The organism is Achromobacter ruhlandii, assembly GCF_002082135.1.
GTDB lineage: Bacteria > Pseudomonadota > Gammaproteobacteria > Burkholderiales > Burkholderiaceae_B > Achromobacter > Achromobacter ruhlandii.
This window is the reverse complement of sequence record NZ_CP017433.1, coordinates 4566205-4620057: the sequence shown is the minus strand read 5'-3', so window position 1 is coordinate 4620057 and position 53853 is coordinate 4566205. Positions and strand designations below refer to the sequence as shown.

Genomic DNA, 53853 nt, shown 5'->3' with positions numbered 1-53853 from the left:
CACCGAACCGGGGCCGAGATTGCTCACGTGCAGCGTGAAGCGCCCGGCGGCTTCGTACAGCGTGGTGCCGAGGTGGCCGAACACCGACAGCGCCAGGCCGCTGGCGGGCGGGCGTTGCGGCGGGGCATAGCGGTGCTTGTCGATCAGCAGGTCGGCGTAGCGGACCCACTTGGCCGGCGCATCCGCGTCCGCGCCGGCGAGGCGGACCTGCAGCCAGTGCGGCCGCAGCGCGACGATGTCGAGCCGGTCGCCGGCCTTGGCGGCCCGCGCCGACAGCGCCTGCACGTCGGGCGCGTCGTACAGGTCGAGCCGGTCGAAGGGCACCGTGCCGTCGCCGTCCAGCGGCCAGCCGTCGCCGTCGATCGCGATGTCCGCCACCGTGCCGTCTTCATGGAAGCCGTAGGTCAGGTCGAAGGCCGTGTCCTCCAGGTCGAACAGGGCCTGGGTGGTCCACCGCAGCGGCCGCGCCGTGCCGTCGGCGCGCAGCGCGTAGTCTTCGGTGCCGTTGCGATCGGCGCCATAGCGGCAGCCCGTCGTGAACGCCGCCCGCCTGGCGTCGAATACCGGATTGACGAAGCGGTGGCACGGGCTGGCGTCGGGCGCCGGGTGGACGATTTCCTGGAACCGGCGCTCCTGGGGACGGTACAGGAACAGCCGGGCATGGACCTGGCCCGCGCCGCCGCTTTGCCCGATGACCAGGTCGCGATAGCCGTCGTGGTCGATGTCGGGCGTCTCGAACACGTCGACCGTCTCGTCGTCCAGGCGGGCAAGCGCTTGCGGGGCGCCCTTGCCGACGCGCGCGCTGACGCGTTGCTCCGCGGCACCGTCGATGTTCACCACCGCCCGCAGGCCCGGCTTGATGTCGTAGGCATGGTCACGGGCCAGCGCGCCGGCGCTGAAGCCGGCCAGCACCGCCGCGAGCAGGAACATTTTCAAGGAAGCGCCTCCCGGATTTCTTCTCGGCGCATTATGCCCGAGCGGCGGCGCCGCGCGCGGGCCGGGCAGAGGGTCGCGGCGGCCGGAAGTTCCTGGGTAGAATCATCGGATAGCTTGCGATGCGCGTGCCATGAACCTTCCGTTCCCCATCCGACAAGAATGCCCGCCGGGCGCCTGTATGTGCGACCGCGAACGGCTGCTGGCCGATCCGGCGGCGGACGTGCGCATCCTGCGGCTCACCAAGGAAGAGGAAAAGCGCCTGGTGGCGCGGCTGGAGAACATCGCCAGCCTGGAAGACCTGCGTGCCATGCAGGGCCGCATGCAGGCGCAGTTGGGCATCGTGGTGCGCATCGTTCCCAGCGACAACGAGGTGCGCACCTCGCGCGGCATCGCCATCCAGCTCGACGACCAGCCCGGCCTGTGCCGCAAGACGCGCACCTCGATTCCCGCCGCCATCCGCCGCGGCTTCGACAACCGGCCCGAGATCGTCTATGCGCTGCTGAACGAGCGCGACCTGCTGCACGGCACTTAAGGGGCTGTGCCCTCGCCACGCCCGCGCAACGTCCACCCCATGACGCCATGGCGCCACGCGGATGCCCGCGCCCTTGCCGGCGGCCGCCGCCGGGCGGGGGGGCTATCGCGGCGGGCGCCGTTCAGTGTCCGCGCGGCACCGGGCAGGGCTTGAGCGGGGTGACCATGGCCGGCGCGCGGCCCGCTTCCGGCCGGGTGTCCAGCTTCTTGCCGCTGCGCGCGGGGTAGGCCAGCAGCACGGCGCTGCCGGGAGCCAGAATGGGTGCGTTGGGGCCGCCATAGGCCACCGTCCAACCGCGCACCGCCAGCGGCGCGAGCGTGTATTGCAGCGCCGAGCCAGGCGAGACGTGCGCGACCTTGCCGGCGAACAACTCCTCTTGCCGGGTCTCGGCGCCATTGACGGATTGGTAGGTGGCGATGCTGACGAGCGCCGCCGATTCGCCATGGCGGGCCAGGATCGCCGTTTCGTAGCGGCCGGGCGGGATGGCGCCGAGGCCGACCGTGATGTTGTCGCGCGCCTGGCCGCCCGCATCCAGCCGCACGCCGGTGACCTCGGCGCGCGCCAGCGGCGCCGAGCCGGTGTTGCGGACCCGCACGCTGTACTGCCCGGACGTGCCGGTCAGCGTGCACACCTCGACGCCATAGGGCGGTGTGCTTGCTTGCGCGGACGCCGCCGCCAGGACGGCGGCGGGCAGGATGGCGGCGCGGAATAGTCGGGACGGCACGGTACGCTCCTGTCAGGAGGCAGCGCGCCGGGACGCCGCGTTGCCTGCCTTATTACACCACTTGGCGGCCGGGGCCGTCGCCCTGCGGGCGCTTGCCGGCCAGCCAGTGCAGGATCAGCGCCAGGATCAGCAGGGCGGCCATGATGAAGCCCCAGAACAGCCAGCCCAGCACCGCGATCCAGGTGCCCAGGCTGCCGGCCGCGGGCAGGACCTGGTTCAGCAGGTCCACCAGCCACACCAGCCCCGACTGCAGCGACTGGATCAGGCTGGCGTCGACCCAGGGGGCCGCCCACGCGGGCGCCTGCCACTGCGCCGAGCCGATCGCGGCGGCGCCCGGCACCTGGGTGGAGGCGATGGTCGCCAGCACCCAGTCCGCCAGCTGCAGCGTCAGCGCCACCAGGCCCGTCCATAACGCGGCCAGGACGGCGAAAGCGATCCAGATGATTTTCTTCATTGTTGCGGTACTCCGGTGATTCAGGAAAGAAACGCCACGATAGAGCGGAAACGGATTCTGAAAAACCAGCGTCTTTGTGACAATCATTAAGAAAAAACCGAAGTCTTGGCATGCGCCAGTATCTGCTGCACCAGCGGGTGGTGCTGCCCGCGCCGGTTGCGGATGCCGTGGATTTCCTCGTGCACGCTGTCGCAGCGCGCCAGCGGCCGCAGGCCGCGCAGCAGGCCGACGTCGTCGCCGCCCAGGCGGCTGAGTGGGAACACGCCCAGGCCGCGCGCGGCGAACACCGACATCAGCGCGCTGTCCTCGAACTCGCCGACCACGTTGGGCCGCAGGTCCTGTTCATTGAACCACCGGTCCAGCGTCTGGCGCAGCACCGAATGGCCGGTCGGCAGCAACACCGGCAGGCGCTCCAGGCAGCGGGGGAAGTCCTGCGTGTCGGCCTTGCGCACCAGCCGCGCCGGGCCGTACCAATCGACCGGCGAGGACACCAGCCGATCGCTGGTCAGGCGCAGGTTGGGGTTGGCGGGCGCGCCCTGGCCGGCCAGCACCAGGTCCAGGTGGTGGCGCGCCAGTTCGCCCAGCAGTTCCTCGACCTCGCCCTCGTGGCAGGTCAGGCGCAGGTCCGGGGTGTCCAGCACCGGCCCCAGCAGCGCGTGCGCGGCCAGCTTGGAGATGCCGTCCGACAGGCCCACCGACAGGCGGATCACCGGCTTGGTGGCGGCGGCGCGGACTTCCTGCGGCAGTTCCTGGCCGATCTGGAAGATCTCCTCGGCGCGGGCGAAGGCGGCCTGGCCGGCGTCGGTCAGGGCCACCCCGCGCCCGGCCGGACGCAGCAACTGGTGGCCCAGGTTCTTCTCCAGTTCGCGCACCTGGGCGCTGATGGTCTGGATGGCCATGTCGAGGCGCTCGGCGGCGCGCGAGAAGCCGCCTTCCTTGGCGACCATCCAGAAGTAATACAGGTGGCGGTAATTGAGCATGGCGATGTTCACTTCGGTTTTTTCGAACCATAACTCACTTTCAGGCTGATTTCTCCATCGGCCCGGGATCCGGATCATGAGGGCCTTCACACACAAGCGGGAACATCATGGAAGCCTTGCTCTCATTTCTACAAGCCGACTTCGCCGGCACGCCGGCCTGGAGCTGGCTGCTGTTCATCGGCATCGTCATCTCCCTGCTGGTCTTCGACCTGGGCGTGCTGCACAAGGAAGACCGCGAGATCGGCGTGCGCGAAAGCCTGTTGCTGTCGGCGGGTTACATTTCGGCCGCGTTGCTGTTCGGCGGCTGGGTCTGGTGGCAGATGGGCCCGGCCAGCGGCATGGCCTACTACACGGGCTTCCTGATCGAGAAATCGCTGTCGCTGGACAATGTGTTCGTGATCGCGCTGATCTTCAGTTTCTTCGCCATCCCGCGCCAGTTCCAGCACCGCGTGCTGTTCTGGGGCATCCTGGGAGTGATCGTGCTGCGCGCCATCATGATCGGCCTGGGCGCCGCGCTGGTCAGCAACTTCGGCTGGTTGATGTATCTGTTCGGCGCGTTCCTGGTGTTCACCGGCATCAAGATGTGGATGATCGCCGACCAGGAGCCGGACATCGCCACCAACCCGATCCTGAAGTTCCTCAAGCGCCGCATGCGCGTGACCGATGGCCTGCGCGGCAACGCCTTCTGGGTGCGCGAGCCGGATGCGGCCACCGGCAAGACGGTGCGCTGGGCCACGCCGCTGTTCCTGGCCCTGGTGCTGATCGAGTTCGTGGATCTGTTGTTCGCGGTGGACTCGGTGCCGGCGATCTTCGCCATCACCACCGACCCGTTCATCGTGTACACCAGCAACATCTTCGCGATCCTGGGCCTGCGCGCGCTGTACTTCGCGCTGGCGGCGATGATCCATCGCTTCCACTACCTGAAGTACGCGCTGTCGCTGGTACTGGTGTTCATCGGCACGAAGATCTTCCTGGTCGGCTTCATCGGCAAGATTCCCGCCGTGGTGTCGCTGTCGGTGACCTTCGGCCTGATCGGCGGCGGCGTGCTGTTCTCCCTGTGGAAGACGCGCTCGGGGGCGTCGCAACCTGAGCTGAAGACCGAGTAAGCGCGTACGGCGCGTGTGAGGGGCCCGCCCATGGCGGGCCCTTTTTCATCGCCGAGCCGCCTCAAGATGAAAAAAGCCCCCTCGGGGGGCAGCAAGCCGAAGGCGCGGCGTGGGGGCCCTTTTTCATCGCCGAGCCGCCTCAAGATGAAAAAAGCCCCCTCGGGGGCAGCAAGCCGAAGGCGCGGCGTGGGGGCCCTTTTCATCGCCGAGCCGCCTCAAGATGAAAAAGCCCCCTCGGGGGGCGGGAAGCCGAAGGCGCGGCGTGGGTCGTCTTGCTCACACGTCGGCGGCGGGGGCCGGATCAAGCGTGCGCATGAAGCCGATGATGGCCGCGGCGGCGGCCTCGGGCGCGGCCTGCAACAGGCAGTGCGGCGCGTCGATGTCGACCAGGAGGGTCTGCGGCGCCAATTGCCTGACCAGCGCGGCGGCGGCGGGAGGCACCACGCGGTCGTGGCGCGCCTGCAGGTACAGCAGCGGCAGGCGCACGCCGGCACATGCCGCGCGTTGGTCGGCGGCCATCACGGCCTGGAGGCGGGCCCGCATGACGGCGGGCGCCACCTGCGCGACGGCCCGGTCCAGCGCGGCGCGCAGCGCCGGCGTGCCATGGGCGCCCAGCAACAGGTGATGCAGGACCGCGCGCGGCAGCAGTGTGACCGGCAGCCAGTTGGCCAGCGGCCGCGCCAGGCCCAGCCGGGGATGCGGCGCGCGCACGAACGAGGCGCACAGGATCAGGCCGCGCAGGTTTGGCGGCGGCGCGGCGGCGATGGCGGCGCCCAGCGGTCCCGAGAAGGATTCGGCCAGCAGCACGAAGGGCGCCTGCGCGGGCAGGGCCTGGCGCACGCGCTGTTCGAGCGCGGGGTAACCGAGCGGCTCGCGGGCGGGATAGCGCAGCACCATGGGCGGCGGCGCGGGGGGCAGCGCGGACAGCAGCGGATCAAACAGATCGCCGGTGCCGTCCATGCCGGGCAACAGGACCAGTTGCGGAGGCATTCATCAAGTTCCGGATGGGGAATGGTCGCATTCTGACAGGGTGTCGGCATATCCAGTAAATATGAATGTGTAGCCCTATATATATTTGTCATATGGAATGACGCGGCGTAGAGTGCGGAACGTACCCAGACCCACGCAAGGAGCCGCCATGACCTGGTCCGCCAAACAGTATTCCGCCTTTGAAAACGAACGCACCCGCCCGGTGCGCGACCTGGTTGCCGCTCTGCCGAACGAACAGGTCGGCCACGCGGTGGATCTGGGCTGCGGCCCCGGCAACTCCACCGAGGTGCTGGCCGCCCGCTACCCGCAGGCCGACGTGACCGGCATGGACAGCTCCGACGACATGGTGCAGGCGGCGCGCAAGCGCCTGCCGTCGATCGCGTTCGAACTGGCCGACATCGAAACCTGGAATCCGCCGCGCCAGTACGACGTGATCCTGGCCAACGCCGCGCTGCAGTGGGTGCCGGACCACGCGACCCTCTATCCGCGCCTGGTGGGCAAGCTGGCGCCGGGCGGCAGCCTGGCGGTGCAGACGCCCGACAACCTGGAAGAGCCGGCCCACAAGCTGGCGCGCCAGGTCGCCGCCGACGGCCCCTGGGCCGCGAGGATCGGCGGCGTCAAGCACCCGCCGCGCCACAGCGCCGCCTGGTACTACGAGCTGCTCAAGCCGCATTGCGGCCGCCTGGACGTGTGGCGCACGACCTACATGCACCCGCTGGCCGGCGCGCAGGCGGTGGTGGAATGGTTCAAGGGCACGGCGCTGCGGCCCTATCTGAACAAGCTGGACGCTGATGAACAGGCGGCGTTCCTGGCGCGCTATCGGGACGAGATTGCGCGCGCCTATCCCGCGTTGGCCGATGGCACCGTGCTGTTGCCGTTCCCGCGGCTGTTCCTGGTGGCAGGTCCCAAGGACTGAAGCGGCGCGCCCGGTCCGCCGCGCCGCCGCGTGGCGCCGCGTCTTTCCAGGGCAACCGTGGCCCTAGGCCTTGTCGGCGAAGTAGCGCGCCGGCGTCTGCCCCAGCGTCTTGCGGAACATGGTGATGAAGGCGCTGACCGACTCGTAACCCAGGTCTTCGGCGGTGCGCTGCACCGACACGCCGGACGACAACCGCTGCAGCGCCATGACGATATGCATCTGCTGGCGCCAGCGGCCGAAGCTCATGCCGACCTCCTGGCGCACCAGGCGCGCCAGCGTGCGTTCGCTCATGGCCAGGCGCCGGCCCCATTCGGCCGCGGTGCTGCGGTCGGCGGGATTGGCCCGCAGCGACGCGGCAATCTCGCGCAGGCGCGGATGGTCGGACAGCGGCAGGTGCAACTGCTCGGTCGGCATCCGCGTCAACTGCTCGATCAGCACGGCGGCCAGACGGCGGTTGGCGGGCAGGGCGGTGTCGGCCGGCGCCAGGTCGGCCAGGTGCGCCACCATTTCCCGCACCAGCGGCGTGATCGCCAGCGTGCAGCATTGCGTCGGCAAGCCGGGCGTGTCCGCCGGCACGAACAGGAAGCAGACCCGGCCGTTGTCGGTGACGCGGTTGCTGTGCGGCACGCCGCCGGGGATCCACACGCCGCAGCGCGGAGGCACCATCCACAGGCCCTGCGGCACGAAGCTGGTCACCCCGCCTTGCAGCGACAGCACCAACTGGCCCATGCGGTGGCGATGGGTGGGCGATTCGTGTTCGTTGCGGGCCGCCTCCACGCGCATGGCGTAGGTCCATTGCGTGGGCGTATCGGGATCGAAATAGGGGCTGTGGGCGTGCGGCGGATACATGGCGCGGCGCTGCCTTGGCTGAATTTAGGGATATCTTGTCATTATCTCGAAATTCAGCAGCGACGGCTTTGCCTAAGCTGACGGCATGATTCCTTCCGCTTCCTCCCCCGCTTCTCAACGCCCCGTTCTGCTGGTCGTGGGCATCCTCTTCATCGCCATGGCGCTGCGCGCGCCGGTCACGGGCATGCCGCCGCTGGTCGGCCTGATCCGTGAACAGCTCGGCCTGTCGAATACCGCCGCCGGCATGCTGATTACGTTGCCGCTGCTGGCGTTCGCCATCGTTTCGCTGGTGTCGGCCGGCATGGCGCGTCGCCATGGCCTGGAGCGCACGCTGTTCGCCGCGCTGCTGCTGATCGGCGGCGGCATCGTGCTGCGCAGCCAGGGCCAGGCCTGGGCGCTGTATGCCGGCACGGCGGTCATCGGCTCGGGCATCGCCGTCGGCAACGTGCTGCTGCCCAGTCTGCTCAAGCGCGATTTCCCGCAGCGCGTGGCGGGCCTGACCTCGGCTTATGTGTTGACCATGAGCATCGCGGCCGGCGCGGCGTCGGCCCTGGCGGTGCCGCTGGCCAGCCTGGCGGGCGGCAGTTGGCGCGTTTCGGCGTTGTGCCTGCTGGTGATTCCCGTGGCCGGGGTGCTGCTGTGGCTGCCGCAACTGGCCAACCATACGCCGCCGGCCGCGTCGACCGCGCACGCGCCGCATGGCGGCCGGCTGTGGCATTCCGCGCTGGCCTGGCAGGTGACGCTTTACCTGGGCATTAATTCCTTCGTGTTCTACGTGGGCGTGAGCTGGCTGCCGGCGATCCTGCGCGATGCGGGCTACTCGGCCGAGCGCGCCGGCTCCTTGCACGGATTGCTGCAGTTGATGTCGGCCGGGCCGGCGCTGTTCCTGGCGCCGGTGGTGCGGCGCATGAAGGACCAGCGCGCGGCCGCGTTCTGCTCGGCGCTGTCCTCGCTGGTGGCGTTCGTCGGCTTGATCGTGGCGCCGGGCTGGGCCACGCTGTGGATTGTGCTGCTCGGCCTGGGCACGGGCGGCGGCATCATCCTGGGCCTGATGTTCGTGGGCCTGCGCGCCAGCCATGCGCAGCAGGCGGCGGCGCTGTCGGGCATGGCGCAGTGCGTCGGCTACCTGTTTGCGGCCAGCGGACCGGCGCTGGTTGGCGCCCTGCACGACCGGCTGGGGGGCTGGTCCGCGGCGCTCGGGCTGTGCGCCGCATTGTGCCTGGCGATGGCGGGCTGCGGACTGCTGGCGGGCCGCGCGATCCAGATCGGCGCGTTCCGCGCGCATCCGGCCCAGGCGCCGCGACGCACGGCGCAGTGACGCCGGCGCACGCCGCAAGCGGCGCTTTCTAGCCGCCGGCCTGGGCGCGCCACAGGCGCACCAGGATGTCGGGCGCCTGCGCTTCCGGCACGTCGAAGGTGAGGCTGGCCGTATCGCCGCTGGCCGGATCGCGGAATGCCAGTTCCACATGGAAGTAGCGCTGGTCGCCACCCTGGGCGGCGCAATCCGGCGAGGCCAGCGGCGCGGTGCGCCGCAATGCCTCGCCGACTTCCTGCCGCAAGTCGGGCGGGCAGGAGGTCAGGTCGATGCTGCGGGTGCGCGCCAGCCCGGGCAGGTAGGCCAGGCCGCCTTCGCGCGTCAGGCTGACGCGCAGCGCGAGTTCGAGCGGCGGCAGGTCGATCATGGCTGGACGCCCACCGCCGCCCAGGCGCCGGCGACGGCCTTGTGCGCGGCCTCGCCGTGCGCGCCGCGGGCCACGTCCAGCGTCAGGCGCGCGAACGCGGCAAAGTCGGCATCGTGGCGCAGCCGCTTGTCGCGCAGCGTGTCGTACCAGATGCGGCCGGCCACTTCCCAGGCCGGCCCCTTCAGGGCGGTCGCGGCCAGATAGAAGGCGCGGTTCGGAATGCCGGAGTTGATGTGCACGCCGCCGTTGTCGTGCGGCGTATCGACGTAGCCGCTCATGTGCGCCGGCTGCGGATCCTTGCCCAGCACCGGGTCGTCGTAGGCGCTGCCGGGCTCGGCCATCGAACGCAGGGCGCGGGCCTGCACTTTCGGCAGGAACAGGCCCTGGCCCACCAGCCAGTCGGCTTCGCGCGCGTCCTGGCCCAGGGCGTATTGCTTGACCAGCGCGCCGAACACGTCGCAGAGCGATTCGTTGAGCGCGCCCGACTGGCCCTGGTAGGCCAGCGCCGCTTCGCTGTCGATGACGCCGTGCGTCAGTTCATGGCCGATGATGTCGACCGCCACGGTGAAGCGGTTGAACACTTCGCCATCGCCGTCGCCGAACACCATCTGCGAGCCATTCCAGAAGGCGTTGTCGTAGTCTTCGCCGTAATGCACGCTGCCCACCAGCGGCAGGCCCGCGCCATCGATCGAGTCGCGCTGGTAGACATCGTGGAACAGCTTGTAGGTGGCGCCCAGGTGATCGTAGGCTTCATCCACCGCCGCGTCGCCGCTGGCCTTCGCGCCTTCGGCGCGCACCAGCTTGCCGGGCAGGGCGGTGGTGTTGGCCGCGTCGTGCACCGCGCGTTGCGGCGTGCCGACGGCAGCCGGCGCGCGCGGCGCCGCCACCTGCGCCCGCGACGGCCGCGCCGCCATTTCACGCAATCCGCGCTGCTGCTGGTCGATGATGAGTGTCTTGACGGCCGGCATGCTGACACGCGCATCGGCGTGCTGCGCCAGACGGTCCAGGACATAGGGCGGAATCACGCCGATCAGGGGCGTGGACGCGGAGGGGCGCGGCATTGTCGATCTCCCTGTGAAGACATGGCGGACACGGCGCGCGGGCCGGGCCCGGGGCAGGCTTTACGGTAGCAGATAGGCCATGCGCGGGCGTAACAGTGTGCGGCCTGATGCTAGGAACGATAAACGGGCGCGCCGCGGCTCGACGGCCATGGCGCGATCCGCTATCTTTCAGCGCGTCCCGCCTCCTTCCGCTTACGCTTCGAGACATCGCATGTCCGCCGACTACCGCATACGCCATCTCGCGCTGACCGAGACCCACATCCTGCTGACGCTGGCCGACGGCCGCACGTTGCGCGAGCCGATCCGGCGGCATATCCGGCTGGAAAAGGCCAGCCCGGCCGAGCGCGAACAGTGGCAACTGGTGGACGACGACCATGGCGTGGTGTGGCCCGCGCTGCTGGCGCCTTCGGCCGCGGGCATGCTGAACGTGCGCGACCTGTTGTGGGACGCGCATTACGAGGGCGCGCTGGCGGCGCTGCGGGCGGTGGAGTGGAAGCTGGAAAGCCTGCCTCAGCGTGAGCAGGAGCTGGTTGCGCTGTGGCGCATGGAAGCCGACATCAACAACGGCGGTTTCATGCAGTTCCTGTGCAACTGGGGCGATCCGACCTGCCAGTTGGCGCTGCTGGCGCTGGGCAAGATCGGCGCGGCGCGCACGCGCGCCATCCTGGCGGACATGCGCGGCCTGGTCGATCGTTTCGAGGCCGCGCCCGAAGTGATCGAACTGAACGATATCTACGGCGCCATGACCGAGGCCGAGCAGGCGCGCCTGCATGCGCTGGACGAAGCCTACTTCGACTATCCGGACGACCTGGCGCGGCTGGGCCTGGCCTACTACGATTAGCCCGCCCGGCGGACTTCAGTCGAACACGCCCAGGGGACTTCAGTCGAACACGCCCGCCAGCACGTCGGCGACGATGCCGGTGGCGATGGCGATCAGGATGAGGTCATTGCCGGCCACGCGCCATTCGTAGCCGGGATGCACCGGCAGCCGGGCCAACATCGGGCCGGGCACCATCTTCTTGGCGATGCCCGGGGGCAGCGGTTTGCCGCGCGCCAGGTTCTTGCGGATGCCGGGCGGCAGGGAACCATAGCCGGTGGCGCCGGCCTGCACCGCGTAGCCGCGCGCGGTCGAGATGCTGATGCCCGCGGTGCTCAGGGTGACGCTGACGTTGGTGTCGGCATCCTTGCCGTTGCCCTTGTTCTTGCCGCCGCTGTTGCCATTGCCCTTGTTGTTGCCGTTGCCATTGCCATTGCCGTTGTCAGCGTGATCGGGCTTGCCGCGGTTTTCCGGCGGCGCCGACCAGGCGGGGGCGAGGAGGGTGGTACAGGCCAAGGCGGTCACGAAGATGGCGATCGAGCGGCGCATGATGGGAACCCGGAGTGGAGGCCCATGCAGCGTACCGTAATGCTGGAACGCGCACCATCTCCATTGGCAAGCGGTTTTTCCTATTGCAACAACCGTAACCTTTCACGCCGCTGACTCGGGCTAGAATCGCTCGCTTCTATTCCGGGGGGGAATGCCAGATGCGATATTTCCTGATCTTGGTGGGGGCGGCCGTGGTCGCCTATTTACTTGCGCGCGGCATCGCCGCCGTGCTCTCGGATCGTAAACGCAACAAATCAGAAAGGGACTGAAAGTGAAGCCGACCGACCTCCAGATCGTCAAGTCCGTCAAACCGCGCAGCCTCAAGGTGGCCATCATCACGGGCGTGCTGTTCGTGCTGATCCTGTGCCTGGCGTTCGGTTCGTGGTTCCAGGTGGACCAGGGCGAACGCGGCGTGGTGCTGCGCAACGGCAAGCTGGTGCGCGTGTCCGAGCCGGGCCTGGATTTCAAGACGCCCTTCATCGACAACGTGATGACGGTGTCGGTGCGCGACCACACTTTCGTGTTCGAGAAGCTCGAAGCCTACAGCTATGACCAGCAACCGGCCACGCTGCGCGTGTCGGTCACCTACCGCGTGCCGCCCGAGCACGTGGCCGAGCTGTATTCCGAGTACGGCACCATCAGCAACCTGCAGATGCGCGTGCTCGAACGCAAGACGCCCGACGCGGTCAAGAACGTGTTCGGCCAGTACACCGCGGTGCGCGCCATCCAGGAACGCCAGAAGCTGGGCCTGGACGTGAACAACGCCGTGCTCAAGACCATGGAAGGCGCGCCGGTGCAGGTGGTGGGCGTGCAGATCGAGGAAGTCGGTTTCTCGCAGGCCTACGAGCACTCGATCGAACAGCGCATGCTGGCGCAGGTGCAGATCGAGACCACCCGCCAGCAGAAGGAAACGGCGATGATCAACGCCGAAATCCAGGTGGTCAAGGCCAAGGCCGAAGCCGACGCGCGCCGCCAGCAGTTCACCGCCGAGGCCGACGGCATCCGCATGCGCGGCGAAGCCGAGGCCGCGTCGATCCGCGCCAAGGCCGAGGCGCTGGCCGCCAACACCAACCTGGTCAGCCTGAATGCGGTCGAGAAATGGGACGGCGTGCTGCCGTCGACCCAGGTGCCGGGCGCGGCGCTGCCGTTCATCGGCATCAAATAGCCGTGGCGTTGTCGCGTTGCGCGGGGGCCGGCTGCCGGCTCCGCGCGAACGCCATCATGGCGTCGCCGGACAGCGCCTTGCTGTAGACCCATCCCTGCACGATGATCTCGGCGCTCGATTCCAGCGCCGCCAGTTGCGCCGGCGTTTCCACCCCCTCCACGATGATCCGCAGGTCCAGCGCCTCGCAAAAGCGCAGCAGGCCGCTCATGACCTGCGCCCCGCGCTCGCTGGCCTGCGCCAGCACGAAGCTGCGGTCGATCTTGACCGCGTCGATCTCGAACTGGTGCAGGTAGCTCAACGCCGAATAGCCGGTGCCGAAGTCGTCGATGTAGACCTTGCAGCCGATCGCGTGCAGCCGGTCGAAGGCGGTGTGCAGGGCCTGGGCGTCTTCCACCAGCGCGTCCTCGGTCAATTCCACCGACACCTGGCCGCGGGCCTGCTCCAGCACCTTGACGAGCTTGTCCAGGTACGACTCCGAGGTCAGCGTGCCGCTGGTCACGTTGACGGTCAGCGGCAGGGTGAATCCGGCCTTGCGCCACGCATGGCATTGCAGCACGGCCTGCTTGGCCACCCACAGATCCACTTCGCGCATCAGGTCGGCCTGCGCCAGCCAGCGCAGGAATTCCAGCGGCGCCTGTTGCGTGCCTTCCGGGCCGGTGGCGCGCAGCAGCGCTTCGCAGCCGGTGCAGCGGCCGCTGCGCAGCGACACCTGCGGCTGGTATTCGAGATAGAAGTCGTATTCGCTGATGGCGCGGATGCGCGAAATCTCGGCGCTGCGGCGCGCGCGGTTGGCATAGGTGGACACCACCGGGTCGTGCGCGAACAGCAGCGATTCTTCCTGCAATCGCGGGAAGGTGGTGTCGAGCGACTTGAAGTAGACGGTGGCGTCCGCCTTGCGCTGGCGCTCCAGCGCCACCACGAACGGCGCGTAGATGCAGGTGCCGAGCGCGATCAGGAACACCTGCAGCACCACGCCGCCGACGTGGCCGCCGGCGCCGAGATAGGCGTTGAGCAGCACCGGCGAGGTCAGCGGCAGGGTGACGCTGGCCGGCGCCATCCAGCCGGCCTGCACCGCGGCCAGCGCGATCAGCACATTGCAGACCGGCGCCAGGATGAACGGCAGCAGCAGGCGCGGATTGAGGATCAGCGGCAGGCCGAACAGCAGGATCTCGTTGACGTTCAGCAGCGACACCGGAATGCTGGCCAGGGCCAGCAGGCGCAGCGACTCGCTGCGCGAGAACAACAGGATGGCGGCCACCAGCGATAGCGTCGCGCCGGCCCCGCCGATGAAGACGAAGGCGCCCAGCAGCGTGCCGTTCAGGGCATACATGCCCTCGTAGCCGGCGGCGGCGCTGGCCGCGTTCAGCGCCGTGGCCTGGTCCAGTACGTCGATGACCGGTGACATCGCGTGGTAGCCATGAATGCCGAAGAACCAGAAGATGGAGTTCAACGCCGCCGTCACCGGCCCGGTGGTAAAGGGGCTTTCGAGCGAGGCCAGGTCCAGCGGGATGTCGAACTGCGCCACGCCCGGAATCCGCAGCAGGGTGCTGACCGCCAGCGCCACCACGCCCGCGGTCAGCACCCCCGGTATCACCATGTTGAGGGTGCCGCGCACGTTCTCGCCGATCAGGCCGTCCGGCGCCAGCCGGGTCCAGTGGCGCCGGTGCAGCCAGGCCAGCAGGGGCACGCTGCCCAGCGGCAGCAGGATGGCGATGCACAGGATAAGGGTGGCGGCGGCGTGCGGGTAGGGCGCCAGCAGTCCTTCGGCGATCACGACATACGACAGGCACAGGAATGCCGCCGGCAGGTTGGGCACGCGATAGCGGATCGACATCATGTAGCCGACCGAGGTGCTGACCAGGATCGGCATGACGGCGTTGAGCCGGGTATGCACGCCGGCCAGGAGCTCGGCCACCGGCGCCGGCATCCCCAACTGGCGGGCCAGCACCGACAGCACCAGGAACAGCGCGGCCACCAGCAGGCATGGCATCGTCCAGAGCAGGCCTTCGCGGATGGCCCGTAGCGCGTTGGCGCTGGCCAGTGCCGCCAGCCGATCTTTCGGATAGCGCATGAAGCGGGATGTCGGCATACCGGTCTGCCCTAAAAAGCCCGTTACCGAGAGGGGGATGCCGGGGCGCGGCCGTGTCGCCCGCCCCGGTTTGTAAGAATCCTTTGCTGCATCCTAGCGCCTGAGTTCCCGATTTAGCAATCGCGTTTCGGAAAAATCCTGGGGTTTCCCCTCTGTCAAGAATTGAAAAGCGGGCGCATCGTGCGCTTATCAGGAGACAGGCAACGCTATACGATCGAACGCGGACCTCGCGGGCCCGCGGCTTCAATACAGGCTGGATCAAGAGGGAGACAGGATGTCGCAGTTGGAATGGGTGTCCGGCGACACGACGCCGGAACGGCAGGGTTACTACGAAACGCGGTTCGATACGGGCGGCACCGCGATCACGCTGTACAGCGTACTGGGCTGGATGCCGGCCAAGGCGCCCGGCAACATGGTGAGCTGGCGCGCGTTGCCGCCGGCGGTCGAGCGCGAAGAGGCCGAGCGGCACATCCAGGAGTTGCGCGCGGCGCAGAGCCACGTGCCGATGGATTACTGAGGCGCGGACACGGGCGGGCCGGCCCGGCGGACTTGCGGTAATGAGAATTGTTTGTAAAATCCGCAGCGTCGCCACCCTACGCCACCGGATCGTTCCATGTCCCGCCCCGCTTCGCCCCGCCCCGGATGGCTTGCCTGCTATGACGAGCTGATCGGCGCCTGGAGCCGCCGTTCGGGCAACCGGCATGACGCCGAGGACGCCGCGCACGATGCGATCGAACACCTGCTCCGGGCCGACGGCAGCGTGGCGGCCAAGGCGCGCGGCTATCTGTTCCAGGTTGCCGGCCATCGGCTGATCGACCGCTGGCGGCGCCAGCGGCGCGAGCAGCATGTGCCGCTGGATGAGCTGGGCGAGCACGACGAACCCGTGCAGGCCGACCCCGAAGCGCCGGTGCGCGCGGCGCGCCTGGCCGATGACCTGGCCCGGGTGCTGGCCGAGCTGCCCTCCAAGTGCCGCCAGGCCTTCGTGCTGAACCGCATCGAGGGCTGGACCCAGGCCGAGGTGGCCACCTACATGGGCCTGTCCAAGAATATGATTGAACGCTACGTCATGCGAGCGATCGAACACGTGCGGGAACGCCTGCGCGAACACAATCCGTGACGCAGTCTTCCTTCACTCCAGTTCCGCGCCACGGCGCGGGCGACAGCCGACGATGACCGAGTCCTTTTCCCGCGATGCCGACGATCCGCGCCAGCCCGCCACCGCCGCCTGGTGGTTTGCCCGCTGGCATTCGGGCGACATGACGCGGCGCGAGCGGCGCGCGTTTGCGCGCTGGCGCCGCGAGCAGCCGGACGCGGCGCGCGAGTTCGACCGCATGCAGCAACTGGGGCAGGTCGCCGGGCAACTGCCGCGCGAACGGGTGCGCGATCTGCTGGGCGGCGCGGTGCCGGCCCGTCCCTCCCGCCGCCGCATCACGGCGCCCCTGCGCATGGCCTTCGCCTGCGCGGCGCTGGCGTTGTTGGCGCTGGTCACCTGGTGGAGCCTGCCGGGCGAGGCGCCTACCTACACCATGGTGGTGGGCGCCGATCGGGGCGAGCGCAAGCAGGTCACGCTGCCCGATGGCTCCGTGCTCGACATCAACGGCAATACGCTGGCCGAGGTCAAGTTTTACGCGGGCCGCCGCGAGATCGAGCTGCAAGGCGGCGAAATCCTCTTCAGCGTCAGCCCGGAGACCGAACGTCCCTTCATCGTGCGCGCCGGCAGCGGCGACGTGCGTGTGACCGGCACCGTGTTCGACGTGCGGCGCGACGAGGACGTGGTGACCGTGCTGGTGCGATCCGGCACGGTGGAAGTCACCGGCGGCCATTGGTGGAATCTCGGCCTGGCGGTGCTGCGCGACGGACACGGCATCCGCGTGCCCGGCAGCGGCGCCATCGGCGTGCCAGCGCCCACCGATGTCGATACGGCATTGGCCTGGCAGTCGGGCCGGGTGGTGTTCAAGAATGCGCCGCTGGCCGAGGTGGTCAGCGAAATGAATCGCTACCTGGCTACGCCGTTGCGCCTGGCCGACAGCAAGACCGGGCGCTTGCGCGTCTCGGCCTCGTTCAGCCTGGATCGTCCCGAGGCCCTGCTGGAAGCGCTGCCGGCGGTGGCGCCGGTGAAGCTGGCGCCGGCGGCGGACGGCGCCATCGACATCTCGGCGCGCTAGACGCTTGCGCCGTTACAAAATAATCGGGCCCGGCATTCAGGTTTTTTCGCGGCGGCATCGTTCTACCCAGGAAGGCGCGTCGCGCCGCGTCCCGCCGAAGGGACTTTCCTGTCGAACCGAAACCGCTGCTGATCGTGAATGCTCCTTCCAGGCGCCGCCCGTGCGCCACGCCCCGCTTTACCCTTTCCTCCCTGACGCTGTCGCTGGCCATGGCGACCGGCGCCTGCGGCGCGGCCCAGGCCCAGCCACAGACGCCCGCGGTCGCCGTCGACATCGCCCCGATGCCGCTGGGCGACGCCTTGTTGCAATGGGCCGCGCAGACTCGTCAGCGCGTGTTCTACGCGCCCGAGCTGGTGGCCGGTCTGCGCTCGCCGGGCCCGCGCATGAGCGGCAGTCCGGAGCAATCGCTGGCCCGCGTGTTGCAGGGGACCGGCGTGTCGTATCGCTGGCAGGGCGACAGCATCGTGCTGACGCGCGAGGGCGAGGAGGTGGCCAGCCTGTCGCCCGTGAAGGTGCTGGGCACCGGCGATCCCGCGGTGACAGAGGGATCGGGTTCCTACACCACGCCGGCCACGTCGGCGGCCACCGGGCTGGCGCTGTCGCTGCGCGAAACGCCGCAGTCCGTCACGGTGGTGACGCGCCAGCGCATCGAGGACCAGAACCTGCGTTCGCTGGACGAGGTGATGGGCAACGTGGTGGGCGTGCAGGTGGTGGCCGAGGACAGCGACCGCACCGACTTCTGGTCGCGCGGCTTCTACATCGACAGCCTGCAATACGATGGCGTTCCCACCACGATCGGCCTGTCGATGTATGGCGAGTCGGACAATGATTCCATCATCTACGACCGCATCGAGGTGGTGCGCGGCGCCACCGGCCTGATGACCGGCGCGGGCAATCCGTCGGCCTCGATCAACCTGGTGCGCAAGCATGCCAACAGCCGCGAATTCACCGGTTCCGTCAACGTCGGCGCCGGCTCGTGGAACCAGTTCCGCAGTTCGCTCGACCTGAGCACGCCGCTAAACCAGGCGGGCACGGTGCGCGCGCGCATGGTGGCGCTGTACCAGAAAAAGGACTCCTACATCGATCTGTATCACGCCGACAAGAAGGTGTTCTACGGCGTGATCGATGCCGACCTGACGCCGTCGACCACGCTCAGCGTCGGCATGGACTCGCAGGACAAACGGCCGCGCGGCACCACCTGGGGTAGCCTGCCGGTGGTGTTCAGCGACGGCACGCCCACAGACTGGCGCCGCTCCAAGACCACCGCGGCAGACTGGACCTATTGGCACACCACGCAGCGCACCACGTTTGCCTCGCTCACGCACCGGTTCGACAACGACTGGGAGGCGAAGGCCGACTGGTCGTTGCGCAAGAGCAAGTACGACGCCAAGCTGCTGTACCTGTACGGCCAGCCCGACCGGGAAACCGGCGCCGGCCTGGGCGCGCTGCCCGGCTACTGGAATTCCTACGCGCAGCAGACCGCGCTGAACCTGCAGGTCAAGGGGCCGTTCCAGTTGCTGGGGCGTCGCCATGAGCTGGTGCTGGGCGCGATGCGCAGCCGTTACAGCGAGGATTTCTACAGCTATGGCCGCGCCGGCGCCATGCCGGACACGGGCTCGTTCTACGATTGGGATGGCAAGTATCCGCAGCCCGACTGGACCACCTCGACGCTGCGCGACACCGTGACGCATCAGCGCGGCGCCTATGCCGCGGCGCGCTGGTCGCTGAACGACAGCCTGACCCTCATCACCGGCAGCCGCTACGCGACCTGGCAATCGCGCTCCCCGACGCGCGACCAGAAGGACTCGCGCCTGATTCCCTACGCCGGCCTGGTATACGACATCAACAGCACCTACTCGGCCTACGTCAGCTACACCGACATCTTCCAGCCCCAGGACTATCGCGACCGCAACGGCAATTACCTGGATCCGGTCGAAGGGCAGAACTACGAAGTGGGCGTCAAGGGCGAGTACCTGGACGGCAGGCTCAACGCATCGCTGGCGCTGTTCAAGGTCAAGGAAAGCAAGACGGGCGTGCCGGACGCCGGCTACATCGTGCCGGGATCGACCGACAGCGCCTACAAGACCGCCGACGGCGTGACCACGCGCGGCATCGAGATGGAAGTGACCGGCCAGATGGCGCCGGGCTGGAACACCACGCTGGGCGGCACGTACTACACCAGCCGCGACGTGCATGGCGTGTCGGTCAACACCGAACGCCCGCGCGCCACGGCGATGCTGTTCACGACCTATCGCCTGCCGGGCGCGTGGAGCAAGCTGACCCTGGGTGGCGGCGTCAATTGGCAGATCAGCACCTACACCAACGTGGAGCTGGACGAAGGCAGCGTCACCGCCAAGCAGAAGGCCTACGCGCTGTTCAACCTGATGGCGCGCTACGACTTCAATTCCCGCCTGTCGGCGCAATTGAACGTGAACAACCTGTTCGACAAGAAGTACTACCTGGGCGGCGTGGCCAACCAGGTCTACTACGGCGAGCCGCGCAGCGTGTTCCTGAATCTCAAGGCGACGTTCTAGCGGTGTCGGGGGACTACGGTGTCAGCACGCCGCGGATGCGCGCGAGGTTGTCCAGCGTGCTGCGCAGGTGATGTGCCAGCGCCTGCGAGGCATCTTCATTGCGCTCGCGCTCGAGCAGGTCGAGGATTTCCAGATGCTGCTGGCAATGCTGGCGGTAGCGGCTGCGGTCCTGCATCGAGCGGTACGACAGCAGCCGCCGCACGCGGTTGACGCGCTTGATGGTGTCGGTGAAGAACGGGTTGCCCGAGGCCTCCACCAGCGACTCGTGGAAGCGCACGCCGCGCTCGTGCAACTGGTCGGCGCTGTCGCTGTCGATGCCGCCGGCCAGCAGGTGGCGTTCGGCGGCGCGGCAGCGCGCCAATACGGACTTGTCGATGCGGTAGGAGGGTTCGAGCAATGCCGCCGGCTCCAGCGCCAGGCGCAGGCGGTACGACTGCAGCAGGCTGTCGGGCGTGGTCATCATCGACGAGAATTCCCAGCCATACCCGGGGCGCCGCTGCGCCCAGCCTTCCTGCGCCACGCGCGCCAGCAGCGCCTGGGTCTGCGCCTGTGTCAGGCCGTAGCGCGCGCGCAGCAGCGCTTCGCTGCACTGCATCGGCAGCACGCCGCGCAGCAGTTCGTCCGCCAGCCGGAAATAGCTTTGCGTGACGATGTCCTCGGCGGCGGGCGGCGCCAGCTCGGCGCAGGCGCGCGCCAGCGCGTCGTGGTCCAGCTGCAGGAAGTAGCCGCGGTTGGGCCGGCGCGCCACGATGCCTTGCGCTTCCAGCAGGCCGAGCGCATCGTTGACCGGCGAGCGCGACAGGCGCAGGCGGTCGGCCAGTTTTTGCGCGCTCAGGTGCGCGCCGCCGGTCAGGCGGTCCTGCCGGATCAGCTCCAGGATCTTGCTGGCGGTATGGGTCTGCGCGCTCATGGGGGGATGCAAAGTGGGACTCAGCCCGGCGGGGGCTCGGACGGCGCCGAGGTCGCGGCGCCGAGCGTATCCGCGAGGATAGCCGGAATCACGCCGCCCATCCGCAGCAGATGCAGCTCCAGTTGGGTTTCGACCGCGGCGGTGGCCTGCAGGGCCTGCTCGCGGCCGTCGGCGCGCAACAGCCGCACCGCGACCGGCTGGCGCGGCGCCAGGCGCTGCGGCGGGCAATCGATCTCGAAGCGGTCGCCCGGCTGGATCGCCAGGCGGTGCGGCGTGACGCCCGCCGGCAGGCGCAGCGGCAGGATGCCCATGCCGATCAGGTTCGAGCGGTGGATGCGCTCGAAGCTGACCGCCAGCACCGCGCGGATGCCCAGCAGCCGCTGGCCCTTGGCGGCCCAGTCGCGCGAGGAGCCGGTGCCGAAGCGTTCGCCGGCCAGCAGCACCACCGCGTCGCCGTCGCGGCGGTAGCGCTCGGCGGCTTCCCAGATCGGTTCGATGGCGCCGCTGGGCGCATGCACGGTGTGGCCGACCGGGGCATCCGGGCACAGCAGGTTGGCCAGGCTCTTGCTGTAGAAGGCGGCCCGCATCATCACCTGCCAATTGCCGCGCCGCGACGCGAACACGTTCAGGTCATCGCGGTCGTCGCCCTGCGTCACCAGGAAGTCGGCGATCAGGCTGTCGGGCGGAATGGCGCTGGCGGGTGAAAGGTGGTCGGTGGTGACGTCGTCGCCCAACACCAGCAGCGGATGCGCGGCATAGCGGCCCAGTTGGCTCGCCGGACCGGCCGCCGCGAACGGCGGGCGGCGCAGCGCGGTCGAGACGGGATCCCACGGAAAGCGCGGCGTGGCGGGCGACTGCAAGGCCTGCCAGCCCGGATTGGCGCTGGCCGCCTGGAAGGCCCGCTGGAAGTCGCCGGCGCGCAGGCCGCGCGCCAGCGCCGCGTCGATCTCGCCGTCGTCTGGCCAGAGGTCGCGCAGGAACACGGGGCGGCCGTCGGCTCCGACCTGCACCGGTTCGCGCGCCAGGTCGCGCTCGGCGTCGCCGGCCAGCGCGAAGGCGATGACCAGCGGCGGCGACATCAGGAAGCCCAGGTCCAGGTCGGGGTGGATGCGGCCGGTGAAATTGCGGTTGCCGGACAGCACCGCCACCGGCCGGACGGCGCCGGCCGCCATGGCGTCGCGCACCATCGGGGGCAAGGGGCCGGAATTGCCGATACAGGTGGTGCAGCCATAGCCGACGATGCCGAAGCCCACCGCCTCCAGGTCGGCGAGCAGGCCGGCGCGGGCCAGGTAGTCGGCGGCGGCGGGCGAGCCGGGGCCGAGCGAGGTCTTGACCCAGGCGGGCGCCTTGAGCCCGGCGCGGCGCGCCTTGCGCGCCAGCAGCCCGGCCGCGACCAGCAGGCGCGGATCGGAGGTGTTGGTACAGCTGGTGATGGCGGCGATGGCGATGGCATGGCGCGGCAGCGGCGAAGCCGCCCGCGGCGCGAACCCGAGGCCCGCCAGGAGGGCGCGGGTCTGTTCATAGGGATGCAGGTCCTGCGGCCGGGTGGGGCCGGCCACCCGCGTGCCCACCTGGTCCAGCGCGATCTCGACCACGCGCGTGTAGCGCGGCGTGGCCGCCGGATCCAGCGCCAGGCCGGCGCTGGCGGCATAGGCGCCCACCCGCGCCACGTGGGCCGGATCGCGACCGGTCTGGCGCAGGTAATCGAGCGTGGCCGCGTCGATGGGGAAATAGCCGGTGGTGGCGCCGTACTCCGGCGCCATGTTGGCCACCACGCAGCGGCTGCCGGCCGACAGGGTGGCGACGCCGGGACCGAAGAATTCCACGAACTCGCCCGACACGCCGATGGCGCGCAGGCGCTGGGTCACGGTCAGCGCCAGGTCGGTCGCGGTGACGCCGGCCGCCAGCGTGCCGCTCAGGCGCACGCCGATCACGTCGGGAATGCGCAGCAGGGTGGGCATGCCGAACATCACCGTCTGCGCCTCCAGCCCGCCCACGCCCCAGCCCAGCACGCCGATGCCGTTGATCATCGGCGTATGGCTGTCGGTGCCGATCATCATGTCCGGATGCAGCGCGCCGTCGTGTTCGCACACCACGGTCGCCAACTGTTCCAGGTTGAGGGTGTGCATGATGCCGGTGCCGGGCGGATGGATGCGCACGTTGGACAGCGCTTTCGAGGCCCAGCGCAGAAAACGGTAGCGCTCGGCGTTGCGGCGCAATTCCAGCGCCAGGTTGCTGGCGGCCGCATCCGGCCGCGCATAGGCCTGCACCGCCAGCGAATGATCCACCGACACGTCCACCGGCAGCACCGGGTTCAGCGCGCGCGGGTCCATGCCGGCCTCGTCCAGCGCGTCGCGCATGGCGGCGATATCCACCAGCGCGGGCGTGCTGGTGGTGTCGTGCATCAGCACGCGGCCTGGCTGGAAGGCGATCTCCGCTTCGCTGGTGCCATGCGCCAGCCACGCGAACAGCGCCGCCACGGCCTCGTCCCGCTCGGCGCCGCGCATGTTGCGCAAGGCGTTTTCCAGCAGCAGCCGCAGCACCACCGGCAGGCGCTGGAAGTCCGCGCCGTACTGGCCGGCCATGTCGATGTGGGTGTAGGCGACGCCGTCCAGCGTGAAGCCGGTGCGGCGGGGCGGGGTGTCGTCGGGGGTGTCCATGGCGGCTAGTTTTGCATATTGCATTGCTAAAATGCAATATAACTTTCGGCCGCATGCGCCGCGCTGCGGGGGCGGCCGGCTGGCCCGGGCCGTCAGGACGGACCGGACAGCGGCAGCGACAGCCCCACGCGTACACCGCCGCGCACCCGGCTGATGGCGTGGCGCAGCGTGGCGCGGTAGTCGCCGCTGGCGCCCCGCACGGGCCGGTGCAGGGCCGCGATCAGGGCGGCGTCGCCGCGTGCCAGCGGCAGGACCATCGGGCGCGATTGCTGGCGGGGCCGCTGCTCGGTCATGACGAATTCGCCGCCGCTGAAGTCGCGCCCGGGGGCGGACAGCAACGCAACCAGATAGAACGGGAACCCTGCCTCGTCCGGCGCGTGGCGCAGGGGCTGGCAATCGTCCCGGCCCAGCCTGCTCAGGCTGGCCGGGCCCGCCGCCGTGGCAGCGGGGGCGGCGCGTCCCAACCGCCGCGCCCAGTTCCGCGCCAGGGGCGCCAGCCGTGCCTGCAGTGCGTCTTGCAGGGTGTGCAGGCCATGCGGCAGCGGCGGGGGCAGTGGCCGGCATGCGCCGCCCTCCGCGCCGCCCGGGACGGCGTGAGGATCGTCGAAGGCGCGCGTCAGCGCACTGGCCTGGGCGGGGCTGAACAGCGCGGGCAGCGGCGCCCAGCCCTCGGTATCGAGCTGTTCGAGAATGCGGGCCCAGTCGTAGCGGTCCAGCGGCAGGAGGTCGGCCGCGGTCATGGCGCCGCCGGGGCCGGGGCGGCGGGCATGCGCCACAGATACCAGGCGGCGATCGTGCGGTACGGGCGGAAGGCCTCGCCGATGGCGCGCATCCGCGCCGGCGACGGCGCCTGGTCCAGCCGCTTCAGGCGCCGGTAGCCCTCGCGCACGCCGAAGTCGTCCACTGGCAGGATGTCCATGCGCTCCAGCGTGTAGATCAGCAACATTTCCACGGTCCAGCGGCCTACGCCGCGCAGCGTCACCAGCCGTTCGATCAGGTCTTCGTCGCGCATGGCCAGCGCTTCCTCGCGCGAGGGGATCAGGCCGTCCAGGGCGGCCTGCGCGATGCCGCGGATGGTGGCCAGCTTGGACGCCGAAAAGCCGCAGGCGCGCTGGGCTTCGGGATCGGTGTCCAGCAGCGCGCGCGGCGCGGGAAAGGCCTGCCCGGGATACAGCGCCAGCAGGCGGCCGAGAATGGCGTCGCCGGCGCGCGCGTGCAGCTGCTGGTAGGCGATGGCGCGCACCAGCGCCTCGTACGGATCGCGCGCCGGCCGCGAGGCGTGGCGGCACGGGCCGATGGCGGCCACATGGCCAGCCCAGTCGGCATCCAGCGCCGCCAGGTGCCGGGCGGCGCGCGCGTACAGGGCGGGAACATCATCGACGGCGGCGGTCGTCGCGCGGACCGTCGGCGGTGTGGGTTTCGCGGGGGAGGTCGGTGGCGTCATGGAAGGCTGTGCAATGAACGGAGGGCGGCTCAGGGGAGGCCTGGCCGCGATACAGCATAGCGAACCGCGCGGCCGCGCACACTCCGTTGCTTGCGCTCCGCCGCGCGGGCGGGTTGGCGCGGTGCAGTATGCTCTAGGGCTTCCCCGATCCCTCCTTTCCGCCATCCGCAATGACTGATTTTCCCTTTGACGCCGTGTTGTTCGACTGTGACGGCGTCCTGGTCGATTCCGAGCCGATCACCGCCCGCGTCCTGACCGAGATGCTGAACGAACTGGGCTGGGCCATCACCTTCGAAGAGGCCACGCGCATCTTCACCGGCAAGGCGGTGCGCGACGAGCTGCCCCTGATCCAGGCGCGCACCGGCGTGGCGCTGGCGCCCGAATGGTTCGCGCAGTTCCGCGAACGCCGCAATGGCGCGCTCGACCGCGAGCTGCGCGAAATCCCCGGCGCGCCGGACGCGGTGCGCAGCCTGCACCAGACGCTGTCGGGCCGCATCGCGGTGGCGTCGGGCGCCGACCGCCGCAAGGTCGAGCTGCAACTGGCCAAGGTCGGCATCGCCGAGTGCTTCGGTGAACGGGTCTTCAGCGGCCACGAAATGCCGCGCAGCAAGCCGCATCCCGACGTCTATCTGGCAGCCGCCAGCGCGCTGGGCGTGGATCCGCGGCGCTGCGCCGTGGTCGAGGATACCGTCACCGGCGCCACCGCCGGCGTGGCGGCGGGCGCCACGGTGTTCGGCTACAGCCCGAGCGCCAACGGCCACAGCAGCGCCGAGGCGCTGCGCGAGGTCGGCGTGGCCCACGTGTTCACCGACATGGCGCAATTGCCGGGCCTGCTGGCCGGCTGGGCCGCGGCGCGCTGAGGCGCCGGGCGCGTCAACGGCCGGCGTATTGCTCGCCGCCGTCCAGGTCGATCACCGTGCCACTGAGATAGCCCGCCCGCGGCGACGCGCCGAACACCACCATGTCGGCGACTTCCTCGGGCTCCATCAGGCGGCCGAAGGGCAGGTCGTTCAGGGTTTCCTGCCAGCGCGATGCATCGCCCCAGCGGGCCTGCGCGCGCTGCCTGGCCAGGGTCAGCACCCGGTCGGTGCGGGTGCGTGACGGGTTCACGCCGAACACGCGCACGCCGTGGCGCGGCCCGTCGCCGCCCAGGGCGCGGGTGAAGGCGATCAATGAGGCATTGGCGGCGGCGCCGCAGATGTAGTCGGCGCGTGGCGCCGAGCCGGCCATGCCGATGATGTTGGCGATGACGCCGGCGCCCGCCGCGCGCATCAGCGGATAGTAGTGGCGCGCCAGGTCGATGTAGCCATGCACTTTCAGGTCCCAGCCGGCGCGCCAGCGTTCGTCCTGCACCTGGTCCAGGGCGCCGCCGGGCACCGCGCCGGCGTTGTTGACCAGGATGTCGATCGCCCCGGTCTGTTGCAGCACCCGCGCCGCCGCGCCGGGCTGCGCCAGGTCGACCGCCAGGGTGCGCGCCGCGCGGCCGGTCTGCGCCTGGATCGCCTGCGCGGCGGCCCGCAGCGCCGCGTCGTCGCGCGCCGCCAGGATCGGTTCGGCGCCTTCCCGCGCAAAGGCCATGGCGCAGGCCAGGCCGATTCCCTTGGACGCGCCCGTGATCAGTACGCGCTTGCCATCCAGCTGCAAATCCATCCGTCGCTCCTCGTCGTGTCCGTCTCGATGCGGACCTGCCTGACGTTGTAAACCAGATGGGCGCCGCCGCGCCAGCGCGGCCCTGCTATGCTGGCTGCATCCACCTGCCGCGGGAGACAACGATGGCGGATATCTGGCTGGAAGTCTGGACCACCTTGCGCAGTGAATTCGCCGACATCCCCGATGTCGGCGAGGCCACCCGCATCGTGCTGCGGCTGGGCATGGCGGTATTGCTGGGCGGCCTGCTCGGCTATGAACGCGAGCGCAGCGGCAAGGCCGCCGGCCTGCGCACCCATATGCTGGTGGCGCTGGGCGCCGCGATCTTCGTGCTGGTGCCGCTGCAGAACGGCATGCAGGTCGGCGACCTGAGCCGGGTGCTGCAGGGCGTGATCGCCGGCATCGGTTTCCTGGGCGCGGGCGCCATCATCAAGCTCAGCGACGAGCGCGAGATCCGCGGCCTGACCACCTCGGCCAGCATCTGGATGACCGCCGCCATTGGCGTGGCCGCCGGCATGGGGCGCGAGGCCACCGCCGTGGCCAGCACGCTGATGGCGCTGTTCGTGCTGGCTGTGCTGCGGCGGGTCGAGGCGCGCATCGCGGCCAAGGACGACAAACGGCTGATCGAAAGCGACCGGCCCTGAGCCGCCGTCAGATCCAGACGTCGTTGGGCGCGCTGCGCTCGCCGCCCTGGTCGCCGGTGTTGCGCACGCCGCGCGGCTCGATCAGCATGGCCTGCACCGTTTGCGGCGCACATGGCTTGTGCTCCACGCCTTTGGGGATGACGGCCATTTCTCCCGGTCCCAGGTCGATATGGCCGTCGCGCAGGTCGATGCGCAGTTGGCCCGCCAGCACGATAAAGGTCTCGTCGGTATCGGCATGGGCATGCCACACGAATTCGCCGTGCAGCTTGACCAGCTTGAACTGGTAGTCGTTCATCTCGGCGATGACCTTGGGCATCCAGGGTTCCTGGATCAGCGACAGCTTGTGGGCCAGGTTGATGGCGGTGATGGCGGGCATGGCGGCTTCCTTGTGCGGCAATGAAAACCGCAGCTTAGGGGCCGGCGCGCGCGCGGTCTTGTACGTTTGTGCGAAACGCCGCGCATCAGCGGCGCAGGGCGCCGCGCCAGTGCGCGGGCGTCATGCCGAAGGCCTCGGCGTGGCGGCGCGTCAGGTGGCTCTGGTCGGTGAAGCCGGCGGCCAGCGCGGCCTGCGCCAGCGGCTCGCCCGCGGCAATCAGGCGCCGCGCCAGGTCAAGGCGGCGCAGCAAGGCGTAGCGGTACGGGCTGGTGCCGTACAGCGCGCGGAAGTCGCGCGACAGGCGCCAGCGGTCGATGCCGGCGGCGCGCTCCAGGTCGTCCAGCGACACCGCCTGGCCGCGCGCGTCGTGGATGTACTGGCGCGCCCGCTCGCCGGCGGCATAGTCGGGCCGCGACCGGGCGGGGGCCTGGCCCGCGGCGGCGCACAGCGCCAGCGTCAGGTCGTAGAGCGCGTCGTCCTCGCGCAGCGGATCGGTGGCGTCGGGGGCTTGCAACAGCGCGACGCAGGCCGCGCGCAGCCGCGCATCGTTGGAGACGCCGTCGCGCACGAAGGGCAGCGGACGGCCGCCCAGGATGCGCTGGATGAGCGCCGGCTGCACATAGGCCATGCGGTAGTGGAAGCCGGCGTCGGTGCCGGCCTGGCCATCGTGCGCCTCGTCGGGATGCAGTACCAGCACGCCGCCCGGCAGGCTGTGCCGCAGGTCGCGGCGGTAGTGAAAGCTCTGCACGCCGGCCAGCGTGCAGCCGATGGCGTAGGTGTCATGCCGGTGCAGCCCGTAGCCGCGGCCGCCGAAGTAGGCTTCGATGCGCTCGAACCGGTCCGCCGGCGCTTGGCGCATGATCCAGTCGCGGGAGGCGGGACGAGCGGCCATGGCTATTTCAGCTGCACCAGCACGAACTCATTGCCGTACAGGTCGATGAAGTGCGCATAGATGGCGGCGGTGTCGTCCACCGGCTCCCGGGTGAAGCGCACGCCGCGCGCGGCGAAGCGTGCATGGTCGCGCGCCACGTCGTCGGTGTAGAACACGCCCACCGGCTGGCCGCCGGTCTGGTCGCCGACGCGGTCGCGCTGGGCCTGGGTCTGCGCCTGCAGCAGCCACACGCCCACCGACGGCTGTTCCGGCAGCCGCAGATGCACATAGCGCTGCGGGCCCACGGCCATGTCGACGAACACCTGCATGCCCAGCTTGTCCTGGTAGAAGGCGATGGCGGTGTCGTAATCGTTGACCAGCAGGACGAGGCGGCCCAGCGAATGCATGTCGGGACTCTTTTGAAAGTTAGGCTTGCGGCTATGCTAACCGGTCTTCATGGCGCGACTTCGCGCAGCAGGCGGAATCCGACCAGTGGATAGCGTGTTTCGGGGGTATTCCAGTTGCGGTACGCCGAACGCGTGTACAGCGCCCAGGTATGCCACGAGCCGCCGCGGCGCACCCGCACGTTGCCGCTGGCCGGGCCCTGCGGGTCGTCCTGGGGCGAGTGCGCGTAGTAGTCCTCGCCGTACCAATCGGCCACCCATTCCCAGGCGTTGCCATGCATGTCGTACAGGCCGAAGGCGTTGGGCGCGTGGCTGGCGACGGGGGCGGTGAAGCGGTGGCCGTCGCTGCGCGCCGCCGCGTAGGTCCGCCATTTTGGCCAGAGCGGCGCCGCATCCGCGTCGAAGGTGTTGGCCACGTCCGGCAGGGCGGCCGGGTCGTCGCCGTGCTGGTAGCGGCCCTGGCCGCCGGCGCGGGCGGCGTATTCCCATTCGGCTTCGGTCGGCAGCCGGTAGACCTGGCCTTCGCGCTGGCTCAGCCAGCGCGCCATGGCGGTGGCGTCGTTCCAGCTGACATTGACCACCGGATGCGTGTCGTCCTGGGCAAAGCCGGGGTTGCGCCAGGAGTAGCGGCGGTCGCGGCCTTCGAAGGCGTCGCCGCGTTCGGACGCCTCGGGATCATAGGCGGCGTTGTAACCGTAGCCGCCCGTGCCGTCGGCCTCGGATTCCGGCACGTAGCCCGAAGCCTCCAGGAAGCGGCGGAACTGGCCCACGGTGACTTCGGTGGGCATCAGCAGGAAGGGCCGGGTGATGCGCACGGTGTGCACCGGCGCCTCGTCGAACAATTGCGTGAAGCGCTCGCTCGGGTATTGGGGATAGTCGCGCGCCAGCGCCTCGGGCGGTTCGTCGCTGCCCATGAGAAAGCTGCCGGCCGGCACCATGACGAATGGCATGCCCAGCGAATTCTCGGTGCGGGCCGGCGGTTCGGCGGCGCCGGCGGGCGGGCCGAGCAACGGGCACAGCAGGGCAAGGGCGAGGCTCAGGCGCATGGAATTCCCAAGGGCGGAAAAGGTGCCTGATAGTAGGCCCGCGCGCTGGCCGCCGCCAGTTCTGGTGAACCCGCATGGCCGCGCCTTGCGCCAGGCCGGCCTGGACGAGGGCCGGATCGGGGAGCGGCTGGCGCGGCGCGCCGTTTCAGCCGGCCTGGCGGATGGTGAAGTTGATCCGCACGCTGCCCAGCGTGGGATGGGGGCGGTCCTTGAGCGGCAGCACGCCGTGATAGCGCAGCCGATCGACGCCGCCCCACACCACCACATCGCCATGGAACAGCGGCACGTGCACGGCCCGGTCGCCGCGCGCGTGGCCGCCGAACAGGAACACCGCCGGCATGCCCAGCGACACCGAGACGATGGGCGCGCCGTAGTCGCGCTCGTCCTTGTCCTGGTGCAGCGACAGCCGTGAACCGGGCTGGTAGCGGTTGACCAGGCAGGCGTCCGGCGCGAAGCCGGGAAAGCCCGCCTCGCACGCGGCCGCGCGCGCCAGCGTATCGAAGGCCTCGGGCATGTCCGGCCATGGCAAGCCGGATAGCGGATCCTCGCGCGTGTAGCGATACCCCTGTTCATCGCTGGTCCAGCCATGGCGGCCGCAGTTGGTCAGCGCCACCGACATCGGCAGGCCGCCGGGCGTGACCATGTGGCGAAACGGCGCCTGCCGGCGCACCGTGTCGACCCCGGCCAGCAACGCCTGTGCCGCCGGCAGCGCATAGCCGCGCAGCACCACCGATTGCGCGCCGATGCTTTCGCGGCCGGTCTGCGCGATCTCTTCATCGTCGAACAGGTTCAGGCTGGTTCCCATATCAGGCCGCGTCGTGGAAGATCACGCCAAGCGTGTGGCGCCGCCCGTCGCGCAGCGCGCTGACGCCGTGGCGCATGGCCACGCGGCGCCAGCCGCGCGCGCCGGCCACCGGGCGTTGGTTGACGGTGAAGATCAGCGCGTCGCCCTGGCTCAGCGGCAACACCTCGGCCCGCTGGCCGGCGCTATCGGTTTCGGTCATGACGAATTCGCCGCCGGTGAAGTCCTCGCCCGGACGCGACAGCAGCACCGCCACCTGCAACGGGAAGACGTGCTCGCCGTACAGGTCCTGGTGCAGGCAGTTGTAGTCGCCGGGCCCGTATTGCAGGATCAGCGGCGTCGGCCGGCGCTGGCCGGCCTGGTGGCAGCGCGCCAGGAAGGCGGCGTGCCCGGCCGGATACTCGACCGCGATGCCCATCTGCCGGTTCCAGCGGTTGGCGATCGGCGCCAGCCGCGGGTACAGCGCGGTGCGCAGGTTGTGCAGCAGGCGCGGCAGCGGATAGGCGAAGTATTTGTATTCGCCGCGGCCGAAGCCATGGCGGCTCATGACGATGCGGCTGCGGTAGCGATGCTCGTCCGCGTAGCCGGCCGCCAGCGCCTGGCACTGCGCGGGCGTGAGCAGGCCGGCGGCCACGGCGTGGCCGCGCGCGTCCAGGTCGGCGGCGATGCGGGTCCAGTCCAGGGTGTCGAGCTTGCTCATGGGAACGGCGGGGCAACGGAAGTCGGCGGACATCCAGTCTACCGCCGTCCCTGTCCGGCGCGAACTCCGTTGCTTGCGGTCACGCTACAGCAGCGATTCGATTGGCAGCAGCGACACGAACCAGACCGAAAAGCGCTGCCAGGCGGTGGTGCCCGGTTCGGTGTCGTGGCGGATGCTCTGGCCATCGCGCTGCTCCAGCCAGTACAGCGCGCCCTTGTCGTCCAGGCAGACGCGGTAGGCGGTGCGCGCAATGTCCTCGTCGAAGGCCTTGGCGATGTGGCGCGCCAGCGTCGGGCTGTCGATGACAAAGCCCAGTTCGGTATTCAGGCGCGCCGAACGCGGATCGAAATTGAACGAACCGACGAACACGCTGCGTCCGTCCACCGCGAAGGTCTTGGCATGCAGGCTCGATCCCGAGCTGCCGAACGGTCCCAGGCTCTTGTTGCGCTCGACCTCGCCCGGCTGCCGCTTCATCTCGAACAGCTCGACGCCGGCGGCCAGCAGGTCGCGGCGGCGCGAGGCGTAGCCGGAATGCACCACGGCCACGTCGGTGGCCTCCAGCGCGTTGGTCAGCACCCGCACCTTGACCCCGCGTTGCGCCATGGCCGCGAAGGCCTCGGTGCCGCTGGCGGTGGGCACGAAGTAGGGCGAGACCAGTTCGACGTCGGTGGCGGGCGTGCCGATGATGTCTTGCAGCTGGTGCGACAGCATGGCTTCGGGCGGGGCGGTGCCCAGGGTCTTGCGCGGATCGTCGCTGACCATGCGGGTCGGCGCCCATTCCAGCGCCAGCTCGCCGCGCAGCAACTGCTGGATGAAGGGCAGCTGGCGCATGGCCTCGGCGTAGGCGGCGGCCTCGGGCGAGCGTTCCAGCGTGGTGGCCGTGCGCGCCAGCGCCGCCAGTTCGTCGGGGCCGGCCGGCTTGAGCAGCCGGTCCACCGGATAGGCCGATTCGCTGGCCCAATAGCGGTCGAAGTCGTTCGACACGTCCTGCACCGCATCGCCCACGGCCAGCACGTCGAGGTCGGTGAACAGCACGCCGTCGGTGGCGCCGAAGTATTCGTCGCCGATATTGCGCCCGCCGACGATGGTGGCCTGGTTGTCGGCGGTGAACGACTTGTTGTGCATGCGCCGGTTCAGGCGGCGGAAGTCGGTCAGGTAGCCGATGAACTTGGGCCAGCGCACCACGAATGGGTTGTACAGGCGCACCTCGATGTTCGGGTGCGCATCCAGCGCCGCGAGCACCTTGTCCAGCCCGGCGGTGCCGTTATCGTCCAGCAGCAGCCGCACCCGCACGCCGCGATCGGCGGCCGCGTGCAGCGCTTCCAGCAGCAGCGTGCCGGTCAGGTCGTCGTGCCAGATGTAGTACTGCACGTCCAGGCTGCGTTGCGCGGCGCGCGCCAGCATCATGCGCGCGGCGAAGGCGTCGTGGGCGTCGGCCAGCGGATGGATGCCGGATTTACCCGGGTGTTGCGCGGCCAGCGGCGCGATGGCGCGGCCCAGCGCGGTGTCGCGGGCGGCGTCGGGCGCCAGCGCCTGCGAGGCGCTGCGTGATTCCAGGGGCGGCAGGCTGCAGCCCGTCAGGATGCCCAGGCAGAGGACGGTCATGGAGACGAATCGGGCTGTGTGCATACGCCGTATTGTGCCGAATTGTCGCCATGCCCGGGAGGCGGCGCCGGACGCGGCGCAAGCCCGCCATTGATGAAGTTTCATATATGGGATAAATTCCCGAATATGGAAAACGCAACCGCTCCCGATGCCGACCTGGACCAGCGCCTGGCCGGCCGCCTCAAGACCCTGCGCCTCGAGCGCGGCTGGTCGCTGGATGAACTGGCCGGCCGTGCCGGCGTCAGCCGCGCCACCTTGTCGCGCCTGGAAAACGCCGAGGTCAGTCCCACCGCCAGCGCGCTGGGAAAACTCTGCGGCGCCTATGGCATGACCATGTCGCGCCTGATGCGCATGGTCGAAGACGACTTCAACCCGTTGGTGCCGAGCGCGGCGCAGGCGCTGTGGGTCGATGGCGCCACCGGCTTCCGGCGCCGCTCGGTATCGCCGCCGTCGCAGAAGCTGGCCGGCGAGGTCCTGGCCTGCGAGTTGCCTCCCGCCACCCACATCGACTACCCGCAGTCACCGCGGGCCGGCCTGGAACACCACCTGGTCATGCTGGAAGGCGAACTGTCGATCCGCGTCGACGGCCAATCCCACTCCCTCGCGCCCGGCGACTGCCTGCGCTACCAGCTCTACGGCGCCAGCGCCTTCGACACCCCGCCGCACAGCGGCGCCCGTTACCTGTTGTTCATCGTCTGAGTCCATCATGTCCACCGATACCCTTGCATTGAACCGCGTTACCGCGGATGAAGCCCACGCGTTGCTGCCCGGCCTGGGCGAACTGCTGCATGCCTGCGTGCAGGATGGCGCCAGCGTCAGTTTCGTGCTGCCCTTCGGCCCCGAGGCGGCGCGGGCATTCTGGCTCGACAAGGTGTTGCCGCCGCTCGAAAGCGGCGGATTGGTGCTGCTGGTGGCGATGGAGGCGGGGCGCGTGGCCGGCTCGGTGCAGCTGGACTGCGATACGCCGCCCAATCAACCGCACCGCGCCGAGATCCGCAAGTTGCTGGTGCATCCGGATTTCCGCCGCCGCGGCATCGCCCGCGCGCTGATGCAGGCGGCGGAGGCAGCCGCCGTCGAGGCCGGCCGCAGCCTGATCACGCTGGACACGCGCACTGGCGACAACGCCGAGCCGCTGTACACCTCGCTGGGGTATCACACGGTGGGCGTGATCCCGGGATTCGCCCGCGATGCGCGCGATCCGTCGCGGCTGGACGGCACCACCATCATGTACAAACCGCTGTAGAACGCCCGGCGGGCACCGGGCGCAAAGGGCCGCTCAGGCCAGCGGCTTGAGGCCCACGCTGTAGGGCGGGGCATTGCCGCGCGCGGCGGCCTTGATCTTCAGCATCGAACCGCCCGGCGTGAATTCGAATTCCTGGAACGGCACTTCGAACCACTGGTGAAAGCTGGTGCGCGAGAACTCCGGCACCCATACCTTGGGCCGCTTGGCGTCGCAGTGGAATTCCACCAGCGTGCGGTCGATGCCCAGCGGCCGGGTGTTGCCGATGCGGTAGCTGGCGCGCAGTTCGGCGCTTTCGGTGCGGCCGGGCTGCCAGGCCAGGCCGATGGACATCATGAATTGTTCGATCGCCTCAATGCCGCGATACATAGCTGACTCCGGATGCTGCCCCGCGCCGGCGCCGGCGGGAAACCGCCGCCCGAAAGGCGGGAAATAGCCGGATTATCCGCCATTCCCCGTTTTCCTGCCCGGCGGCGTCGGGCCGCGTCAGCCTCGCGCGGGTGGATTGGCGAGGAAATTCAGGATGGCTGCGGTCACCGCCTGCGGCGCCTCGCGCTGCGGGAAATGGCCCACGCCATCGAGCACCCGGCGTTCATAGCCGCCGCTGAAATAGTGCGACTTGCCTTCGGATGTGGCGGGCTGGTTGCAGGTGTCGGCGCCGCCGTGCAGCACCAGGGTCGGCACCGCCAGCCTTGGCGCCGGCGTCAGCCGCGCGCCATCCTGCGCGTACGCGGGATCGCCCGGCTCGAAGCCCCAGCGGTGGCGATAGGAATGCAACACCACGGCGGCCCAGTCGGGGTTGTCGAAGGCCTGCGCGGCCTCGGCGAATTCTTCTTCGGTATACCAGCCGGCCGGCGACCAGGTGTCCCACAGATAGCGGGTGAAGCCGCGCGCATCATCGCGCACGGCAGCGGCGCCGCGCGGCGTGGCCATGAACCAGTGGTACCAGTAGTTGCGCGCCTGCGGCAGCGGCAGAACCTGCGCGGGATCGTTGGTGCCGTACCCGATCGACAGCAGCACCAGTTGCGCGGCCGCGCCGGTGGCCAGGCCGCAGGCGTTGGCGGCGGCGCGCGCGCCCCAGTCATGGCCCGCCAGCAGCGGTTGTTCGAGGCCGAGGGCATCGATGAAATCCAGCAGGTCGCGGCCCAGCGCCGCCAGTTCGCCGCTGCGTGGCGTGGCCGGGTCCAGAAAACGGGTCGGGCCGAAGCCGCGCAGCGCCGGACACAACACGCGATAGCCTTCGGCGGCCAGCCGCTGCGCCACCGGGCGCCAGCCGGCCGGGCTGTCGGGCCAGCCATGCAGCAGCACGGCGCTGCGGGCGGCGCCGGGATTCCATTCGAGATAGGCGATTTCCAGCCTGGGGGTGCGGATCGTGAGGTAAGGGGTCATGGTGGCTTGTCCTGCCGATAGCGGAAGGCCCACGATAGCGGCGCGAGAAATCATGATTAGTGAATAATGTGTGTTTATTATCAAAGAATCGTGTATTGAGGCCGACCCCATGGATACCCCCGCGTCCCCCGCTGGCGCCGTGCTGGACCTGACCCTGCTGCGCACCTTTCTCGAAGTCGTGGACCACGGCGGTTTCGCGCTGGCGGCGGACGCGCTGGCGCTGACGCCGTCCGCGGTCAGCGGCCACATCAAGCGCCTCGAATCGGTCGCTGGCGTCGTCCTGCTCGAACGCACCACGCGCAGCTTCGAACTGACCGCCGCTGGCGAGACGCTCTACGCCTATGCGCGCAATATCGTCGAACTCGAACGCGAGGCCCGCGCCCGCCTGAGCGGGGCAGGCCTGAAGGGACGTTTGCGCGTCGGCGCATCGGAAGACTTCGCCGGCGCCTGGCTGGCCGAGGTATTGCAGGCATTCCATCGCGCGCACCCGGGAGCGTCCATCGAGCTGAAAGTGGGCGTGACGGGGGACCTGCTGCGCCAGCAGGCGCGCGGCAAGCTCGACGTGGTGTTCGGCAAGCAGTGCTCACTCGTGCGGGATGAAGGCGAACTGCTTTGGGAAGAAGAACTGGTGTGGGCCTGGGGCGAAGACAAGGCCTGGATGCCGGGCGAGCGCGTGCCGCTGGCGGTGTTTCCCGAGCCCTGCGTCTACCGAGAAGCCGCCATCACGGCGCTGGGCAAGGCGCGGCGCGCGTGGTCGCCAGCGTTCGAAAGCGGCAGCATGGCCGGCTGCCTGGCGGCCGCGCAGGCAGGGTTCGCGGTGGCGCCGGTGGCGCGCAGCCAGCTGCGCCCGGGGCTGCGGGCGCTGTCGCGCGAGGACGGCTTGCCGGCGCTGCCGAATGCGCGCTTCTATGCCTTCGCGCGCTCGGCCGAAGCCGCCGTGCGGGCCCTGGTGGCGACGGTGCGGCAGACGGGCCAGCGACGCCGCTTCGCGCGTTGAGCCAAGGCCTTGCGTTGCCTCAATCGCCTTGATTGAGTAAACCAAATGGACGCCCGCCGCCGTGCCCCGCAATATGAGCCCCATGTCTTATATAAGACCGACGCAGCCGCCGCCGGTCTGGGCATTCGACTCAAAGGAAACATCATGGCGAATCTTCTCCTTGCATTGGTCACCGCCGAACTCTCTCTCTTCGGCGTCGACGCCGCCGCGCCGGTCACGCAACCGGTGGCGGATGCCGCGCCCACTGGCAGCGCGCCGAGCTTCGACAGCGAGCACTACCGCAGCGCGCTGGGCTGATCCCGCCGCAGGCCGCCCGGGGCGGGGCGCCGCGGCTGCCCCCGTCCTCCCCGGCCTTCGGGCCACGGCAAACCCGTAGAAATAGGCAGGTTTCACGCAAGAACGAGCCTGTGCGCGTCGATGCGCGATGCTTAATATCCCTCTCACGCTTGGGGTCGATGTGTTCCGCGTGAATCCGTGGGCGCCAGCGGGCCGCCGGCGTGTTGCCGGCCGCCGCAAGCAGAGGGAGATCGCATGAGCACCGAAAAAATCTGGTTTGTGACAGGCGCCGCCGGCGGCCTGGGCCTGGCGCTGGTCAGGATGCTGCTCGACCAGGGTCACAAGGTCGCGGCCACGTCGCGCGATGTCGATGCATTGATGGACGCGGTGGGCGCCAAGCTCGAAGGCCGCTTCCTGCCCCTGGAAGTGAATCTGGCCGACGAAGGCAGCGTGCGCCGCGCGATCGACACCACCGTGGCGGCGTTCGGTCGCATCGACGTGGTCGTCAACAACGCCGGGCATGGCCTGGCGGGCGCGCTGGAAACGCTGTCGGACGCCGAGCTGCGCGACAGCTTCGACATCAACGTCTTCGGCGTGCTGAATGTGGTGCGCGCGGTGATGCCGCGCCTGCGCGCGCAGCGCGCCGGCCACGTGTTCAACATCTCGTCGATCCTGGGTTTCGATGGCGGCAGCGCCGGCTGGGGCGCCTACAGCGGCGCCAAGTTCGCGGTCAGCGGGCTGAGCGAAACCTTGGCCCTGGAGGCCGCGCCGCATGGCGTGCGCGTGTCGCTGGTCTATCCCGGCGCGATGCGCGCGCCGGCGGACGGCGCGCGCCCCGAGGCGGGCGCGGGCCACGCCGCGTCCGGAGACCCGGCCAAGGCGGCGCGCGCGCTGATCCAGGCGGCGGACGCGCAATACGCGCCGCTGCATCTGTTCCTGGGCCGCGACGCCTTCGACCAGGCGCGCGCCAAGATCCAGTCGGTGCAGCAGGAACTGGCGCGCTGGCGCGAGATGTCGGTGTCGATCGGCTTCGTCGACGAACGGCGCCTGGCGGCCTGACCCCGCGCGGGCGCCTACCCGGCCAGGCCTTGCGCCACCTGGTAGGCGCCCAGCAGCGCCAGGCTGACCATGAAGCATTGCTTGAACGCGCGCGCCGACAGCCGGCCGCGCAACCATTGCCCCAGCGCCATGCCGGCCAGCGCCGGCGGCAGCATCAGCGCCGAGGCGCCGGCCGCGCCCGGGGAATAGCTGCCGTTCAGCCATAGCCCCGCCGCCAGGGCCACGGTGGACACCGTGAACGAGATGCCCATCGCCTGGATCAGGCCGTCCTTGCCGAGGTTCAGGGCCTGCAGGTATGGCACGGCGGGAATCACGAAAACCCCCGTCGCCGCGGTGATGAGGCCGGTCGCCATGCCGATCAACGCGCCCAGCGCGCCCTCGTGGCGCGCCGGCACCGCTGGCGGCGTGCCGAACAGGCCCCAGCCCGCATAGGCCACCAGCGCGATGCCCAGGCAGACACTGGCCCAATGGCCGGCGGGCGCGCCGAGCCACGCCGCGCCGGCCAGCGTGCCCACGCACACGCCCGCTTGCAGCGTGGCGATGCGGCGCAACACCCGCATCAGCGTCGGCCATGGCCGCGCCTGCCACAGATTGGTGATGAGCGACGGCACGATCAGCAGCGCGGCGGCCTGCGCCGGCGCCATGACCAAGGCCAGCATGGCCATGGAAATGGTGGGCAGGCCCAGCCCCACCACGCCCTTCACCACGCCCGCCAGCACGAAGACCGCGGCGGTCGCGGCCAGCAGCGCGGGCGTGCCCGCGCCCAGCAGGTCGTTGGCGCTCATGCGGCCTCGCAGTGCGCGGTGAGCGCGTCGCGTGGCCGGCCGAACAGGGCATAGGCGACGTCGTCGCCCGCGCCCTGGGCGGCCGCGCGCAGCAACCACAGGCGGCCTTCGCAAAGATCGGCGGACTGGCCGGCCCCATACAGGGCCGGGCCGCCGAGCAGCGCGATGCCGAGCATGCGTTGCGCCGGCGCATGGCCTGCGCGCGCCGCCGCCCGCAGCCAGGCCAGCATGGCGGGATAATCGCCCTGGGTCTGGGCCTCCAGCGCCAGCGCGTATTGCTGTACCGGCGTGGCGTAGGCCGACAGGACGCCGTTGGCTTCGGCAGGGCCTGAGGAATGCAGCGCCAGCGCCGCCGCTAACGCCGCGCACCAGGCCGCCGCCCGGCGGCCGCCAAGGGAATTTTTCATGGGAATACCCCGCTTTCGATGGGTGGATGCGGGCATTCTGCGCCCGGGGCGGTGCCCGTCCCTATCGGGATCTGGCATAGGCGGCCTATGGAGCAGCCTGAGGCTGGCATGCTACGCTTTTCGTCATGCGCTTCGACCTGACCGATCTGCGGCTTTTCCTCAATGTGCAGGAGACCGGCTCCATCACCGCCGGCGCGCGGCGTACGCACATGACGCTGGCGTCGGCCAGCGAGCGCATCCGCGGCATGGAGGAAACGCTGGGCGTGCCGCTGCTGCTGCGCGAACACCGCGGCGTGCTGGCCACGCCGGCGGGCCGCACGCTGGCGCATCACGCGCGCCTGGTCCTGGCGCAGATGGACCGCATGCGCGGCGAACTGGATCATTACGGCCAGGGGCTCAGGGGCCACGTGCGCGTGCTGTGCAACACCACCGCGCTGAGCGAATACCTGCCGGCGGTGCTGGGCGACTTCCTCAAGGATCACCCGCGCGTGTCGGTCGACCTCGAAGAACGTCTCAGCTACGAAATCGCCGATGCCCTGCGCGCCGGCACCTGCGACATCGGCGTGCTGGCCGATTCGACCGATCTGCATGGCCTGCACGTGCGGCGTTTTCGCCATGATCCGCTGGCGCTGGTGGTGCCGCCGGACCATCCCCTGGCGGGGCGCCAGACCGCGCTGCTGGCCGACGTGGCGGACGAGGAATTCGTCGGCCTGGTGGAAGGCAGCGCGCTGCAGGAGCACATCGCGCATCATGCGCGCCGCGGTGGCAAGGTGCTGTCGTACCGCGTGCGCCTGCGCAGCTTCGACGCGGTCTGCCGACTGGTGGGACAGGGGGTGGGCATCGCCATCATGCCGCGGGTCGCCGCCGTGCGCCATGGCCGCGCCGCCGGCGTGCGGCGGGTGGCGCTGGTGGATGACTGGGCGGTGCGCGACCTGGTGCTGTGCGTGCGCGGCGAGCTGCCGGCCTATGCCCAGCAACTGGTGGCCTACGCGCTGCGCGATGCGCCTCGCGCCCGAGGGCGGGCCGAGCCCGTTCCCGGTGCGGACAGGGGCTAGCTGGCGCGGCTCAACGCCCCGCCAGGCGCGACTCGCGCAAGTGGCCGCGCTCGAACCAGGACCCCGACGCCACGGCGGCCAGGATCACCAGGCCGTACAGGACCATGGCCAGCGCGGCGACCGCGAAGAACCAGGCCAGCGAACCGGTCAGGCGCAGCACCGCGCCGCCCGCGCCGATGGCGATGGCCAGGCGCAGGACGCCGGCCCACAGCGGCCACTTCAAGCGCCCCGCGCCCTGCGAGGCGAAGTACATCGAGAAGCCCAGCGCGAAAAAGCCGTACACCGGCCCGACGATGCGCAGATAGGCGGCGCCCGCTTCCAGCATGTGGTCCTCGGCGCCGAACAGGCGCAGCCAGGCTTCGGGAAGCAGCGCGGCCGCCAGGCCGATGACCTCGGCCAGCGCGAACGCCATGGCGCCGCCGGTCAGCGCGATGCGCAGCGCCCGTTCGGGCTGGCCGGCGCCGATGTTGGCGCCGACCATCGCCACCATCGGCGCGCCGAGCCCGAACGCCAGCGGGATCATCAGGTATTCCAGCCGCACCGCGATGCCGTAGCCGGCCACTGCGGCGGTGCCGGCGTAGGCGCCCACCAGCGCCACCGTCAACGCCACCAGGCCGTTGGTCAGCAAGGGATTGAGCGTGGCCAGCGCGCCGACCCGCAGGATGCTGCGCATCAGGCTCAGGTGCAGGCGGCTGCGGGTCAGGCGCGCGGCATTGCGCCCGCTCAGGCAATAGCCGCCCAGCAGCAGCGTGCCTGCCGCGTAGTAACAGACCAGCGCCCAGCCGCCGCCCGCCACGCCCAGCGCCGGGAACGGGCCCCAGCCGAAGATCAGGCAGGGCGACAGCGGCACCAGCAATAGCGCGCCGCCGCAGATCACCGCGCCCGGCACCAGCATGTTGCCGGTGCCGCGGATGACGCTGGCGAAGGCGTTCATCAGCCACATCAGCACGATGCCGCCGAAGATGACATTGGAATAGGCCAGCGCCGCGTCCAGCGTCGCGCCGTCGGCGCCCAGGGCGCGATACAGCCGTGGACCGCAGGCCAGCAGCAGCACGCAGAACGCCAGGCCCAGCGCGGCGTTCAGGACCACCGCGTGCAGCACCAACTGGTCGGCCTCCCGCTGCCGTCCCGCGCCCAGCGCGCGCGCCACCGCCGCCGAGATGCCGCCGCCCATCGCGCCCTGCGACATGTTCTGCATCAGCATCAGCACCGGCACCACCAGCGCCACCCCGGCCAGCACCGGCGTGCCCAGGCGCGCCAGGAACCAGGTTTCGATCAGGCCGGTGGCGGACTGCGCCAGCATCATCAGGATATTGGGCCACGCCAGCCGCGCCAGCGTGGGGGCGATCGGCGCGTGCAGCATCGCCTGCAGGCGCGCGTTGGCGGGGCGGGGCGTGGCGGCGGCGCGGGTGGCTGACATGGTCGGGGAAGCCAGAGGGAAGGGTGCGGAAAATTTACGTGCATATGCCAATAAATGTCAAGAATGCGCTAGACTCCGCTCTGGCGCGGCAGTAGCGTTATGAACTTGCCGTGCTCCCTGAACCCATCATGTCCGACGCCGATTCCTCCGCCATCCCCCCGGACCCGCTGATCTGCAACGGCGCCGCCTTGCGCAAGGCCACCCGGCGCGTCTCGCAGCTCTACGACACCGTGCTCGCGCCCTGCGGGCTGAAGGTGTCGCAGCATTCGATCCTGGTGCACATCGCGCGCGCCGGCACGCCGTCCATGACCGACCTGGCGCGCGCCATGGTGCTGGACCGTTCCGCCCTGGCGCACAACCTCAAGCCGCTCGAGCGCGACGGCTACGTGCGCATGGCGCGCGATGAGCGCGATGGCCGCAGCCGCCGCGTGGCCCTGACCGATGCCGGCCGCGCCAAGCTGGCCGAGTCCAAGCGGCTGTGGAAAGACGCGCAGCGCCGCTTCGAGGCGGCCTATGGCGCCGAGCGCGCCGCCGCCTTGCGGCAGTCGCTGGCGGATATCTTCTCCGACGATTTCGCGCTGGCGTTCAGCCGCGGTTGAGCGCCAGCGCCCCGGGGGCGTCCGCGTTCCGCCCGCGACGCCCTGGGCTCAATCCCTGGCCACCTCGAAGTCCGGCGCCCGCGCCGTCAGCAGCGCGTGCCGCGCCGGGGCCTGCCACACTTCGGCCAGGGCCGCGCGCAGCGCCTCGGTCAGCCGCGCGATGTCGCGCGCGGCGTCGGCATGCAAGGCCTCGGCCACGATCAGCACCTCGCGCGTGCCGTCGTGCACCGCCGACAGGCCGCTCTGGCGATTGGTCCAGCGGCGCGCATGCGCGCGGCCCTCGGGATCGGCATAGATGACTTCCCCCGGCTCGGGATGTTCGGTATCGCCGCCGAACGTGAGATAGCGCTCGGTGCCGTCGGCGTGGCGCACTTCCAGCGCCGATCCCAGGCGCTGCGCGTCCAGCGCCGCGACGGGAATCGCGTAGGCCATGGAGGCCGCATTGCACAGTTCGACCAGCGGATGCAGCGGCGGCATCGCCCCCTCCTTGCGCAGACGACGCAGCAGGGCCTCCGAAGCGCAGCGGTATTGCGTGGGCTTGACGCCCATGCTGGCGAACGCGCGGCGCCAGGCCTGGATCTCCGGCAGGTCGGATTCGCTGGCGCTGTCCAGGCGCAGGCGCGCCTGCCGCAGGAACGGCTCGGCCTGCGCCTCGACCCGCGCCTGCCGATGAATACCGCGCACATGCAGGGCCCCGACGGCCAGCTGGGGATAATCGCGCCAGATGGCGCTCGCGTGACGAAACAGCATGGCTTACCTCGTAATGGAGGCCGGCTTGCGGGTCCGGCCCAGGATCAGGACGGCGCCCAGCACGCAGGCCATGCCCGCGAGTTGGTGGCGCGACAGCGATTCATCCAGCAGCAGGGCCGCCAGCAGCACGGCCGAGACCGGCGCGATGGCGGTGAACAGGGCGGCTTCCGTGCCGGCAACACGCTGTGCGCCGGCGTACCACAGCACGAAGCCGGCCACGGTCGGCACCAGCGCGTAATAGGCTACCGCCAGCAGCGCCTTGGTGGAAAGCGCCAGCGTCCACGGCGCCTCCATCAGGCTGGCCGGCAGGCACACGGCCAGGCCCAGCGCGCACATCGCCGTCGATAACGCCAGGGGCGGCAGCGGCACGCGCAGCCGCTTCTGCAGCAGGATGAACAATCCCTCGCACACCACCGCGCCCAGTACCAGCGCATTGCCGATCCACGAGCCGGCGTCCGGCGCCGCGGGGCCGGGCGTCATCAGCCATACGCCCGCCGCCGCCGTGGCGATGGCCAGCAGCGTGGCCTTGCCCGGCCGCTCGCCCAGCAGCGCGATGGCGATGGCGGCCGACACCAGCGGCAGGGTGCCCAGGATCACCCCGCCATCCACCGCCGAGGTCCGCCCAAGTCCGCCGATCAGCAGCGTGGTGTAGCCCACGCTGCCGGCGATGGCCTGCGCCGCCAGCAGCAGCCAGTCGCGACCGCCCAGGCGCGGCAAGCGCGTGCCGGTCAGCCACCCCAGCAGCGCGAAGCAAGGTAGCGCCAGCGCGAAACGCAGCGCGGTGGCGGTAAAGGGCGGCAGCCCCGCCGCGATGATCTTGCTGGCGACGACGGTGCTGCCCACCAGCGCCATGGCGGCGGCCAGGCAGGCATACCCTTGGGTTCGGTTCATGGAAAACGGCCGGAATCAGGACAAGGCCGCAGCGTAGGCGCGGGCGGGGCCCGGCGTCTTGAACGAAATTGCGGCGGATCAGCCGGTCGCGCCGTCAGCGCGTGGCGGCCTGGGCGTAGCGGCCGGGCGACACGCCATAGGCGCGCGAGAACAGCCGCGTCATGTGGCTCTGGTCCGCAAAGCCGGCGGCCGCGGCGGCGTCGGCCAGCGCCATGCCCTGGCGCAGCAGGCGGCGCGCCAGCAGCAGGCGGCGCTGCATCTGGTACGCATGCGGCGTCATGCCGGTGGCGCGGCTGAAGGCGCGCAGCACCTGGAAACGGCTCAGGCCGCTGGCCCCGGCCAGATCGGCCAGCGACAGCGCGGCGGCGGGCGCGTCGTCGATCAGACCGAGCGCGTGGCGGATGCCGGCGGGCACGCCGGGCCGAGGCGGGGGCGCCGCCTGGCGGCGGGCGCGCGCCAATACCCGCAGCAATAGCGTGTCGCGCGCCAGCGGTTCGCCGCCGGCAATCGCCAGCGCGTACAGCGACAACAGGTCGGCCGCCAGCATGGGCGCGTCCATCACCGGATATTCGAACTCGAAGCTGGCGCCGCCCGGCAGCGTCTCGGCGCTGTCGGCCACCACCGCCGCATCCAGGTACAGCATCTGCCAGGCGCGCTCGCCGCCGACCGGGGCGCCGTCATGTACTTCGCCGGGATTGACGGTGATCACCTGGCCCGGCCCCGCCTCGACCTGGCCGCGGCCGCTGTGCGACAGTTGCCCGCCCTGGCGCATCACGCCGATGCCGAACTGTTCGTGCGTGTGACGCGCAAACGCCCGCGCGCTGCGCGCGGCCACCGCCTGCACCCCGGGCAGGGCGCTGCGATGCATGACGAACTGGTTGGCGCGCATGGGCGGGCTCCGTGGTGTGCCGAAACGGGCGCGGGCGGCCTCAGACCCGGCCGTGGCGGCTGAATACGTCGCGCAAGGCCGCCGCGAACAGGGCGTCGACATTGCGCCGCAAGCCGTCGGCACGGGTGAACAGCGAAATCGGCGGCAAGGTCCAGTCGAAAGAATACGGCACGATCGCCGCGCCGGCGATACGCACCAGCTCGTCGGCGATGTCGGCCGGCAGGATCGACACGGCGCGGTCGCTGGCCACGATCATCTCGCCGATCAGTTTGGATGAATCGCTCTGCACCGAGGGCGTCGGCGGCGCCAGGCCGGCGCGCAGGAAGATGTCGGCCACCTGCTCGCGGATCGGGCTGTCCGGCGTGCCCAGGATCCAGTCCAGGTCGGCCAGCATGTTCCACTCCAGCCGCGCGCGGCCCAGCCGCGCCGCCAGGCGGCGGCTGGCGATCAGGCGCGGCGGCTGGTGATACAGCACTTCGAAGTCGATCTGGCCCAGGTCCACCGACGGCGTGGCCCAGCCCACCACCACGTCCAGCGTGTGGTCGCGCAACTGGCGCAGCAGGGCCGGGCCCTGGCCCTCATGGATGGTGGCGGTGATGCCGCGTCCTTGGGGCATGGTGCGGGCGATGGCGGCCGACAGCAATTGGCCCGAGACGAACGGGATCACGCCGATGTGCAGATGGGCGGCCTGGCCGGCGGCCACGGCCTCCATTTCCTGCACCAGGTGGCCCAGGTCGTGCACCAGCGCGCGGGCCCGCGCCAGCACCACGGCGCCCAGGGGGGTGGGGGTCATGCCGCGCACGGAGCGTTCGAACAGCGGCACGTCGAACATGCTTTCCAGTTCGGCCAGCGCATTGGTCACGGCCGGCTGGCTGGTGGCCATGTGCTCGGCCACCCGGGTCAGGGAGCCGTGCTGCTCGATCTGCAGCAGCAGCATCAGATGCCGCATCTTGAGCCGCGAGGTCAGTTTCCGGAGCACCTCGTCCGGCGAAAACGGTGTCATAGACAAGGCATAAGAAAAAGGTGATGTGATAATATTAAATCCGAATGAACACCTTATGCCTGCCGCCCTAGAATTTTTCCTGTTCAAGACTAGGAGGCGCCGCCCCATGAATTCGCAAGCAGACCGCCAGGCCGCTCTGGATTACCACGAGTTTCCCACCCCGGGAAAGATCTCCGTCGTGGCGTCCAAGCCGCTTACCAACCAGCGTGACCTGGCCCTGGCGTACTCGCCCGGCGTGGCGGCGGCCTGCGAAGAAATCGTGACGGATCCGGCCAATGTGTTCCGCTACACCGGCCGCGGCAACCTGGTGGGGGTGATCTCCAACGGCACCGCGGTGCTGGGCCTGGGCAACATCGGCGCGCTGGCCTCCAAGCCGGTGATGGAAGGCAAGGCGGTGCTGTTCAAGAAGTTCGCCGGCCTGGACGTGTTCGACATCGAGATCAACGAAACCGATCCGGACAAGCTGGTCGAGATCATCGCCGGCCTGGAGCCGACCTTCGGCGGCATCAACCTCGAAGACATCAAGGCGCCGGAATGCTTCACGGTCGAGCGCAAGCTGCGCGAGCGCATGAAGATCCCCGTCTTCCATGACGACCAGCACGGCACCGCCATCACCGTTTCCGCCGCCTTCATCAACGGCCTGAAGGTCGTGGGCAAGCAGATCGACAAGGTCAAGGTCGTCACGTCCGGCGCCGGCGCGGCCGCGCTGGCCTGTCTGGACCTGATGGTGGACCTGGGCCTGCCGCTGGAAAACATCTGGGTCACCGACATCGAGGGCGTGGTGTACGAGGGCCGCACCGTGCTGATGGATCCGGACAAGGCGCGCTTCACGCAGAAGACCGACGCCCGCGAGCTGGCCGAAGTCATCGAGGGCGCGGACGTGTTCCTGGGCCTGTCGGCCGGCGGCGTGCTCAAGCCCGAGATGGTGGCCAAGATGGGCCCGCGCCCGCTGATCCTGGCGCTGGCCAACCCCACCCCGGAAATCCTGCCGGAAGTGGCGCACGGCGTGCGCGACGACGTCGTCATGGCAACCGGCCGTTCGGACTACCCGAACCAGGTCAACAACGTGCTGTGCTTCCCGTACATCTTCCGCGGCGCGCTGGATGTGGGCGCCACCACCATCACGCGTGAAATGGAAAAGGCGGCGGTCTACGCCATCGCCGAACTGGCCGAGGAAGAGCAGAACGAAGTGGTGGCCGCCGCCTATGGCACCTACGACATTTCGTTCGGTCCCGAGTACCTGATTCCCAAGCCGTTCGATCCGCGCCTGATCGTGCGCATCGCGCCGGCGGTGGCCAAGGCCGCCATGGAAGGCGGCGTGGCCACGCGCCCGCTGGCCGACCTGGAAGCCTACGAAGAGCAGCTGCAGCAGTTCGTCTACCACTCCGGCGCCTTCATGAAGCCGCTGTTCTCGGCGGCCAAGCGCATCGTGCGCAACGGCGGCAAGTCGCGCATCGTCTTCACCGAGGGCGAGGACGAACGCGTGCTGCGCGCGGTGCAGGTCATCGTCGACGAAGGCGTGGCGCGCCCGATCCTGGTGGGCCGTCCCGCCGTGCTGCTGTCGCGCATCGAGAAATTCGGCCTGCGCCTGCGTCTGGGCGAGGATGTCGAAGTCACCAACCCGGAATACGACGAGCGCTTCCACCAGTACTGGACCACCTACTGGGAACTGATGTGCCGCCGCGGCATCACCAAGGAAATGGCGCGCGTGGAAATGCGCCGCCGCCTGACCCTGATCGGCGCGATGATGGTGCACCTGGGCGATGCCGACGGCATGGTCTGCGGCACGGTCGGCGCCTATCACGATCACCTGCGCTTCATCGACGAAGTGATCGGTCGCCGCCCGGGCGCCAACGTCTACGCCGCCATGAACATCCTGCTGCTCAACGAGCGCACGGTGGTGCTGGTGGACACGCACGTCAACGATGAGCCGACGGCCGAGCAGATCGCCGAGTTCACCATCGCCGCCGCCCGCGAAGTGGGCCGCATGTTCCTGGCGCCCAAGGTGGCGCTGCTGTCGCGCTCGAATTTCGGTTCGGGCAGCTCGGCCTCGGGCGCCAAGATGCGCCGCGCGCTGGAACTGGTGCGCGAAGCCGCGCCGGAACTGGAGATCGACGGCGAGATGCATGGCGACTGCGCGCTGGACGAGGCGCTGCGCCTGCGCATCCTGCCGTCCTCGACGCTCAAGGGCGAGGCCAATCTGCTGGTGTGTCCGAACGTGGATGCCGGCAATATCGCCTACAACCTGCTCAAGACGGCGGCCGGCGGCAACGTCGCGGTAGGCCCGATCCTGCTGGGCGCCAACGCGCCGGTGCACATCCTGACCTCCAGCTCGACCGTGCGCCGCATCATCAACATGACGGCCCTGACGGTGCTGGACGCCAACCGCGTCGAAGGCTGATCGCCACGCGGGCGCGCCCGGCCGCAAGGTAAAACGCCCGCGTCATCGCATGATGACGCGGGCGTTTTTTTATTGGCGGACCGCCTCGGGATGACGGGGCCCCTGAACGGGCCCCCAGCCGAAGGCACGGCGCGATGAAAGGGCTCTTGGCGCCGGCAAAGCCGGCCCCGGACTTAGTTGGCGCTGGCCTTCCAGGTGCCGTCGGGCTGCTTGTAGAACCAGAACTTCCAGGTTTCGGTGGTGCTGGTGCGCGCGAAATCGCCTTCCAGCAGGCGGCAGGTACGGTCGCCCGACGTGCTGGTCTGCAGCGGCGTGATCTTGGCCGTGATCGGCGCGGCCTTGCGCTTGGGCGTGCTGGACCAGTTGACGCTCTGGCCGTCGGCGGCGTTGTTCAGCGCTTCGGCCACCGCTTGGTGGAAGGCCGGCTTGTCCGCCTTGGAAATCTGGGTGATGAGGGCATTGTTCAGCATGACGGCGGGCGCCGCCAGGACCGGTCCGGACGCGACGCCGGCGGCGAGTGCGAAAGCGATGAGACGGATGGTTTTCATTGCGGGCTCCCTCGTTGTTGTCAAGGCTGCGTGGGCAACCTATTGATGGCTAGATGCGATGGTACGCGAAGCGCCCGCGTCTTGTCTCGGACCGTTTCCGGCCCGCGCCGGTCGGCTTGCGCGGACGCAAAAAAATGCCGCCCGGCAGGGGCGGCCAAGGTACAACAAGGGGAGGGGTAAATCGTCAGGCCGTGCTCAGTTGACGCGGTGGTAGGCGCCCGAGAACGGCAGGTCGTTAGGTTCGACGTTCGAGACCTGGCCGGCGGCCTTGGCGGTGGCCAGTTCGGCCTGCACTTGCGCGCGCGTCACGCCGGATTGGGGAGCGCCATACACACCCTGGAACGGCATGTCGTTGGGCTCGACATTCGAGACCTGGCCGGCGGCCTTGGCGGCGGCCAGCTCGGCCTGCACCTGGGCGCGGGTCGGGCCTTCATACGGGGTGCCGTAAACGCCTTGGAAAGGCACGTTGTTCGGTTCGATGTTCTGTCCGGCGTAGGCGCCAGCGCTCAGGGCGGCCAGGGACAGCAGCAGGGCAGAGGCAAGGGTCTTTTTCATGGTGAATCTCCGATTTCAGAAGCCTGGGAGCGAATCCGGCGGCCCATCCGTCGTGGTTCGTTGTTGTTTCCCGATGGCTCCATAGTGCGCCGGATATCACTAGGGATAAACCCGTATATCGGTAAAAGATTTTTCCATAAATGGAATGAATAAGTAATTTCGAGCAATTATTCGCCATCAATGGCAACGATAGCCGGCGCAACCCCTCGCTGGGGCGCGGCGTGTAGCAGGGGGATTGGCACGGCCGTCGTGGCGATGCCACGAAGCCCGCAACAGGCGGCAGGCGACCCGGGCTGGCCGGGCGAGTTGTGGCGGGCGGTGGGGCAGACGGGAGCGACCGGGCGCCCTGGAGCGGCCGGGGTCAGTAGTGCGGCGGCAGTTCGTCGCGCAGGCTGCGGAACGGCGCCGCGCCCTCGGGCGCCTGCTGGCGCAGGTCGGCCACTTCGCGTTGCAGGCGGTCGATCTGCTGCTGCTGGCGCACGATGATCTGGTTCAGCTGTTCCAGCAGGTCGTCGGCGAAACTGGCCTTGACTTCCAGGTCCAGCAGCCGGCGTTCGATGTCTTGCGGATTTTCCATGGCGCTATTAGAACCCATTCCCCGCGCCGGCCCGCCGCGCCCCGGCTGTATCGACATTGTCCGCATCCTGTGCGAGGCTCGGGGCATGCTCATTGCGCGGGGTTTTCGATTGGCGAAGCAACGACGCCGGCCCGGCGGCCTGGCCAGCTCCTTCCTGCATGGCCTGCTCGGCATGGCGCCAGCCGTGACGGCGCTCGCCCAATCGCAGACGCCGCAGCAGCTGGCGCCGGTTGCGGTATCCGGCACGCGGATCGGCACGCCGCCGCTGGAAACCCCGGCTTCGGTCGACATCGTGGAGGGCGCGGCGATGCGGCGCGGCCAGCCGGGCATCAACTTGTCCGAAGGCCTGGCGGGCGTGCCGGGCCTGCAGATCCAGAACCGCCAGAACTACGCGCAGGACCTGCAGATATCCAGCCGCGGCTTTGGCGCGCGTTCCACCTTCGGCGTGCGCGGGGTGCGCCTGTACGTGGATGGCATCCCGGCAACCATGCCGGACGGCCAGGGCCAGACCTCGAACATCGACATCGGCTCGCTCGACCGGGTGGAGGTGCTGCGCGGACCGTTCTCGGCGCTGTACGGCAACTCTTCGGGCGGGGTGATCCTGGCCTACACCGAAGACGGCGCCGTGCCGCCCGAAATCGGCGTCTCGGCCTGGGCCGGCCCCGATCGCACCTGGCGCTATGGCGCCAAGGCCTCCGGCACGTCCGGCGACATGGATTACGTGCTCGACCTGTCGCGCATGACCACCGACGGCTATCGCGACCACAGCGCCGCGCGCAAGAACCTGGGCAACGCCAAGCTGGGCGTGCAACTGGACGACGCCAGCCGCCTGACGATCGTGGCCAACAGCGTCGACCTGACGGCCCAGGATCCGCTCGGCCTGACGTACGCGCAGTTCCAGGACGCGCCGCGTAGCGCCGAGCTGGCGGCCCAGTACGACACGCGCAAGACCGTGCGCCAGACCCAGGGCGGGCTGGTCTACGAACGCCACGTCGACGGCGCCAACACGCTGCGTCTGATGCTGTACTACGGCCAGCGCGACACCACGCAGTTCCAGGCCATCCCGCCCGCGGCGCAGGCGGCGCCGACGCAGGCGGGCGGGGTGATCGACCTGCGCCGCCGCTATGGCGGGGCCGACCTGCGCTGGACCTCGGAACTGGGGCCGGCGGCGCGGCCGCTGACGCTGGTCGGCGGCTTCTCGTATGACACCCTGCGCGAGAACCGCCAGGGCTACCGGAACTACGTGGGCGACGGCGCCAGCCGCCAGCTTGGCGTGCGAGGCGCATTGCGGCGCGATGAAACCAACACGGTCTACAACGCCGACCCCTATCTGCAGGCGTCCTGGCGCGCGGCGCCGCGCTGGACGCTGGATGCCGGCGTGCGCTACAGCACGGTGGCGTTCCGCTCGCGCGATCATTACCTCGCGCCGGGCAATGGCGATGACAGCGGCAGCGCGCGCTATCGCCGCGCGCTGCCGGTGGCCGCGGTGCGCTACCAGGCCGATCCGCGGACCTCGCTGTACGCCTCGTATGGGCGCGGCTTCGAGACCCCGACGCTCAATGAGCTGTCGTACCGGCCCGGCGGCCAGCCGGGCCTGAATTTCGCGCTGGCGCCAGCGCTCGGCACCCACGTCGAGGTCGGCGCCAAGACCGATCTGGCGGGCGGCCAACTGACCGCGGCCGTGTTCCGCGTGTCCACCGATGATGAAATCGTCGCGGCCGGCAGCACGGGCGGCCGCGCCACCTTCCGCAACGCCGGACGCACGCGCCGCGACGGCGTGGAACTGGGCTGGTCCAACCGCTTTGCCGGCCACTGGCGGGCGCAACTGGCCTACACCTGGCTCGATGCCCGCTACCGCGACGATGGCGGCGGCGCCATCCGCGCCGGCAACCGGATTCCCGGCATTGCCGGGCAGTCGGCCTATGCCTCGCTGGCCTGGACGCCGCCGCAGGGCTGGCAGGCCGGCATCGAGGCCCGCTACCTGAGCCGCCTGTACGCCGACGACGCCAACGACGCGGCCGCGCCGGGCTATGTGGTGGCGGCGCTGTCCACGGGCTACGTGAAGCAGGTGGGGCCGTGGGCATTGAGCGCCTACGCGCGGATCGACAACCTGTTCGACCGGCGCTATGCCGGGTCGGTCATCGTCAACGAGAGCAATGGCCGCTACTACGAGCCGGCGCCGGGACGCGGCGTTGGCCTGGGGGTGGGGGCAACGTATCGCTTCTGAAAGCCGGGACGCCGCGGGCTGGCCACGGACCTGCATCGCCTGAAATGTCAGACCATGCCCGCATCGACGCCGCGATCGCCACAGATAGAATCCGTAGGTCATTTTGGATAGGCGGAGTCGTGGATCATGCAATGGCGGCAAGGGGCCAGACGAGCGCTGGCGCGGGTATTGATGGCGATCGCGTTGATGCCGGCGTTCGCCTACGGCCAGGCAACCCCTGCCAACGGCTGCTTTTCGTCGGCGGGCGCCAACGCGGTCCGATTGGAAATTCCGCCGGCGGTCACGTTCGATCTGGACAGGCAGTTGATCAACGGCGAATGGCTCTACCGAAGCCGCGTCTACGAATTCAACTATCGCTGCGTCCGGAACCGGGCAGGCCTGGCCCAGGTGGGGTTGCGGACGCTGGCCGACTTCAGCTTGATCAGGCGAGCGCTGCGAGACACTGGCGTCCGACTGGACCTCATCATCAACGGCGACGTCAACAGATTCTGGAATCCCGACCCGTTCATCCTGGGCGGCAATGAAGACTATTTCTTTGGCGACCCGTATGCCGCAGATACCGGCGAGCGCACCCTTACTGTCTCGATGCTGCTGATCGTGGATAGGCAGGTCACCAGCCCGTTGCGCGTCTTCATGCCGTCGAGCACCGCCTTCAAACTGGTCAACGATCCTTGGGGCGTCGCTGATCCGGGGATCTTTATCACGACTTCTTCGACACGTTTCCAATATGTGCCGCGGTGCATTGGCGAGCTCGCCGTGGACAGCGTCGTGCCATTCGATACGGTGCTCAACACCGCTACCTACAATGGCAAGCTGCCGCAGGCCAAACCCTTCCAGGTGATCACGCGTGTCAACCCGGCATGTCCCAACCTCGATCCATTGATCAGGCCAGAGGGCGCCAATGCAAACGATGTTTTCCACCTGCCTTTGGCGGTGTCGTTCGAGCCGCAGGGCGGCGAACGCATGGATTCCATGCAGCAGACGGTTTTCCTGAAGAATGCCGATGGCAAGGAAAACGGGTTGAAGCTGCGTATCACCAATGCCGCCGGCAATAATGTCCAGTTCGGCGCGCTGTTCGTCGATCGGCTGGGCATGCCTATCTCCCTGTCGGTGAACAACATCGCCACGCCGCTGTTGAACACGACCTCGGTCACGCAGGCGTACACCGCACACCTGGAGCGCGAACCCGCGATCGGACTGTCGATGGGCAAATACAACACCCAGGTGCTGGTCAAGGCAAGTTGGTACTGACCCGGCTGGCCTTCAACGAGAGCAATGGCCGCTACGACGAGCCGGCGTCGGCACGGGCCGCGGCCTGTGACTTGGGTGACTTATCACTAGTGATGCCGCGAGCGGGCGTCAGACGTCACGACTCGCGCTCAATGCCAAAAAAGTCGGACGGTTTGCCGAGGCAGCAATCGGGGGTTGATCGATAGAATTGTTTTTTTGGATCAGCTGGGAGCATTCACCGTGGCGGCAAAAAATGGGCGGATCCGCGCCTGGCTTGTAGGCGTACTCACCGCCTTTCTACTCTTGCCCGGGGTCGGTCACACGCAAGCCGCGGGGCGTGGATGCAGGTTGCTCGATGGCGGCAACATCGTAACGTTCAACCTGCCGCCCTCGATCAGTTTCGGGCTCGACCAACAGTTCATTCCGGGCTTTCCCATTTACATCAGCAGTCCCTATGAATTCAGGTACCGCTGCACCAACATTCCCAACTTAAGGCGGCAGGCGGCCATTTCGATCCTGGGCGATTTCGGCCCGGTCCTGCAGGCCTTGCGAAATGCATCGTTGAGGCTGACGATCGTCTATGACAATATCGAAAAGGGGCAGTGGAGTCCGGATCCCGCGGCGCCAACCTTTGCGCCTTATTTCAGCGTCGATACCCCCTATGAGGGCGACTCAGGGGAGCGCCTTGGGCGCATCTTCCTGCTCCTGTACGCTGAAAGCCGCGTGACCAGGCCCTTGCGCGTGTTCTTGCCGCCCTCGTTCGCGTTCAAATTGATTGCCGACGAAACTGCCGGGGGCGATCCGGGCATCTTCCTCAATTCCAGCGCCTCGCGCTTCCAGTTCATCCCCTCCTGCGTAGGCTCGGTCAACGTCGACAACACGGTCACCTTCGACACC

Annotated in this window: 57 protein-coding genes (2 of these 57 cut by a window edge); 23 read left to right on the top strand and 34 right to left on the bottom strand. The window is 69.4% G+C overall.

Going from position 1 to position 53853, the window contains the following annotated elements; all coding sequences use genetic code 11:
• Nucleotides 1-930 carry the 5' portion of a hypothetical protein gene (locus AruCF_RS20940; RefSeq protein ID WP_049075857.1) on the bottom strand. Its footprint begins 408 nt before the window's first position, so the window shows 930 of its 1338 coding nt (coding positions 1-930); it begins with the start codon at nt 928-930; its stop codon lies off the left edge, out of view.
• 136 nt (nt 931-1066) lie between these two features.
• On the opposite strand from AruCF_RS20940, the gene AruCF_RS20935 reads away from it, so the two are divergent.
• Complete coding sequence (locus AruCF_RS20935) at nt 1067-1468, top strand: hypothetical protein (protein ID WP_049075855.1); 402 nt, start codon at nt 1067-1069, stop codon at nt 1466-1468.
• A 121-nt stretch (nt 1469-1589) separates the two neighbouring features.
• Here the strand turns inward: AruCF_RS20935 and AruCF_RS20930 are convergent, their stop codons facing one another.
• From AruCF_RS20930 to AruCF_RS20920, 3 genes are all read right to left on the bottom strand, one after another.
• A complete protein-coding gene (locus AruCF_RS20930; protein ID WP_049075853.1) occupies nt 1590-2192 on the bottom strand; it encodes a hypothetical protein in 603 nt (200 codons plus the stop codon).
• A 52-nt stretch (nt 2193-2244) separates the two neighbouring features.
• Nucleotides 2245-2646, bottom strand: coding sequence for a hypothetical protein (locus AruCF_RS20925; RefSeq protein ID WP_049075851.1), 402 nt, complete (start codon nt 2644-2646; stop codon nt 2245-2247).
• A gap of 86 nt (nt 2647-2732) precedes the next feature.
• A complete protein-coding gene (locus tag AruCF_RS20920; protein WP_049078061.1) occupies nt 2733-3626 on the bottom strand; it encodes a LysR family transcriptional regulator in 894 nt (297 codons plus the stop codon).
• A 107-nt stretch (nt 3627-3733) separates the two neighbouring features.
• Here AruCF_RS20920 and AruCF_RS20915 point away from each other — a divergent pair, with 107 nt between their 5' ends.
• Nucleotides 3734-4732 (top strand): TerC family protein, encoded by a 999-nt coding sequence (locus AruCF_RS20915; RefSeq protein WP_006387384.1) that lies wholly within the window; start codon nt 3734-3736, stop codon nt 4730-4732.
• A 276-nt stretch (nt 4733-5008) separates the two neighbouring features.
• Here AruCF_RS20915 and AruCF_RS20910 read toward each other — a convergent pair whose 3' ends face one another.
• Nucleotides 5009-5722 (bottom strand): serine aminopeptidase domain-containing protein, encoded by a 714-nt coding sequence (locus AruCF_RS20910; RefSeq protein ID WP_049075849.1) that lies wholly within the window; start codon nt 5720-5722, stop codon nt 5009-5011.
• A 148-nt stretch (nt 5723-5870) separates the two neighbouring features.
• On the opposite strand from AruCF_RS20910, the gene tam reads away from it, so the two are divergent.
• Nucleotides 5871-6638 carry a trans-aconitate 2-methyltransferase gene (gene tam, locus AruCF_RS20905; protein WP_049075848.1) on the top strand — a complete coding sequence of 256 codons (768 nt, stop codon included), beginning with the start codon at nt 5871-5873 and terminating at the stop codon, nt 6636-6638.
• A 63-nt stretch (nt 6639-6701) separates the two neighbouring features.
• Here the strand turns inward: tam and AruCF_RS20900 are convergent, their stop codons facing one another.
• Entirely contained in the window at nt 6702-7487 is a 786-nt protein-coding gene (locus tag AruCF_RS20900; protein ID WP_054415299.1) for an AraC family transcriptional regulator, read from the bottom strand.
• An 85-nt stretch (nt 7488-7572) separates the two neighbouring features.
• Here AruCF_RS20900 and AruCF_RS20895 point away from each other — a divergent pair, with 85 nt between their 5' ends.
• Nucleotides 7573-8805, top strand: a complete 1233-nt coding sequence (locus tag AruCF_RS20895; RefSeq protein WP_049075844.1) for an MFS transporter — start codon at nt 7573-7575, stop codon at nt 8803-8805.
• A gap of 28 nt (nt 8806-8833) precedes the next feature.
• Here the strand turns inward: AruCF_RS20895 and AruCF_RS20890 are convergent, their stop codons facing one another.
• Complete coding sequence (locus AruCF_RS20890; protein ID WP_049075843.1) at nt 8834-9169, bottom strand: protealysin inhibitor emfourin; 336 nt, start codon at nt 9167-9169, stop codon at nt 8834-8836.
• Entirely contained in the window at nt 9166-10230 is a 1065-nt protein-coding gene (locus AruCF_RS20885; RefSeq protein ID WP_049075841.1) for a M4 family metallopeptidase, read from the bottom strand. Before AruCF_RS20885 ends, AruCF_RS20890 begins: the two co-directional genes overlap by 4 nt.
• A gap of 211 nt (nt 10231-10441) precedes the next feature.
• On the opposite strand from AruCF_RS20885, the gene AruCF_RS20880 reads away from it, so the two are divergent.
• A complete protein-coding gene (locus AruCF_RS20880; RefSeq protein ID WP_049075839.1) occupies nt 10442-11071 on the top strand; it encodes a DMP19 family protein in 630 nt (209 codons plus the stop codon).
• A 39-nt stretch (nt 11072-11110) separates the two neighbouring features.
• Here AruCF_RS20880 and AruCF_RS20875 read toward each other — a convergent pair whose 3' ends face one another.
• Nucleotides 11111-11596 (bottom strand): anti-virulence regulator CigR family protein, encoded by a 486-nt coding sequence (locus AruCF_RS20875; protein ID WP_049075837.1) that lies wholly within the window; start codon nt 11594-11596, stop codon nt 11111-11113.
• A 271-nt stretch (nt 11597-11867) separates the two neighbouring features.
• On the opposite strand from AruCF_RS20875, the gene AruCF_RS20870 reads away from it, so the two are divergent.
• The gene (locus AruCF_RS20870; protein ID WP_049075835.1) at nt 11868-12761 is read left to right on the top strand and encodes a prohibitin family protein; all 894 of its coding nucleotides are present in this window, start codon (nt 11868-11870) and stop codon (nt 12759-12761) included.
• On the opposite strand, the gene AruCF_RS20865 is transcribed toward AruCF_RS20870, so the two are convergent.
• Entirely contained in the window at nt 12754-14850 is a 2097-nt protein-coding gene (locus AruCF_RS20865) for an EAL domain-containing protein (protein WP_049075833.1), read from the bottom strand. The genes AruCF_RS20870 and AruCF_RS20865 overlap by 8 nt on opposite strands.
• Nucleotides 14851-15124: 274 nt before the next feature.
• Here AruCF_RS20865 and AruCF_RS20860 point away from each other — a divergent pair, with 274 nt between their 5' ends.
• From AruCF_RS20860 to fhuE, 4 genes are all read left to right on the top strand, one after another.
• Nucleotides 15125-15367, top strand: a complete 243-nt coding sequence (locus tag AruCF_RS20860; RefSeq protein WP_049075832.1) for a hypothetical protein — start codon at nt 15125-15127, stop codon at nt 15365-15367.
• Between the two features lie 96 nt (nt 15368-15463).
• On the top strand, nt 15464-15967 hold the full coding sequence (locus AruCF_RS20855) for an RNA polymerase sigma factor (protein ID WP_049075830.1): 504 nt from the start codon (nt 15464-15466) through the stop codon (nt 15965-15967).
• A 52-nt stretch (nt 15968-16019) separates the two neighbouring features.
• Nucleotides 16020-17015, top strand: coding sequence for a FecR family protein (locus tag AruCF_RS20850; protein WP_049075828.1), 996 nt, complete (start codon nt 16020-16022; stop codon nt 17013-17015).
• Nucleotides 17016-17140: 125 nt separating this feature from the next.
• Nucleotides 17141-19549: a ferric-rhodotorulic acid/ferric-coprogen receptor FhuE gene (fhuE, locus tag AruCF_RS20845; RefSeq protein ID WP_049075826.1), complete on the top strand. Its 2409-nt coding sequence runs from the start codon at nt 17141-17143 to the stop codon at nt 19547-19549.
• Nucleotides 19550-19562: 13 nt separating this feature from the next.
• Here the strand turns inward: fhuE and AruCF_RS20840 are convergent, their stop codons facing one another.
• The 4 genes from AruCF_RS20840 to AruCF_RS20825 all read right to left on the bottom strand — a co-directional run bounded on the left by AruCF_RS20840 (nt 19563) and on the right by AruCF_RS20825 (nt 24563).
• Nucleotides 19563-20459, bottom strand: a complete 897-nt coding sequence (locus AruCF_RS20840) for a GntR family transcriptional regulator (protein ID WP_049075824.1) — start codon at nt 20457-20459, stop codon at nt 19563-19565.
• A 20-nt stretch (nt 20460-20479) separates the two neighbouring features.
• The gene (acnA, locus tag AruCF_RS20835) at nt 20480-23119 is read right to left on the bottom strand and encodes an aconitate hydratase AcnA (protein WP_049075822.1); all 2640 of its coding nucleotides are present in this window, start codon (nt 23117-23119) and stop codon (nt 20480-20482) included.
• Nucleotides 23120-23211: 92 nt separating this feature from the next.
• Nucleotides 23212-23859, bottom strand: a complete 648-nt coding sequence (locus AruCF_RS20830) for a 2OG-Fe(II) oxygenase (RefSeq protein WP_080977587.1) — start codon at nt 23857-23859, stop codon at nt 23212-23214.
• Nucleotides 23856-24563 carry a DNA-3-methyladenine glycosylase family protein gene (locus AruCF_RS20825; RefSeq protein ID WP_080977479.1) on the bottom strand — a complete coding sequence of 236 codons (708 nt, stop codon included), beginning with the start codon at nt 24561-24563 and terminating at the stop codon, nt 23856-23858. Before AruCF_RS20825 ends, AruCF_RS20830 begins: the two co-directional genes overlap by 4 nt.
• Before the next feature lie 170 nt (nt 24564-24733).
• On the opposite strand from AruCF_RS20825, the gene AruCF_RS20820 reads away from it, so the two are divergent.
• Nucleotides 24734-25423 (top strand): HAD family hydrolase, encoded by a 690-nt coding sequence (locus AruCF_RS20820; RefSeq protein WP_049075821.1) that lies wholly within the window; start codon nt 24734-24736, stop codon nt 25421-25423.
• Between the two features lie 13 nt (nt 25424-25436).
• On the opposite strand, the gene AruCF_RS20815 is transcribed toward AruCF_RS20820, so the two are convergent.
• Entirely contained in the window at nt 25437-26213 is a 777-nt protein-coding gene (locus AruCF_RS20815) for a short-chain dehydrogenase/reductase (RefSeq protein ID WP_049075819.1), read from the bottom strand.
• A 122-nt stretch (nt 26214-26335) separates the two neighbouring features.
• On the opposite strand from AruCF_RS20815, the gene AruCF_RS20810 reads away from it, so the two are divergent.
• Nucleotides 26336-26854 carry an MgtC/SapB family protein gene (locus AruCF_RS20810; protein WP_049075817.1) on the top strand — a complete coding sequence of 173 codons (519 nt, stop codon included), beginning with the start codon at nt 26336-26338 and terminating at the stop codon, nt 26852-26854.
• A 7-nt stretch (nt 26855-26861) separates the two neighbouring features.
• Here AruCF_RS20810 and AruCF_RS20805 read toward each other — a convergent pair whose 3' ends face one another.
• The 7 genes from AruCF_RS20805 to AruCF_RS20775 form a co-directional block, all read right to left on the bottom strand.
• Entirely contained in the window at nt 26862-27230 is a 369-nt protein-coding gene (locus tag AruCF_RS20805) for a cupin domain-containing protein (protein WP_049075815.1), read from the bottom strand.
• A gap of 85 nt (nt 27231-27315) precedes the next feature.
• The gene (locus AruCF_RS20800; protein WP_049075814.1) at nt 27316-28122 is read right to left on the bottom strand and encodes an AraC family transcriptional regulator; all 807 of its coding nucleotides are present in this window, start codon (nt 28120-28122) and stop codon (nt 27316-27318) included.
• 2 nt (nt 28123-28124) lie between these two features.
• Nucleotides 28125-28508, bottom strand: a complete 384-nt coding sequence (locus AruCF_RS20795; protein WP_049075812.1) for a VOC family protein — start codon at nt 28506-28508, stop codon at nt 28125-28127.
• A gap of 47 nt (nt 28509-28555) precedes the next feature.
• Nucleotides 28556-29551, bottom strand: coding sequence for a formylglycine-generating enzyme family protein (locus AruCF_RS20790; protein ID WP_049075810.1), 996 nt, complete (start codon nt 29549-29551; stop codon nt 28556-28558).
• Nucleotides 29552-29696: 145 nt separating this feature from the next.
• On the bottom strand, nt 29697-30356 hold the full coding sequence (gene alkB, locus AruCF_RS20785) for a DNA oxidative demethylase AlkB (RefSeq protein WP_049075807.1): 660 nt from the start codon (nt 30354-30356) through the stop codon (nt 29697-29699).
• Nucleotide 30357: 1 nt separating this feature from the next.
• Nucleotides 30358-31053, bottom strand: a complete 696-nt coding sequence (locus tag AruCF_RS20780) for a 2OG-Fe(II) oxygenase (RefSeq protein WP_049075805.1) — start codon at nt 31051-31053, stop codon at nt 30358-30360.
• Between the two features lie 84 nt (nt 31054-31137).
• Nucleotides 31138-32658 carry a phospholipase D family protein gene (locus AruCF_RS20775; protein ID WP_049075804.1) on the bottom strand — a complete coding sequence of 507 codons (1521 nt, stop codon included), beginning with the start codon at nt 32656-32658 and terminating at the stop codon, nt 31138-31140.
• A gap of 126 nt (nt 32659-32784) precedes the next feature.
• Here AruCF_RS20775 and AruCF_RS20770 point away from each other — a divergent pair, with 126 nt between their 5' ends.
• Together AruCF_RS20770 and AruCF_RS20765 are read left to right on the top strand one after the other, a co-directional pair.
• The gene (locus AruCF_RS20770; RefSeq protein ID WP_049075802.1) at nt 32785-33357 is read left to right on the top strand and encodes a helix-turn-helix domain-containing protein; all 573 of its coding nucleotides are present in this window, start codon (nt 32785-32787) and stop codon (nt 33355-33357) included.
• A 7-nt stretch (nt 33358-33364) separates the two neighbouring features.
• Nucleotides 33365-33901: a GNAT family N-acetyltransferase gene (locus tag AruCF_RS20765; protein ID WP_049075800.1), complete on the top strand. Its 537-nt coding sequence runs from the start codon at nt 33365-33367 to the stop codon at nt 33899-33901.
• Nucleotides 33902-33934: 33 nt separating this feature from the next.
• Here AruCF_RS20765 and AruCF_RS20760 read toward each other — a convergent pair whose 3' ends face one another.
• Both AruCF_RS20760 and AruCF_RS20755 read right to left on the bottom strand, forming a co-directional pair.
• The gene (locus tag AruCF_RS20760) at nt 33935-34267 is read right to left on the bottom strand and encodes a hypothetical protein (protein WP_049075799.1); all 333 of its coding nucleotides are present in this window, start codon (nt 34265-34267) and stop codon (nt 33935-33937) included.
• A gap of 117 nt (nt 34268-34384) precedes the next feature.
• Nucleotides 34385-35287: an alpha/beta fold hydrolase gene (locus AruCF_RS20755; protein WP_049075798.1), complete on the bottom strand. Its 903-nt coding sequence runs from the start codon at nt 35285-35287 to the stop codon at nt 34385-34387.
• A gap of 109 nt (nt 35288-35396) precedes the next feature.
• Between AruCF_RS20755 and AruCF_RS20750 the strand changes: the two genes are divergently transcribed.
• From AruCF_RS20750 to AruCF_RS20745, 3 genes are all read left to right on the top strand, one after another.
• A complete protein-coding gene (locus AruCF_RS20750) occupies nt 35397-36284 on the top strand; it encodes a LysR family transcriptional regulator (RefSeq protein WP_049075797.1) in 888 nt (295 codons plus the stop codon).
• 144 nt (nt 36285-36428) lie between these two features.
• Nucleotides 36429-36581: a hypothetical protein gene (locus tag AruCF_RS29575; RefSeq protein ID WP_167385886.1), complete on the top strand. Its 153-nt coding sequence runs from the start codon at nt 36429-36431 to the stop codon at nt 36579-36581.
• 234 nt (nt 36582-36815) lie between these two features.
• Nucleotides 36816-37619 carry an SDR family NAD(P)-dependent oxidoreductase gene (locus AruCF_RS20745; RefSeq protein ID WP_049075795.1) on the top strand — a complete coding sequence of 268 codons (804 nt, stop codon included), beginning with the start codon at nt 36816-36818 and terminating at the stop codon, nt 37617-37619.
• Nucleotides 37620-37633: 14 nt separating this feature from the next.
• Here AruCF_RS20745 and AruCF_RS20740 read toward each other — a convergent pair whose 3' ends face one another.
• A complete protein-coding gene (locus AruCF_RS20740; RefSeq protein ID WP_049075794.1) occupies nt 37634-38404 on the bottom strand; it encodes a sulfite exporter TauE/SafE family protein in 771 nt (256 codons plus the stop codon).
• Nucleotides 38401-38811, bottom strand: a complete 411-nt coding sequence (locus tag AruCF_RS20735) for a hypothetical protein (protein ID WP_049075792.1) — start codon at nt 38809-38811, stop codon at nt 38401-38403. The genes AruCF_RS20740 and AruCF_RS20735 overlap by 4 nt, the downstream gene beginning before the upstream one ends.
• 125 nt (nt 38812-38936) lie before the next feature.
• Here AruCF_RS20735 and AruCF_RS20730 point away from each other — a divergent pair, with 125 nt between their 5' ends.
• The gene (locus AruCF_RS20730; RefSeq protein WP_049075791.1) at nt 38937-39866 is read left to right on the top strand and encodes a LysR family transcriptional regulator; all 930 of its coding nucleotides are present in this window, start codon (nt 38937-38939) and stop codon (nt 39864-39866) included.
• A 10-nt stretch (nt 39867-39876) separates the two neighbouring features.
• On the opposite strand, the gene AruCF_RS20725 is transcribed toward AruCF_RS20730, so the two are convergent.
• Nucleotides 39877-41229 (bottom strand): MATE family efflux transporter, encoded by a 1353-nt coding sequence (locus AruCF_RS20725; RefSeq protein WP_049078056.1) that lies wholly within the window; start codon nt 41227-41229, stop codon nt 39877-39879.
• Between the two features lie 185 nt (nt 41230-41414).
• On the opposite strand from AruCF_RS20725, the gene AruCF_RS20720 reads away from it, so the two are divergent.
• Entirely contained in the window at nt 41415-41885 is a 471-nt protein-coding gene (locus AruCF_RS20720; protein WP_049075790.1) for a MarR family winged helix-turn-helix transcriptional regulator, read from the top strand.
• Between the two features lie 48 nt (nt 41886-41933).
• On the opposite strand, the gene AruCF_RS20715 is transcribed toward AruCF_RS20720, so the two are convergent.
• The 4 genes from AruCF_RS20715 to AruCF_RS20700 all read right to left on the bottom strand — a co-directional run bounded on the left by AruCF_RS20715 (nt 41934) and on the right by AruCF_RS20700 (nt 45418).
• A complete protein-coding gene (locus AruCF_RS20715) occupies nt 41934-42635 on the bottom strand; it encodes a B3/B4 domain-containing protein (RefSeq protein WP_049075789.1) in 702 nt (233 codons plus the stop codon).
• Between the two features lie 3 nt (nt 42636-42638).
• Complete coding sequence (locus AruCF_RS20710; protein WP_049075788.1) at nt 42639-43526, bottom strand: DMT family transporter; 888 nt, start codon at nt 43524-43526, stop codon at nt 42639-42641.
• Nucleotides 43527-43620: 94 nt separating this feature from the next.
• A complete protein-coding gene (locus AruCF_RS20705; protein WP_049075786.1) occupies nt 43621-44415 on the bottom strand; it encodes an AraC family transcriptional regulator in 795 nt (264 codons plus the stop codon).
• A 40-nt stretch (nt 44416-44455) separates the two neighbouring features.
• Nucleotides 44456-45418, bottom strand: a complete 963-nt coding sequence (locus tag AruCF_RS20700; protein WP_049075784.1) for a LysR substrate-binding domain-containing protein — start codon at nt 45416-45418, stop codon at nt 44456-44458.
• 106 nt (nt 45419-45524) lie between these two features.
• Here AruCF_RS20700 and AruCF_RS20695 point away from each other — a divergent pair, with 106 nt between their 5' ends.
• Nucleotides 45525-47819, top strand: coding sequence for an NADP-dependent malic enzyme (locus AruCF_RS20695; protein ID WP_049075781.1), 2295 nt, complete (start codon nt 45525-45527; stop codon nt 47817-47819).
• A 173-nt stretch (nt 47820-47992) separates the two neighbouring features.
• Here the strand turns inward: AruCF_RS20695 and AruCF_RS20690 are convergent, their stop codons facing one another.
• From AruCF_RS20690 to AruCF_RS20680, 3 genes are all read right to left on the bottom strand, one after another.
• Complete coding sequence (locus tag AruCF_RS20690) at nt 47993-48367, bottom strand: hypothetical protein (protein ID WP_049075779.1); 375 nt, start codon at nt 48365-48367, stop codon at nt 47993-47995.
• A gap of 195 nt (nt 48368-48562) precedes the next feature.
• The gene (locus AruCF_RS20685; RefSeq protein ID WP_049075777.1) at nt 48563-48922 is read right to left on the bottom strand and encodes a DUF4148 domain-containing protein; all 360 of its coding nucleotides are present in this window, start codon (nt 48920-48922) and stop codon (nt 48563-48565) included.
• Nucleotides 48923-49283: 361 nt separating this feature from the next.
• Nucleotides 49284-49499 (bottom strand): SlyX family protein, encoded by a 216-nt coding sequence (locus AruCF_RS20680; RefSeq protein ID WP_049075772.1) that lies wholly within the window; start codon nt 49497-49499, stop codon nt 49284-49286.
• Between the two features lie 172 nt (nt 49500-49671).
• Here AruCF_RS20680 and AruCF_RS20675 point away from each other — a divergent pair, with 172 nt between their 5' ends.
• The 3 genes from AruCF_RS20675 to AruCF_RS20665 form a co-directional block, all read left to right on the top strand.
• The gene (locus AruCF_RS20675; RefSeq protein WP_049078054.1) at nt 49672-51726 is read left to right on the top strand and encodes a TonB-dependent receptor; all 2055 of its coding nucleotides are present in this window, start codon (nt 49672-49674) and stop codon (nt 51724-51726) included.
• 126 nt (nt 51727-51852) lie between these two features.
• Nucleotides 51853-52977 (top strand): hypothetical protein, encoded by a 1125-nt coding sequence (locus tag AruCF_RS20670; RefSeq protein WP_144419160.1) that lies wholly within the window; start codon nt 51853-51855, stop codon nt 52975-52977.
• Between the two features lie 174 nt (nt 52978-53151).
• Nucleotides 53152-53853: the 5' portion of a hypothetical protein gene (locus AruCF_RS20665; protein ID WP_157130049.1), read on the top strand. It continues 474 nt past the right edge of the window; the window shows 702 of its 1176 coding nt (coding positions 1-702); the start codon lies at nt 53152-53154; its stop codon lies beyond the right edge, outside the window.

What these genes read in the sequence shown, in the direction of transcription:
- AruCF_RS20895 (WP_049075844.1), top strand. Translation starts at nt 7,573, where the DNA reads ATGATTCCTTCCGCTTCCTCCCCCGCTTCTCAACGCCCCGTTCTGCTG.
- AruCF_RS20805 (WP_049075815.1), bottom strand. Translation starts at nt 27,230, where the DNA reads ATGCCCGCCATCACCGCCATCAACCTGGCCCACAAGCTGTCGCTGATC.
- AruCF_RS20780 (WP_049075805.1), bottom strand. Translation starts at nt 31,053, where the DNA reads ATGAGCAAGCTCGACACCCTGGACTGGACCCGCATCGCCGCCGACCTG.
- AruCF_RS20855 (WP_049075830.1), top strand. Translation starts at nt 15,464, where the DNA reads ATGTCCCGCCCCGCTTCGCCCCGCCCCGGATGGCTTGCCTGCTATGAC.
- AruCF_RS20790 (WP_049075810.1), bottom strand. Translation starts at nt 29,551, where the DNA reads ATGCGCCTGAGCCTCGCCCTTGCCCTGCTGTGCCCGTTGCTCGGCCCG.
- AruCF_RS20880 (WP_049075839.1), top strand. Translation starts at nt 10,442, where the DNA reads ATGTCCGCCGACTACCGCATACGCCATCTCGCGCTGACCGAGACCCAC.
- AruCF_RS20670 (WP_144419160.1), top strand. Translation starts at nt 51,853, where the DNA reads ATGCAATGGCGGCAAGGGGCCAGACGAGCGCTGGCGCGGGTATTGATG.
- AruCF_RS20820 (WP_049075821.1), top strand. Translation starts at nt 24,734, where the DNA reads ATGACTGATTTTCCCTTTGACGCCGTGTTGTTCGACTGTGACGGCGTC.
- AruCF_RS20920 (WP_049078061.1), bottom strand. Translation starts at nt 3,626, where the DNA reads ATGCTCAATTACCGCCACCTGTATTACTTCTGGATGGTCGCCAAGGAA.
- AruCF_RS20825 (WP_080977479.1), bottom strand. Translation starts at nt 24,563, where the DNA reads ATGACGCCACCGACCTCCCCCGCGAAACCCACACCGCCGACGGTCCGC.
- AruCF_RS20675 (WP_049078054.1), top strand. Translation starts at nt 49,672, where the DNA reads ATGGCGCCAGCCGTGACGGCGCTCGCCCAATCGCAGACGCCGCAGCAG.
- AruCF_RS20705 (WP_049075786.1), bottom strand. Translation starts at nt 44,415, where the DNA reads ATGCGCGCCAACCAGTTCGTCATGCATCGCAGCGCCCTGCCCGGGGTG.
- AruCF_RS20700 (WP_049075784.1), bottom strand. Translation starts at nt 45,418, where the DNA reads ATGACACCGTTTTCGCCGGACGAGGTGCTCCGGAAACTGACCTCGCGG.
- AruCF_RS20890 (WP_049075843.1), bottom strand. Translation starts at nt 9,169, where the DNA reads ATGATCGACCTGCCGCCGCTCGAACTCGCGCTGCGCGTCAGCCTGACG.
- AruCF_RS20735 (WP_049075792.1), bottom strand. Translation starts at nt 38,811, where the DNA reads ATGAAAAATTCCCTTGGCGGCCGCCGGGCGGCGGCCTGGTGCGCGGCG.
- AruCF_RS20750 (WP_049075797.1), top strand. Translation starts at nt 35,397, where the DNA reads ATGGATACCCCCGCGTCCCCCGCTGGCGCCGTGCTGGACCTGACCCTG.
- AruCF_RS20725 (WP_049078056.1), bottom strand. Translation starts at nt 41,229, where the DNA reads ATGCTGCACGCGCCGATCGCCCCCACGCTGGCGCGGCTGGCGTGGCCC.
- AruCF_RS20875 (WP_049075837.1), bottom strand. Translation starts at nt 11,596, where the DNA reads ATGCGCCGCTCGATCGCCATCTTCGTGACCGCCTTGGCCTGTACCACC.
- AruCF_RS20745 (WP_049075795.1), top strand. Translation starts at nt 36,816, where the DNA reads ATGAGCACCGAAAAAATCTGGTTTGTGACAGGCGCCGCCGGCGGCCTG.
- AruCF_RS20680 (WP_049075772.1), bottom strand. Translation starts at nt 49,499, where the DNA reads ATGGAAAATCCGCAAGACATCGAACGCCGGCTGCTGGACCTGGAAGTC.
- AruCF_RS20900 (WP_054415299.1), bottom strand. Translation starts at nt 7,487, where the DNA reads ATGTATCCGCCGCACGCCCACAGCCCCTATTTCGATCCCGATACGCCC.
- AruCF_RS20885 (WP_049075841.1), bottom strand. Translation starts at nt 10,230, where the DNA reads ATGCCGCGCCCCTCCGCGTCCACGCCCCTGATCGGCGTGATTCCGCCC.
- AruCF_RS20760 (WP_049075799.1), bottom strand. Translation starts at nt 34,267, where the DNA reads ATGTATCGCGGCATTGAGGCGATCGAACAATTCATGATGTCCATCGGC.
- AruCF_RS20695 (WP_049075781.1), top strand. Translation starts at nt 45,525, where the DNA reads ATGAATTCGCAAGCAGACCGCCAGGCCGCTCTGGATTACCACGAGTTT.
- AruCF_RS20865 (WP_049075833.1), bottom strand. Translation starts at nt 14,850, where the DNA reads ATGCCGACATCCCGCTTCATGCGCTATCCGAAAGATCGGCTGGCGGCA.
- AruCF_RS20765 (WP_049075800.1), top strand. Translation starts at nt 33,365, where the DNA reads ATGTCCACCGATACCCTTGCATTGAACCGCGTTACCGCGGATGAAGCC.
- AruCF_RS29575 (WP_167385886.1), top strand. Translation starts at nt 36,429, where the DNA reads ATGGCGAATCTTCTCCTTGCATTGGTCACCGCCGAACTCTCTCTCTTC.
- AruCF_RS20720 (WP_049075790.1), top strand. Translation starts at nt 41,415, where the DNA reads ATGTCCGACGCCGATTCCTCCGCCATCCCCCCGGACCCGCTGATCTGC.
- AruCF_RS20830 (WP_080977587.1), bottom strand. Translation starts at nt 23,859, where the DNA reads ATGACCGCGGCCGACCTCCTGCCGCTGGACCGCTACGACTGGGCCCGC.
- AruCF_RS20850 (WP_049075828.1), top strand. Translation starts at nt 16,020, where the DNA reads ATGACCGAGTCCTTTTCCCGCGATGCCGACGATCCGCGCCAGCCCGCC.
- alkB (WP_049075807.1), bottom strand. Translation starts at nt 30,356, where the DNA reads ATGGGAACCAGCCTGAACCTGTTCGACGATGAAGAGATCGCGCAGACC.
- AruCF_RS20690 (WP_049075779.1), bottom strand. Translation starts at nt 48,367, where the DNA reads ATGAAAACCATCCGTCTCATCGCTTTCGCACTCGCCGCCGGCGTCGCG.
- AruCF_RS20815 (WP_049075819.1), bottom strand. Translation starts at nt 26,213, where the DNA reads ATGGATTTGCAGCTGGATGGCAAGCGCGTACTGATCACGGGCGCGTCC.
- AruCF_RS20730 (WP_049075791.1), top strand. Translation starts at nt 38,937, where the DNA reads ATGCGCTTCGACCTGACCGATCTGCGGCTTTTCCTCAATGTGCAGGAG.
- AruCF_RS20910 (WP_049075849.1), bottom strand. Translation starts at nt 5,722, where the DNA reads ATGCCTCCGCAACTGGTCCTGTTGCCCGGCATGGACGGCACCGGCGAT.
- AruCF_RS20800 (WP_049075814.1), bottom strand. Translation starts at nt 28,122, where the DNA reads ATGGCCGCTCGTCCCGCCTCCCGCGACTGGATCATGCGCCAAGCGCCG.
- AruCF_RS20915 (WP_006387384.1), top strand. Translation starts at nt 3,734, where the DNA reads ATGGAAGCCTTGCTCTCATTTCTACAAGCCGACTTCGCCGGCACGCCG.
- AruCF_RS20710 (WP_049075788.1), bottom strand. Translation starts at nt 43,526, where the DNA reads ATGAACCGAACCCAAGGGTATGCCTGCCTGGCCGCCGCCATGGCGCTG.
- AruCF_RS20770 (WP_049075802.1), top strand. Translation starts at nt 32,785, where the DNA reads ATGGAAAACGCAACCGCTCCCGATGCCGACCTGGACCAGCGCCTGGCC.
- AruCF_RS20795 (WP_049075812.1), bottom strand. Translation starts at nt 28,508, where the DNA reads ATGCATTCGCTGGGCCGCCTCGTCCTGCTGGTCAACGATTACGACACC.
- acnA (WP_049075822.1), bottom strand. Translation starts at nt 23,119, where the DNA reads ATGGACACCCCCGACGACACCCCGCCCCGCCGCACCGGCTTCACGCTG.
- AruCF_RS20840 (WP_049075824.1), bottom strand. Translation starts at nt 20,459, where the DNA reads ATGAGCGCGCAGACCCATACCGCCAGCAAGATCCTGGAGCTGATCCGG.
- AruCF_RS20775 (WP_049075804.1), bottom strand. Translation starts at nt 32,658, where the DNA reads ATGACCGTCCTCTGCCTGGGCATCCTGACGGGCTGCAGCCTGCCGCCC.
- AruCF_RS20740 (WP_049075794.1), bottom strand. Translation starts at nt 38,404, where the DNA reads ATGAGCGCCAACGACCTGCTGGGCGCGGGCACGCCCGCGCTGCTGGCC.
- AruCF_RS20755 (WP_049075798.1), bottom strand. Translation starts at nt 35,287, where the DNA reads ATGACCCCTTACCTCACGATCCGCACCCCCAGGCTGGAAATCGCCTAT.
- AruCF_RS20935 (WP_049075855.1), top strand. Translation starts at nt 1,067, where the DNA reads ATGAACCTTCCGTTCCCCATCCGACAAGAATGCCCGCCGGGCGCCTGT.
- AruCF_RS20860 (WP_049075832.1), top strand. Translation starts at nt 15,125, where the DNA reads ATGTCGCAGTTGGAATGGGTGTCCGGCGACACGACGCCGGAACGGCAG.
- tam (WP_049075848.1), top strand. Translation starts at nt 5,871, where the DNA reads ATGACCTGGTCCGCCAAACAGTATTCCGCCTTTGAAAACGAACGCACC.
- AruCF_RS20685 (WP_049075777.1), bottom strand. Translation starts at nt 48,922, where the DNA reads ATGAAAAAGACCCTTGCCTCTGCCCTGCTGCTGTCCCTGGCCGCCCTG.
- AruCF_RS20715 (WP_049075789.1), bottom strand. Translation starts at nt 42,635, where the DNA reads ATGCTGTTTCGTCACGCGAGCGCCATCTGGCGCGATTATCCCCAGCTG.
- AruCF_RS20810 (WP_049075817.1), top strand. Translation starts at nt 26,336, where the DNA reads ATGGCGGATATCTGGCTGGAAGTCTGGACCACCTTGCGCAGTGAATTC.
- AruCF_RS20925 (WP_049075851.1), bottom strand. Translation starts at nt 2,646, where the DNA reads ATGAAGAAAATCATCTGGATCGCTTTCGCCGTCCTGGCCGCGTTATGG.